We start from the raw sequence: 56,409 nt of genomic DNA, 5'->3' as shown, positions 1-56,409 counted from the left end.
TGAGCTGGAGGTCATTGCACGGTTTCCCGATGGGGCGGTGAAGATCAGCAACTTTGCTGAGCTGGGTGCTCCGACACAGGCTGCAATGCCCTCGTGAGTGGTTACTTTCCAATGGAAACTGCACTGCCTGCGGAAGCAAAAAAGGCTGCCAGCTCGCTGCTTGCCGCACTGCATGACACTGCTACCGACTTGCACAAAGCGGGCTTCATGGATCTGAAGTCGCTGCGTCAATACGATGCGTTGTGTCTAGCTGACGAGGTGTGCGAGGCGGAAGACATCGTCACGCAGCGCTCCCAGCTATAGATCGGTCAAGGACGGTTTTTAGCGTCTGTGAACGTCTCCACATTCTCGGTAGCGCGATGGACTGCTAGCGGCAGCGTCCTTGTGCTCAAAAGGTGGCTACCTATTTAGTTGCTCGAAATTTTCGAATAGCTACTGGCGACCATGACATGGTGCGTAGATATGCCGGGGTTTCCGATAGGCGTAACGTTGCTGAGATTCAGCGGCCAATCGAACTAGCCATCCGTGCTCGGCGAACACGGCGCGTCCCATTAGCCTTGATAGGCAGGGGGGCTAGGGTTGGCCTTCGACGTCCTGGAATGCCGACCGCTCCAGGTTTAGAGCGGAAGTTCACCAGCGTCCGCTTTTCGGCGGCGCGGTGCTGGCCAGCGAGTCCAAGGGAATGTGAAGGTGTTGACGCCGACCGAAAACTGAGCCACTTTTTGCGGTGATGCCGACGCAAATTTGAGCCAGGTGTTTTACCTACCCTGCTGCATTTTTGAGCAGGGGAATGAAGAAGGTGATCACCATGGACATGATTGGCAAGATCAGGCGGATGCACCGCCGGGACAAGAAGACGAAGAGGCAGATATCGAGGGAGACGGGGCTATCGAGGAACACGGTGGCCAAGTGGCTCGATGAGGTTGAGTCGCTCGAGCCCAAGTACCGCCGGGAGGCGGTCAAGACCACGAAGCTGTCGGCCTATGAGGCCGAACTCACACAAGCGTTGAAGGCCGATGCCAGGCGGCCCAAGAAGGAGCGGCGCACGGCCAAGGCGCTGTTTGCGCAGATCAAGGCGGCCGGATACGAGGGTGGGTACACACGGGTGACGGACTTCATCCGCAAGTGGCGCCAAGGCAAAGGCCAGGGCGATGCAGCCAAGGCTTTCGTGCCCCTGACGTTCGAGCTGGGCGAGGCCTTCCAGTTCGACTGGAGCGAAGACGGGCTGGTGATCGGTGGGGTGTACTACCGGCTGCAGGTCTCGCACATGTTGCTGTGCGCCAGCGGCGCGTTCTGGCTGGTGGCCTACCCCAGCCAGGGCCACGAGATGCTGTTCGATGCCCACACCCGCAGCTTTGAGGCCCTGGGCGGCGTGGCGCGCCGGGGCATTTACGACAATATGAAGACGGCCGTTGACAAGGTCAAGAAGGGCAAGGGCCGCGTGGTCAACGCCCGCTTTGCCGCCATGTGCGCGCACTACCTGTTCGATGCGGACTTTTGCAACCGCGCCAGCGGCTGGGAGAAGGGGCGCGTGGAGAAGGACGTGCAGGACAGTCGCAGGCGCATCTGGCTGGAGGCCGGGCAGCGGCGCTTTGGCAGCTTTGCCGAACTCAACGCCTGGCTGGGCGAGCGCTGCCGGGCCCTGTGGCAGGAGTTGCGCCACCCGCAGCACAAAGAATTCAGCATCGCTGAGATGCTCGAACTCGAGCAAGAGCACCTCATGCCCATGCCTGCGGCGTTTGACGGCTACGTCGAGCACCCGGTGCGGGTCAGCAGCACCTGCCTGGTGACAGTGGCGCGCAACCGCTACTCGGTGCCCTGTGAATGGGCAGGGCAGATGGTCAGCACGCACCTGTACCCGGCGCAGATCGTGGTGGTGGCCGGCGATACCGTGGTGGCCACGCACGAGCGCCTGAGCGAGCGCAACCAGACACGCTACGACTGGCAGCACTACGTGCCACTGATCGAGCGCAAGCCAGGGGCGCTGCGCAACGGCGCTCCGTTTGCCGATCTGCCCGACCCCTTGCAACGCATGCGGCGCGCCCTGCTGCATCAGGACGGCGGCGACAAGGTCATGGCGCAGGTGCTGGCCGAAGTGCCCAAGCAAGGGCTGGACGCGGTACTGGTGGCGGTGGAGCTGGCGCTGCAGAGCGCCCCACCCTCAGGGCGGGTGAGCTGCGAACACGTCATCAACGTGCTGGCACGCTTGCAGGCACAGCCCCTGCCCGAGACAGTTGCGACCATCCTGCAGGTGAGCCAGGCCCCCCTGAGTGTCATGTCGGAGAGGGGTTTATGGTCACGCGCGCTGGGGAACACGATGTCGGTATCTGCCAGCCTGGTGTCCTTCAAAGACTCCAGCAATTGCATGGCAGCATCCGATAGCGGTACGCGGTGCTCTTTACCAGCTTTCATGCGTTCGCCTGGGACGGTCCACAGTTTGTGCTCAAAGTCCACCTCGTACCAGGCCATGCCGCGCACTTCGCCTGAGCGGGCGGCGGTGAGGATGGTGAACTGCAGCGCCAGTGCACCAATGCCACTTTGCTGGCGCAGCTCGGCCATGAAGGGTTTCATGTCGCGCCATGGCAGTGCAGCGAAGTGCTTTGATTTGGCGACTTTGGAGCGTGCAGGCAGCAGTGCGTCCAGGTGTCCTTTCCAGCGGGCGGGGTTGTCTCCCGTGCGGTACCGGTGCACGGTGGCCCAATCCAGCACCGCTTCCAAACGCCCCCGCAGGCGCGATGCGGTTTCTGCCTTGGTGTGCCACACCGGTTCAAGCACACGCATGATGTGCGCGGTTTCAATCAGCGCGACATCCATCTTGCCGATGATGGGGGCTGCGTAGGTTTGCAGCGTGTTCGTCCACTGGTCGGCGTGCTTGGCATTCTTCCAGCCCGAGCGGTGTGATTCGATGTAGCGCTCAGCACAACTGTCGAACGTGATAGTTTTGGCTTGCTCGGCACGCGCTACGGCAGCGGCTTGGTGCTTGACCTGCATGGGGTCGATGCCTTGGCGCACCTGACGACGCCAGTCCATGGCTTTGTCGCGGGCATCGGCCAGGGACACTTCGGGGTATGGCCCCAGCCCCGTCCAGCGCTCACGACCGTTGAAGGCGTAGCGCAGAATCCAGGACTTGGAGCCCCCTTCGGTGACTTTGAGCCACAGGTGTTGGCGCCGATTCAAAATTGAGCCACCGTGCCGCTTGAATTTTGAGCCAGGGCTGCAAGCCAGCCTGAGAGGGCCGGCTGTGGATAAGTGTAGTGCCTGATCCCGGTTAGTAATCTCCTTGAAGGACTGTTGTCATCGGTATTGAAGAAGGCAAGCCGCGCCAGCGGCTTGCCTTCTGGCCTTCAAAACGGCTGCCCCTTGTGTGCCTGTTCACGTGCCTTGATGCGTTTCTTGGCCACGGCCGTGCTGTGCAGGAAGCGGTGCGACTCGTTGCCCGTCTCCACGATGTGGCAATGGTGCGTGAGCCGATCCAGCAGCGCCGTGGTCATCTTGGCGTCGCCAAACACGCTGGACCACTCCTTGAAGTCCAGGTTGGTCGTGATCATCACGCTGGTGTGCTCGTAGAGCTTGGAGAGCAGATGGAACAACAAGGCACCTCCAGCCTGGCTGAAGGGCAGATAACCCAGTTCATGAGCTTGTCAGAAATTTTGTGTGTGAGGCATAGCATGTCGACAAGGAGCATGAATGCCACGCAAGACCAAACCCACCGCTTTGGCGGACCAGGCGGCACAGCCGCAATTTCACATCCCGGCCGAGCTGCTTGACCAGTTGGTGACCGGGCCCATGACGCCGGGCCAAGTCCAAGGGCTGTTCGATCAGTTCAAGAAGTCAATTCTTGAGCGGGCGCTGGGCGCCGAGATGAGTCATCACCTAGGCTATGCGCCCGGCCAAGCCAAGCCCACAGGCGGATCAGCCAACCACCGCAACGGCAAGAGCACCAAGACCGTACTGACCGATGTGGGGGCGCTGCGCATCGATGTCCCACGCGATCGCGAAGGCAGCTTCGAGCCGCAGCTCATTGGCAAGCACGAGCGGCGCTTTACGGGTTTCGACGACAAGATCATCGCCATGTACGCACGCGGCATGACGGTGCGCGAGATCCAGGGTTTCCTGGCTCAGATGTACTCGGTGGACGTCTCGCCCGAGCTCATCAGCCGTGTCACCGATGAGGTGATGGGCGAGGTCACGGCCTGGCAGACACGGCCGCTGGAGGCGATGTACCCGGTGGTGTTCTTCGATGCCCTGCGGGTCAAGATTCGCGAGGATGCGGTGGTGCGCTCCAAGGCCGTCTACCTGGCGCTGGGCGTACTGCCTGACGGCTCGCGCGACATCCTGGGAATCTGGATCGAGAACACCGAGGGGGCGAAGTTCTGGATGAAGGTCTTCAACGATCTGAAGACGCGCGGGGTGCAGGACATCCTGATTGCCGTCACCGACGGCCTCAAGGGCATGCCAGAGGCGCTGGGCGCAGTGTTCCCGGCGACGACGCTGCAGACCTGCATCGTGCACCTGATCCGGGGTGGCCTGGACTTTGCGTCATGGAAAGACCGCAAGGCGCTGGCCGCAGCCATCAAACCCATCTACACCGCGGTGAGCGCCGAGGCGGCCGAGGCCGAGTTGGATGCGTTTGCGGCCGGCCCCTGGGGGCAGCGGTTCCCGACCGTGGTCAGCGCCTGGCGCCGGGCCTGGGACAAGGTCATCCCGTTCTTCGCCTTCCCGCCCGAGGTGCGGCGCGTGATCTACACCACCAACGCCATCGAGAGCGTGAACGCACGGCTGCGCAAGATCATCAAAACGCGCGGCCACTTCCCCAGCGACGAGGCGGCCACCAAGCTGATCTGGCTGGCGCTGCGCAACATCACCGCGGACTGGGGGCGGGCGGCCAACCACTGGAAATCAGCGATGAACCAATTTGCGATCCTCTACGAGGACCGATTTACCAGATCGGGCCAGTAAGATCACCAAGCCGCCTCACGAATGAAAGGGACTTCCCCGTCCCAAGCGCAGCGCGCATTTGCGCAGAACGGCATCAAAGTGCCACGATGGGAAGTGCAATCTCTCATCAACACGCTTGTTTCATTGGAAGGGGAAGTCCATGACCATCGTAACCGTAGGAATCGACCTGGCAAAGAACGTCTTTGCCGTACACGGCGTGGATGCGGCAGGCAAGCCAGCCCTCGTGCGCCCGAGCGTAGCGCGCAGCAACCTGCTGGAACTCATCGCCACCTTGCCCCCGTGCCTGATCGGCATGGAGGCATGCTCCGGCGCCCACCACTGGGCCCGGGAATTCGAGAAGCTCGGCCACACCGTGCGGCTGATGGCCCCCAAGTTCGTCGCCCCCTACCGCCTCTCGGGCAAACGCGGCAAGAACGACGCGGCCGATGCCGCAGCGATCTGCGAAGCCGTCACCCGCCCCCAGATGCGTTTCGTGCCCCACAAGAGCATCGAGCAGCAAGGCCAGCTCATGGTGCACCGCACCCGCCAGGGATTCGTGGAACAACGCACCGCCACGCTCAACCGCATTCGGGGTCTGCTCTCGGAGTTGGGGCTGGTGCTGCCCCTCAAAGCCGCCACCGTGCGCCGTGAAGCGCTGGCACGCCTCGAAGAGCTGCCCGGCTGGGCCAACACTGTCATCGGCGATCTCTTGAGTGAAGTCACCCGGCTTGATGAACGCATCGCCGAGTACGACCGCCACATCGCCCTCATGGCCCGCCACAGCACCCAGGCGCAGCAGTTGATGCAACTCGGCGGTATTGGCCAGACCACCGCCATGGCACTCATCAGCACCGTGGGCAATGGCCACGACTTCGCCTGCGGGCGCAGCTTCAGCGCCTGGCTGGGCCTGGTGCCCGGGCAATACAGCTCGGGCGGCAAGCAGAGATTGGGACGCATCACCAAAGCCGGAGACGCCTACCTGCGCAGCCTGCTGGTGATGGGAGCCAGAGCGGTGCTTGCCGCTGCCATGAACACCCGCACGCCCAAGCAAGACCCCATCAGCCGCTGGGCCCGCAGCCTGGCCGAGCGCCGGGGCTACTGGCGCGCCGTGGTGGCCATTGCCGCCAAGAACGCCCGCATGTGCTGGGCCGTGCTGCAGCGCGGGGAGGCCTTCAAGATGCCCGCGTGAGCTGGGCCGGCTACGCAACAGACACCAGAACAAGCTGACAGATCAGAAATCCGCCGCGTGAAGGCAGTCGTTGATGTGCAAAAGGCAAGGACCTGCGCCGGGGAATGCTCGGTTAACTCAAGGGGACTCATGGGAGCCATCCCAAAGCCCGACTAACGAATGGAGCCCCCGGCGCGCGTCTTTCATCAGGGTTTGCTGCCAACCAGAAGGCAGCGTAATGACCGTTTGTAGTCACGCCGTCCGCACCGTTTGCCAAGAAGCATCGACGCGCTGCATGCACAAGGCTGGGAGCTGATCTGAAATTGACGAAAACCATGCCTGGGTTGATCGCTGTGCGATCAACCCAGGGAGAGGTATTGCTTGCAAAGGTGGGGAAGCCCTTGTAGATTGAGGAGCTTGTCAGAAATTTTGTGTGTGAGGCATAGCATGTCGACAAGGAGCATGAATGCCACGCAAGACCAAACCCACCGCTTTGGCGGACCAGGCGGCACAGCCGCAATTTCACATCCCGGCCGAGCTGCTTGACCAGCTGGTGACCGGGCCCATGACGCCGGGCCAAGTCCAAGGGCTGTTCGATCAGTTCAAGAAGTCAATTCTTGAGCGGGCGCTGGGCGCCGAGATGAGTCATCACCTAGGCTATGCGCCCGGCCAAGCCAAGCCCACAGGCGGATCAGCCAACCACCGCAACGGCAAGAGCACCAAGACCGTACTGACCGATGTGGGGGCGCTGCGCATCGATGTCCCACGCGATCGCGAAGGCAGCTTCGAGCCGCAGCTCATTGGCAAGCACGAGCGGCGCTTTACGGGTTTCGACGACAAGATCATCGCCATGTACGCACGCGGCATGACGGTGCGCGAGATCCAGGGTTTCCTGGCTGAGATGTACTCGGTGGACGTCTCGCCCGAGCTCATCAGCCGTGTCACCGATGAGGTGATGGGCGAGGTCACGGCCTGGCAGACACGGCCGCTGGAGGCGATGTACCCGGTGGTGTTCTTCGATGCGCTGCGGGTCAAGATTCGCGAGGATGCGGTGGTGCGCTCCAAGGCCGTCTACCTGGCGCTGGGCGTACTGCCTGACGGCTCGCGCGACATCCTGGGAATCTGGATCGAGAACACCGAGGGGGCGAAGTTCTGGATGAAGGTCTTCAACGATCTGAAGACGCGCGGGGTGCAGGACATCCTGATTGCCGTCACCGACGGCCTCAAGGGCATGCCAGAGGCGCTGGGCGCAGTGTTCCCGGCGACGACGCTGCAGACCTGCATCGTGCACCTGATCCGGGGTGGCCTGGACTTTGCGTCATGGAAAGACCGCAAGGCGCTGGCCGCAGCCATCAAACCCATCTACACCGCGGTGAGCGCCGAGGCGGCCGAGGCCGAGTTGGATGCGTTTGCGGCCGGCCCCTGGGGGCAGCGGTTCCCGACCGTGGTCAGCGCCTGGCGCCGGGCCTGGGACAAGGTCATCCCGTTCTTCGCCTTCCCGCCCGAGGTGCGGCGCGTGATCTACACCACCAACGCCATCGAGAGCGTGAACGCACGGCTGCGCAAGATCATCAAAACGCGCGGCCACTTCCCCAGCGACGAGGCGGCCACCAAGCTGATCTGGCTGGCGCTGCGCAACATCACCGCGGACTGGGGGCGGGCGGCCAACCACTGGAAATCAGCGATGAACCAATTTGCGATCCTCTACGAGGACCGATTTACCAGATCGGGCCAGTAAGATCACCAAACCGCCTCACGATTGAGTGACGGATTCAACAGCCTCACACACAGAAATCCTGACACTCCCAGATTGAGTGACGGATTCAACAGCCTCACACACAGAAATCCTGACACTCCCCAGTTCATCGAGGATGACCAGATCCATGCGCTGCAAGCTCGCTGCGATGCGCCCCGCCTTGCCCTGGGCCTTCTCCTGCTCCAGCGCGTTGACCAGATCCACTGTGGAGTAAAACCGCACCCGTGAGCCATGGCGCGTGATGCCCGCCACGCCGATGGCCGTGGCCAGGTGCGTCTTGCCCGTGCCGGGGCCACCTACCAGCACCACGTTGTGCGCCTGCTCGGTGAACGCCATGCCTGCGAGCTGTTCGATCAGCTTTCTGCCCACCGGCGAGCACTCGAAGTCAAAGCCCGCCAGGTCGCGGTGCACAGGGAACTTGGCCGTGTGCATCTGGTAGCTGATCGAGCGCATGGCACGGTCGCCGCCTCGGCCTGCAGCAGGTGCTCCAGCAACCAGCGCGAGCCTCCCATGTCGCATGACCGCCTTGCTTGACCAGATCCTCCCAGGCCCCCGCCATGCCATACAGGCGCAGCTCTTTGAGCTCTTTGTCCAACTCACGCATGATCGGCCTCCTGCACGACAATGTCTGTGCGCAGGCTGTCGTAGCGTGCCGTGTCGGCCAGGGGGGCCTGGCTCACCTGCAGGATGGTCGCAACTGTCTCGGGCAGGGGCTGTGCCTGCAAGCGTGCCAGCACGTTGATGACGTGTTCGCAGCTCACCCGCCCTGAGGGTGGGGCGCTCTGCAGCGCCAGCTCCACCGCCACCAGTACCGCGTCCAGCCCTTGCTTGGGCACTTCGGCCAGCACCTGCGCCATGACCTTGTCGCCGCCGTCCTGATGCAGCAGGGCGCGCCGCATGCGTTGCAAGGGGTCGGGCAGATCGGCAAACGGAGCGCCGTTGCGCAGCGCCCCTGGCTTGCGCTCGATCAGTGGCACGTAGTGCTGCCAGTCGTAGCGTGTCTGGTTGCGCTCGCTCAGGCGCTCGTGCGTGGCCACCACGGTATCGCCGGCCACCACCACGATCTGCGCCGGGTACAGGTGCGTGCTGACCATCTGCCCTGCCCATTCACAGGGCACCGAGTAGCGGTTGCGCGCCACTGTCACCAGGCAGGTGCTGCTGACCCGCACCGGGTGCTCGACGTAGCCGTCAAACGCCGCAGGCATGGGCATGAGGTGCTCTTGCTCGAGTTCGAGCATCTCAGCGATGCTGAATTCTTTGTGCTGCGGGTGGCGCAACTCCTGCCACAGGGCCCGGCAGCGCTCGCCCAGCCAGGCGTTGAGTTCGGCAAAGCTGCCAAAGCGCCGCTGCCCGGCCTCCAGCCAGATGCGCCTGCGACTGTCCTGCACGTCCTTCTCCACGCGCCCCTTCTCCCAGCCGCTGGCGCGGTTGCAAAAGTCCGCATCGAACAGGTAGTGCGCGCACATGGCGGCAAAGCGGGCGTTGACCACGCGGCCCTTGCCCTTCTTGACCTTGTCAACGGCCGTCTTCATATTGTCGTAAATGCCCCGGCGCGCCACGCCGCCCAGGGCCTCAAAGCTGCGGGTGTGGGCATCGAACAGCATCTCGTGGCCCTGGCTGGGGTAGGCCACCAGCCAGAACGCGCCGCTGGCGCACAGCAACATGTGCGAGACCTGCAGCCGGTAGTACACCCCACCGATCACCAGCCCGTCTTCGCTCCAGTCGAACTGGAAGGCCTCGCCCAGCTCGAACGTCAGGGGCACGAAAGCCTTGGCTGCATCGCCCTGGCCTTTGCCTTGGCGCCACTTGCGGATGAAGTCCGTCACCCGTGTGTACCCACCCTCGTATCCGGCCGCCTTGATCTGCGCAAACAGCGCCTTGGCCGTGCGCCGCTCCTTCTTGGGCCGCCTGGCATCGGCCTTCAACGCTTGTGTGAGTTCGGCCTCATAGGCCGACAGCTTCGTGGTCTTGACCGCCTCCCGGCGGTACTTGGGCTCGAGCGACTCAACATCGAGCCACTTGGCCACCGTGTTCCTCGATAGCCCCGTCTCCCTCGATATCTGCCTCTTCGTCTTCTTGTCCCGGCGGTGCATCCGCCTGATCTTGCCAATCATGTCCATGGTGATCACCTTCTTCATTCCCCTGCTCAAAAATGCAGCAGGGTAGGTAAAACACCTGGCTCAAATTTGCGTCGGCATCACCGCAAAAAGTGGCTCAGTTTTCGGTCGGCGTCAACAAACGGAGAACAGGGAGGCGTCGGCGGGGGCAAAAACGCCGCCTTCGCAGGGGGGGCGCTCGCGAGGCCAGGCCCGGAAACCGCGCCAACACTGGGGGAACGGGCAAAAAAAATCCCAACCGATGAGGGTTGGGATTTTGGGTATTGGTGGAGCTGGCGGGAATTGAACCCGCGTCCGCAAGCCTTCCTTGAGCAGATCTACATGTTTAGCGTTCTGATTTGAATCTCGTCTCCCGTATCGCGCAGACGCACGCTCTACGGAAAACCAGTACCCTTGGATCTCGCCCCAGGCCAAGGTACCCGGCTAGAGGCCAGCTGATGTAAATTCCCTTGCAGCCGGGAGGTATTGCTACCCCCTTGCCCAGCCCATCAGCGTGCTGTTGCAAGGCTCACCGGGTTTAGGCGGCGAGTGCGAAACGTTCGTCGTTTGCAGTTACTTTAGTGAATGGAGATTTACGAGCATCACTCAAGCTCGACATGCACCACACCAATTCCGAACCCACGTCGAAACCGGGACAGCCCCATGCGGCCTATTTTAGTGCGACTTGAGCAATTTCAAGAGGTCAAGCGGGGAATAAATCATGGCATCAGCTCCCCAGCCGGCCGGCATCGCTCCAGTGCCCAGGTAGCCATACATGGCGGCAACCGTGCCCATTCCGGCAGCTCGACCAGCCTGTATGTCACGCTCGTCATCACCTACGTAGATACATTCATGGGGCTCCAACCCCAGCTGCTCCGCTGCCGCAAACAGCGGTGCAGGATGTGGTTTGGAGTAAGGTGTGCTGTCCCCACTGACAATGGCGCCCGCATCCCCAAAAAGGGCTACCCGCTGCGCAATCAGCGACGTGAAGCGGGTCATCTTGTTCGTGACCACGCCCCATTTCATGGACTGTTGTGTCAGCGTGGCAACGAGTTCAGGAACGCCTGCAAACACTTCAGTACGCTCGTGAATGCAACGCTCGTAGTTGGAAAAGAACTCCTCTCGCAAACCGGGAAAGTCTGGATGTTCCGGGGTTATGCCAAAGGCTACCGAAAGCATACCTCGCGCACCGGTGCCGGCCAGGGGGCGATAGGCATGCAGCGGCAAAGATTCAAGACCGCGATCCGTGCGCAGCCGGTCGGCCGCAGCGCCAAGATCTGGAGCACTGTCAATCAATGTCCCGTCCAGGTCGAACAGAACAGCGCGCACGAGGGGAAACTGCTTCGTGGTCATGCAACAGGGCGCCGAGTGGCAAACAGGTAGTTAACGCTGGTGTCACCGCTGAGCCAATAGCGTCCAGTGACCGGGTTGTATTGCATGCCACGCGTATGCAGCACGTCAAGTCCCGCATGGCGACAAGCCGCTGCCAGTTCACTCGGCTGAATGAACTTTGCATATTCATGCGTGCCCCGTGGCAACATCTTCAGCAGGTACTCTGCACCAACGATAGCCAGCGCAAACGCCTTGGGATTGCGATTGATGGTGGAGAAAAACACCCATCCACCGGGCTTGACGAGACGAGCACAAGCGCTCACCACAGACTGTGGGTCGGGGACATGCTCGAGCATCTCCATGCAGGTTACGGTATCGAACGAGGCGGGTACCTCATCGGCCAATGCTTCTGCACTGATCTCACGATACTGGATGCGCGTCGTCTGCGCCTCCAGTGCATGCAAGCGCGCTACACGCAATGCTTTGGTCGCCAGGTCGATTCCCAATACATCAGCGCCTTTGCGGGCCATGGAATCGGAAAGAATGCCGCCGCCGCAGCCAACATCAAGAACCCGCTGCCCCTCAAGTGGCGACAGTTGGTTGATCCAGTCCAGGCGCAGTGGGTTGATCTGGTGCAGGGGGCGGAACTCACTATCGGGATCCCACCAGCGATGCGCCAACTCTGAGAATTTTGCCAGTTCGGCCGGATCGGCATTTACGGATTCGCTCATGCGCTCATTGTCCCATTGGTACTGCTTGGGCCATAAAAAAAGCCCCGTCGCCGGGGCTTTTTCTGACCGTCAGAGAGATCAGTTGGCACGGGTGCCAACGACTTCGATTTCCACGCGGCGGTTCTTGGCGCGGCCTTCCTTGGTCTTGTTGTCGGCAACGGGCTGCTTCTCGCCCTTGCCTTCGGTGTACACGCGGTTCTTCTCGATGCCCTTGGACACCAGGTAAGCCTTGACGGCTTCAGCGCGACGCACCGACAGCTTCTGGTTGTAGGCATCGGTACCGACGGAGTCGGTGTGGCCCACGGCGATGATCACTTCCAGGTTGATGCCCTTGACCTTGGAGGCCAGGTCGTCCAGCTTGGCCTTGCCTTCGGGCTTCAGGACGGACTTGTCGAAGTCGAAGAAAGCATCGGCGGCGTAAGTCACCTTGCTGGCAGCTGCAGGAGCGGGCTTGGGAGCAGCGGGAGCGGCAGCGGCCGGAGCGGGCGCAGGTGCGGGAGCCGGTGCAGCGGCTGGAGCGGCCTTCACCAGGGCACCGTCGCAACCTTCAGCGGCAGTGGCAGGCGTCCAGTTGGCATCGCGCCAGCACAGTTCGTTGGTGCCGTTCTTCCAGACCAGCTCGCCAGAGCCGTTCTGCCAGTTGTCGACGACCTTGCCGCCGTCGGCGGCCTTGACTTGTGCGACTGCCGAGGTTGCGAGCACGGCGGAGGCCAACAACATAGCCACTTTGTTCAGTTTCTTCATGGTTCTCCTCTTGGGGATTAAGGCGCAGCCGCGCTGCGAATCAGGGACGTGATCAGTGACCATCACCAAAAACGTTGAATTGATTGTGCCATACGTCATTGGCGAAAACGCCCTGGCAATGTCCGCGAAACGTAAGACGAACGCGCATTTGGCGCTATATGTTGCGAAGTTGCGACAGGCGCTTGCGCCTAAAATGACCCTTTCGCCCTGTCGTACGCGCCTTCTTCTATGACCCAGTTTGCCAAAGAAACCCTGCCCATCAGCCTGGAAGAGGAGATGCGCCGCAGTTACCTCGATTACGCCATGAGCGTGATCGTCGGGCGGGCATTGCCCGACGCGCGCGATGGCCTGAAGCCCGTGCACCGGCGCGTGCTGTTCGCGATGCACGAGCTGAACAACGACTGGAACCGGCCGTACAAGAAGTCGGCGCGTATCGTCGGTGACGTCATCGGTAAGTACCACCCGCACGGCGACATCGCGGTGTACGACACCATCGTGCGCATGGCGCAGGATTTTTCTCTGCGCCACATGCTGGTCGACGGCCAGGGCAACTTCGGCTCGGTCGATGGCGACAACGCCGCCGCGATGCGCTACACGGAAATCCGCCTGTCGAAGATCGCCCACGAGATGCTGGCCGACATCGACAAGGAGACGGTGGACTTCGGGCCCAACTACGATGGCAGCGAGAAAGAACCGCTGGTGCTGCCCAGCCGCCTGCCGAACCTGCTGGTCAACGGCAGCGCCGGCATTGCCGTGGGCATGGCGACGAACATTCCGCCGCACAACCTTAACGAAGTCGTCGATGCCTGCCTGCACTTGCTGCGCCACCCCGAGGCAACGATTGATGAGCTGATGGAGATCATCCCCGCGCCCGACTTCCCCACGGCCGGCATCATCTACGGCATCCAGGGCGTCAAGGACGGCTACCGCACCGGGCGCGGGCGCGTGGTGATGCGCGCCAAGGTGCACTTCGAGGACATAGACCGCGGCCAGCGCCAGGCCATCATCGTCGATGAGCTGCCCTACCAGGTGAACAAAAAGACGCTGCAGGAGCGCATGGCCGAGCTGGTCAACGACAAGAAGATCGAGGGCATCAGCCATATCCAGGATGAGTCGGACAAGTCCGGCATGCGCCTGGTGATTGAATTGAAGCGCGGCGAAGTGCCCGAGGTGGTGCTCAACAACCTGTACAAGCAAACGCAGTTGCAGGACACCTTCGGCATGAACATGGTGGCGCTGGTCGACGGCCAGCCCAGGCTGTGCAATCTGAAGGACTTGATCGAGGTCTTCATCGGCCACCGCCGCGAGGTCGTGACGCGCCGCACCGTGTTCGAGCTGCGCAAGGCACGCGAACGCGGCCATGTGCTCGAGGGCCTGGCCGTGGCGCTAGCCAATATCGACGAGTTCATCCGCATCATCCGCAATGCCCCGACGCCACCGGTGGCCAAGGCCGAGCTGATGGCCCGCAGCTGGGACAGCCAGCTGGTGCGCGAGATGCTGACGCGCACGCGCGAGGACGGCGGCGTGGTGAGCGCCGACGACTACCGCCCCGAGGGCCTGGAGCGCGAATACGGCATGCAGGACGGCGGCCTGTACCGCCTGTCGGACACCCAGGCACAAGAGATTTTGCAGATGCGCCTGCAGCGCCTGACCGGCCTGGAGCAGGACAAGATCGTCGCCGAGTACAAGGACATCATGGCGGTCATCGAGGACTTGCTGGACATTCTGGCCAAGCCCGCACGCGTGTCCACCATCATCGGTGAAGAGCTGTCCGCCGTGCGCCAGGAGTTCGGTCAAACCAAGCTGGGCGCGCGCCGTAGCGAGATCGAGCACAGCGCGCAAGACCTGTCCACCGAAGACCTAATCACGCCCACCGACATGGTGGTGACGCTGTCGCATACCGGCTATATCAAGAGCCAGCCCCTATCGGAGTACCGCGCGCAAAAGCGCGGCGGACGCGGCAAGCAGGCTGCGGCCACCAAAGAGGACGACTGGATCGACCAGCTCTTCATCGCCAACACGCATGACTACATCCTGTGTTTCTCCAACCGTGGCCGGCTGTACTGGCTCAAGGTGTGGGAGGTGCCTGCCGGCTCGCGCGGCTCGCGCGGGCGGCCCATCGTCAACATGTTCCCGCTGCAGGAGGGCGAAAAAATCAACGTCGTGCTGCCGCTCACCGGCGAAATGCGCAGCTTCCCCGAAGACCGCTATATCTTCATGGCCACCAGCATGGGCACGGTGAAGAAGACGGCGCTCGACGAATTTTCCAACCCGCGCAAGGCCGGCATCATTGCCGTGAACCTGGACGATGGCGACTATCTTGTAGGCGCGGCGCTGACCGACGGCCAGCACGACGTGATGCTGTTCAGTGACGGCGGCAAGGCCGTGCGCTTTGACGAAAACGACGTGCGCCCGCTGGGCCGCCAGGCGCGCGGCGTGCGCGGCATGATGCTGGAGGACGGCCAGAGCGTGATCGCCATGCTGGTGGCCGAGGACGAAGAGCAAAGCGTGCTCACCGCCACCGAAAACGGCTACGGCAAGCGCACCAGCATCGTCGAGTACACGCGCCACGGCCGCGGCACCAAGGGCATGATCGCCATCCAGCAAAGCGAGCGCAACGGCAAGGTCGTGGCCGCCACCCTGGTGCATGCCGACGACGAGATCATGCTGATCACCGACACCGGTGTGCTGGTGCGCACGCGTGTGTCCGAGATCCGCGAGCTCGGCCGCGCGACGCAGGGCGTGACACTGATCTCGCTGGACGAAGGCGCCAAGCTCAGCGGCCTGCAGCGCATCGTGGAGAACGACGCCAATGCCGCAGCCGAGGCGCACGACACGGACGCACCACCTCCAGTGGACGCGTAGTATTATAAAAATAATAGCTGCTTGCGCTTTTCACATAAGCGCTAGATGCATATTTGATTGATAGCCATGAATCGCCCCTACAACTTCTCGGCCGGCCCGGCCGCCATTCCCGAAGAGGTGCTGCAACGCGCCGCCAGCGAGATGCTGGACTGGCATGGCAGCGGCATGGGCGTGATGGAGATGAGCCACCGCGGCAAGGAGTTCATCAGCATCTACGAACAGGCCGAAGCCGACCTGCGCGAGCTGCTGGCCGTGCCGCCGGAGTTCAAGATTCTGTTCATGCAGGGCGGCGGCCTGGCCGAAAACGCCATCGTGCCACTGAACCTCTCGCGCGCGGCCACCGTGGACTTCGTGGTCACCGGCAGCTGGAGCCAGAAGTCGCGCAAGGAAGCCGCCAAGTACGCGGCCGAGGTACACACCGCTGCCTCGGGCGAGGCCAGCGGCTTCACCACCCTGCCCGACCCGGCGGGCTGGCAGCTCAGCCGTGGCGCCAGCTACGTGCATATCTGCAGCAACGAGACCATCCACGGCGTCGAATTCCACGAGCTGCCCGACCTGAAAAGCCTGGGCAGCGAAGCGCCGCTGGTGATCGACTTTTCCTCCCATGTCGCCTCGCGCCCCGTCGATTGGAGCCGCGTCGGCCTGGCCTTTGGCGGCGCGCAAAAGAACATCGGCCCGGCCGGGCTGACCATGGTCATAGTGCGTGACGACCTGCTGGGCCATGCATTGAGCGCCTGTCCCAGCGCCTTTGACTATCGTGTCGTGGCCGACAACCACTCCATGTACAACACGCCGCCGACCTGGGGCATCTACATGGCGGGCCTGACCTTCCAATGGCTCAAGAAGCAGCGAGAAGGGGCCTTGAGCGGCGTAGCGGCCATGGAGGCGCGCAACATTGCCAAGGCGCGGCTGCTGTACGACTTCATCGACGCCTCGCCCTTCTATGTGAACAAGGTGGCCGCCAACTGCCGCTCACGCATGAACATCCCGTTCTTCCTACAGGACGAAAGCCGCAACGACGCCTTCCTGGCCGGCGCCAAGGCGCGCGGCCTGCTGCAGCTCAAGGGCCACAAGTCCGTGGGCGGCATGCGCGCCAGCATCTACAACGCCATTCCGCTGGCGGGCGTGCAGGCGCTGGTGGACTACATGCAGGAATTCGAACGCCAGCAAGCCTGATGCCAGGTCTTGCATTCAGCGCCCAGCGTTGAGCACAACCGCACAACGCCCCACGCATATCGCTCCACGCACAACGCACAACGCACAACGCCCCATGACCGAACCCCAAGCCTCCCCCGACCTGGCCGGCCTGCGCGTGCAGATCGACAGCATCGACCAGCAGCTGCTCACCCTGCTCAACCAGCGCGCCCAGGTGGCCGAGCAGGTGGGCGAGGTCAAGAAGCGCGAGGGCACGCCCTTCTTTCGGCCCGACCGCGTCGCCCAGGTGATCGAGAAAATCACCCGCGCCAACCCCGGCCCGCTGAAGGGCGCGCATGTGGCCGCCATCTGGCGCGAGATCATGTCGGCCTGCCTGGCACTTGAGTCGCCCCAGCGCGTTGCCGTGCTCGGCCCCGAAGGCACGTTTTGCGAGCAGGCGGCCATCGAATACTTTGGCGGCGCGGCCGACCTGATGTACTGCGCCAACTTCGACGAAGTCTTCCACGCCACGGCCGCGGGCAGTGCCCAGTACGGCGTGGTGGGGGTCGAGAACTCCAACGAGGGCGTGGTCACACGCTCGCTGGACATGTTTTTGCACACCCCCTGCCATGTGGTAGGCGAGGTGAGCCTCTTGGTGCGCCACAACCTGCTGCGCCAGGTCAACAACGCCGAACACATCGAGGCCGTGCTGGCCCACCCCCAGGCGCTGGCGCAATGCCAGGCGTGGCTGTCCAAGCATCTGCCGCACGCCGAGCGCCGCCCGGTGTCGAGCAACGCCGAGGGCGCGCGCCTGGCCGCCACGAATCCGGCCTGGGCGGCGCTGGCCAGCGAGCGCGCGGCGCAGCAATATGGCCTGCATGTGGTGGCCCATGCCATCCAGGACGAGGCCTACAACCGCACGCGCTTTGCCGTCATCTGCCTGCCGCACACGCTGGCCACCGCTGCGCCCTCGGGCCACGATTGCACCAGCCTCATCATCTCGGTGCCGAACCGCCCTGGCGCCGTGCACGACCTGCTGGTGCCGCTGAAGAAGTACGGCGTGTCGATGACGCGCTTCGAGTCGCGCCCCGCGCGCACCGGTCAGTGGGAGTACTACTTCTACATCGACATCGAGGGCCACCCCGCCGAGCCCAACGTGGCCCAGGCCCTGGGCGAGTTGCAACAGCTGTGCGCCTTCTACAAGCTGCTGGGCACCTACCCCATCGCTGCATGAGGAGCGGCCATGTTTGAACAACTCGGCCTGATCGGTTGCGGCCTGATGGGCGGCTCCTTCGCCCTGGCCATGAAGAAGGCCGGCCTGGTGCAGCGCGTGGTGGGCTACAGCAAGTCACCCTCGACGACGGAGCGCGCGCGCCAGCTCGGCGTGATCGACGTCGAGGCGCCCTCTGCCCTGCTGGCCGCGGCCGGCGCCGACATCGTGCTGCTGGCCGTGCCCGTAGCCGCCACCGAGGCCACGCTCAAGGCCATCAAACACCTGGTCACGCCGCAGATGCTGATCATGGACGTGGGCTCGACCAAGGCCGACGTGGTGCAGGCCGCGCAGCGCGCCCTGCGTGACCAGTTCGGCTCCTTCGTGCCGGCACACCCGATCACCGGGCGCGAGGTCTCGGGCGTGGAACATGCCGAGGCCGACCTGTACCGCGGCCGCCAGGTCATCCTCACGCCCACCGAGCGCACGCTCACGGCCCAGCTGCGCCGCGCCGAAGGGCTGTGGACACAGCTGGGCAGCCGCGTCAGCAGCATGTCCCCCGAGTCACACGACGCCAGCTTTGCCGCCGTGAGCCACCTGCCGCATATGCTGGCCTTCGCCATGCTGTCCAGCATCATCGGCCAGCCCCAGGCGGACGACCTGCTGGCCCTGGCCGGCCCGGGCTTTCGCGACTTCACGCGCATTGCCGCCAGCGACCCGAAGATGTGGCGCGACATCCTGCGCGCCAACCGCGACGAGGTGTTGGCGCAGTCGCAGCTGTTCAAGCAGGCGCTGCAAGGGCTGGAGGACGCCATGCGCGCCAGCAGCGACCAACCCCTGGAAGACCTGATCACCCTGGCCAGCCACACCCGCGCCCACTGGCGCATGGGCGCGCAGCGCGGCCACAAGGACGCCTGATGTTTGCCACCCCATTTCTCGACCTGCCGCCCCTGGTGGGCGCGGCGGGCAGCGTGCAGCTGCCCGGCTCCAAAAGCATCTCCAACCGGGTGCTGCTGCTGGCCGCCCTGAGCCAGGGGACGACCGAAGTGCATGACCTGCTGGCCAGCGACGACACGCGCGTGATGCTGGACGCGCTGCGTGAGCTCGGCTGCACGGTGGACGAAGCCGGCAACGACCTGGTGCGCATCACCGGCCTGGGTGGCGCCGCGCCACGCTCGCCGGCACGGCTGTTCATGGGCAACGCCGGCACGGCCATGCGCCCTTTGAGCGCGGCGCTGGCGCTGCTGGGCGGCGAATACGAGCTGTCTGGCGTGCCGCGCATGCACGAGCGCCCGATTGGCGACCTGGTCGATGCGCTGCGCCAGCTCGGCTGCCACATCGACTATCTGGGCAACGACGGCTATCCGCCGCTACGCATAGCGCATGGCGCCGGTCTGCCGCCGCTGCAGCTGCAGGCGCCGATACGCGTGCGCGGCGATGTCTCCAGCCAGTTCCTCACCGCCCTGCTGATGGCACTGCCGCTGGTGGCCATAAAGCAGGACGTGGTGATCGAGGTGGTGGGCGAGCTGATCTCCAGGCCCTACATCCACATCACGCTAGAGTTGCTGGCGCGCTTTGGCATTGCCGTGCGGCACGACAACTGGCAGCGCTTTGTCATCCCGGCCGGCAGCCGCTACCAGTCGCCGGGCAGCATCCATGTCGAGGCAGATGCCTCATCTGCTAGTTATTTCATAGCTTTAGGCGCAATTGCAGCGGGCGCAAATGGCCAAAATGGCATAAAAATTGAAGGCGTGGGCCTGGATTCCATCCAGGGCGACATCCGCTTCGTCGAGGCCGCGCGCGCCATGGGTGCGCAGATCACCGGCGGGCCGAACTGGCTGCACATCACGCGCGGCAGCTGGCCGCTCAAGGCCATCAGCCTGGACTGCAACCATATCCCCGACGCGGCGATGACGCTGGCCGCGATGGCGCTGTACGCCGAGGGCACGACCGAGCTGACCAACATCGCCAGCTGGCGCGTCAAGGAAACCGACCGCCTGGCGGCCATGGCCATCGAGCTGACCAAGCTCGGCGCCAGCGTCGAGGAAGGCGCGGACTACCTGCGCGTCACGCCTCCGGCCACGGCGCGCGACTGGCGCGCCGCCAGCATCCACACCTACGACGACCACCGCGTGGCCATGTGCTTCTCGCTCGCGGCCTTCAACCCGGCGCGCCTGCCGGTGCGCATCGAAGACCCGAAATGCGTGGCCAAGACCTTCCCTGATTACTTCGAGGCACTGTTTTCGCTCGCCCAGGCCGACGCGGCGCAGCTCCCGGTAATCTGCATCGACGGGCCCACGGCCTCGGGCAAGGGCACGGTGGCGGCCGCCGTGGCCGAGCGGCTGGGCTATCACTTTCTCGACTCGGGCGCGCTCTACCGCGTCACGGCCTTGGCGGCGGTGCGGGCCGGCATCCCTATCAGCGCCGAAAACGAAGCCGCCATCGCGCAGCTGGCGCGGCAGCTGCCGGTGCGCTTCGCAGGCAGCCGTATCTGGCTGGGCGACGAGGACGTGAGCGAAGCCATTCGTACCGAAGAGGCCGGCATGAACGCCTCGCGCGTCTCCGCCCTGCCCCTGGTGCGCAAGGCGCTCATCGCGCTGCAACACAGCTTTGCCCGCCTGCCGGGCCTGGTGGCCGACGGGCGCGACATGGGCACCGTGATCTTCCCCACGGCGCCGCTGAAGGTCTTCATGACCGCCAGCGCCGCCTGCCGCGCCGACCGGCGCTACAAACAGTTGATTTCCAAGGGGATTTCGGCTAATATCTTCGACCTTCGCGCAGACCTTGAGGCGCGCGACGCTCGCGATCAAAACCGCAGCGCCGCACCGCTCAAGCCTGCGCAAGACGCTTTGCCTCTGGACAACTCCGCGCTCACGATCGACGAGACCGTGAACCAGGTTTTGCACTGGTGGCAGGAGCGCCAGCCTTTCGCCTCTCGGGCGGCAGGCTGAACAACCGGCCCACACCGCCCCTTTCGCGCCGTCAGACGCATTGGTGGTGTGGTTTTTTGACCTTTTACCCCGTGGCGACCCTAGCCACCACCCTCCGCCCATAGTCTTAGAAACGGCCGCAATGGTGCAGCCGTAAACCCTGTGGTGCGGACAAGGAAACACATGTCCGAATCTTTTGCCGCCCTGTTTGAAGAATCGCTGCAACGCACCGAAATGCGTCCTGGCGAGGTCATCACCGCCGAAGTCGTGCGCGTTGAGCACAACTTCGTCGTCGTGAACGCTGGCCTGAAGTCCGAAGCCTACGTGCCAATCGACGAATTCAAGAACGACCAGGGCGAAATCGAAGTCCAGGTGGGCGACTTCGTGTCCGTGGCCATCGGCTCCATCGAAAACGGCTACGGCGACACCATCCTCTCGCGCGACACCGCCAAGCGCCTGGCCTCCTGGCTGAGCCTGGAAAAGGCCCTGGAATCCGGCGAATTCGTCACCGGCACCACCAGCGGCAAGGTCAAGGGCGGCCTGACCGTTCTGGTCAACGGCATCCGCGCCTTCCTGCCCGGCTCGCTGATCGACACGCGCCCGGTCAAGGACCTGACCCCCTACGAGAACAAGACCCTGGAATTCAAGGTCATCAAGCTCGACCGCAAGCGCAACAACGTGGTGCTGAGCCGCCGCGCCGTAGTGGAAGCCTCCATGGGCGAAGAGCGCGCCAAGCTGATGGAGACGCTGCGCGAAGGCGCCATCGTCAATGGCGTGGTCAAGAACATCACCGAATACGGTGCTTTCGTGGATCTGGGCGGCATCGACGGCCTGCTGCACATCACCGACATGGCATGGCGCCGCGTGCGCCACCCCTCCGAGGTGGTCACCGCCGGCCAGGAAATCATGGCCAAGATCCTCAAGTTCGACACCGAGAAGAACCGTGTCAGCCTGGGCCTGAAGCAAATGGGCGACGACCCCTGGATGGGCGTCTCGCGCCGCTATCCGTCGGCCACGCGCCTGTTCGGCAAGGTCACCAACATCGCCGACTACGGCGCCTTCGTCGAGCTCGAGCCCGGCATCGAAGGCCTGGTGCACGTCTCCGAGATGGACTGGACCAACAAGAACGTGGCCCCCAACAAGCTGGTCAGCCTGGGCGACGAGGTCGAGGTGATGGTGCTGGAGATCGACGAAGACAAGCGCCGCATCTCCCTGGGCATGAAGCAGTGCCGCGCCAACCCCTGGCAGGAATTTGCCCAGAACACCAAGCGCGGCGACCGCGTCAAGGGTCCGATCAAGTCGATCACCGACTTTGGTGTGTTCGTGGGTCTGGCCGCCGGCATCGACGGCCTGGTGCACCTGTCCGACCTGTCCTGGAATGAAACCGGCGAAGCCGCCGTGCGCAGCTACAAGAAGGGCCAGGAAGTCGAAGCCATCGTGCTGGCCGTGGACGTGGACCGCGAGCGCATCTCCCTGGGCATCAAGCAGCTCGACAGCGACCCGTTCACGACCTTCGTGACGGTGAACGACAAGGGCCAGACGGTGACCGGCAAGGTCAAGACCGTGGACGCCCGCGGCGCCGAGATCGATCTGGGTGAAGACATCGTCGGCTACCTGCGCGCATCGGAAATCTCCCGCGACCGCGTGGAAGACGCCCGCAACGTGCTCAAGGAAGGCGACGAAGTGACGGCCGTGGTGGTGAATGTGGATCGCAAGACCCGCAACATCCAGCTGTCCATCAAGGCCAAGGACCAGGCCGACCAGCAGGAAGCCATGGCTCACCTGTCGGCCCAGTCCGCCAAGGAAAATGCCGGCACGACCAGCCTGGGCGCCCTGCTGCGCGCCAAGCTGGACAACTCCGACAAGTAATCCCTGGAGCGAGCCGCTGGCCTGCACGCCAGCGGCTAACATGACGGGCGCCGATGAGCGCCCGTTGTTTTTTAAACCTGCCTAGACACCATGACCCGATCCGATCTTGTCGAAGAACTGGCCGCACGCTTTAAGCAGCTGACCCAGCGCGACGCCGAAACCGCCGTCAAGACCATTCTGGACGCCGTGGGCGACGCCCTGGTGCGCGGACATCGCATCGAGATCCGCGGCTTTGGCAGCTTCTCGGTGAGTCACCGACCGCCACGGCTGGGCCGCAACCCGCGCAGCGGCGAGGCGGTGCAGATCCCAGAAAAGCGCGTACCGCATTTCAAGCCCGGCAAGGCCCTGCGCGAGTCCGTCGACCAACCGCCCCAGGCCTCCTGAACCACAAACATCAAAAAATGTAGCTGCCTGCGCTTATCCAGCAAGCGCTAGAGCCATATTTTTATCTTGCATTGCACAAGCCGTTCCGATGCCGTGACGCTACCCGTAGAATCTCGCCCACCACTGGGGAGATGCATGAAATACCTCCTGTGGCTGCTCAAGGCAGCCATTTTTTTTACCCTCTTTGCCTTCGCACTGAACAATCAGCAAGACGCCACGGTGCATTTTTTCTTTGGCACCCAGTGGACGGCGCCGGCCGTGCTGATCGTGCTGTCGGCATTTGCGCTCGGGGTGGTCGTGGGCGTTCTGGGCATGGTGCCGCGCTGGTGGCGCCACCGCAGCGCCGCACGCCAGGCCCAGGCCGAAGCGCCCCCACCCAGCGCCGCCCCCGCGCCTCCTGCCCCCGCGGCAGAGCCCGTAGCCCCACATCTGCCCATCGATGGAATTTGACTTCACCTGGCTGCTGCTCGGACTGCCGCTGGCCTTTGGCCTGGGCTGGCTGGCCTCGCGCCTGGATCTGCGCCAGCTGCGCGAGGAAAACCGGCGCGCACCCAAGGCATATTTCAAGGGCCTGAACTACCTGCTCAACGAGCAGCAGGATCAGGCCATCGACGCCTTTATCGAGGCCGTACAGAACGACCCGGACACCACCGAGCTGCACTTTGCGCTGGGCAACCTGTTTCGCCGCCGCGGCGAATACAACCGCGCCGTGCGCGTGCACGAGCACCTGCTCTCGCGTGGCGACCTCTCGCGCGCCGACCGCGAGCGTGCCCAGCATGCGCTGGCGCTGGACTTCCTCAAGGCCGGCCTGCTCGACCGCGCCGAGGACGCGCTGCGCCGCCTGGAGGGCACGCCCTTCGAGGCCCAGGCGCGCATGGCGCTGCTGGCCATCTACGAACGTTCGCGCGACTGGCAGCAGGCGTCCGACATCACACAGCGCATGCAAGGCGCCGGTCAGGGCGATTTCAGTACGCGCCAGGCCCACTACCTGTGCGAACAGGCCCTGGCGCTCAGCGCCCGGGGCGAACTGCCTGCCGCCCAGACCCTGCTGCTGCAGGCTGCAAGCACAGCCCCCCAGGCGGCACGCCCGCGCATCGAGCTGGCGCGCCTGCAGCAACGCATGGGCCAGGCGGACGCAGTCCTGTCAACGCTGCAAACCCTGGCCCAGACCACCCCGGCGGCCCTGGGCCTGGCGGCGCCGCTGCTGGTGGAGGCGGCACTTGCCAGCGGCCAGGCCGAACAGGCCGGCGCCCTGCTGCGCCAGCATTACGAGGACATGCCGACCCTGGATCTGCTCGAAGCCGTGGTGACGCTGGAAGCCGCCACGCAGGGCTCGGCCACTGCCGCTCGCGCATGGTATATGCGCCACCTGGACAAGGAGCCGTCGCTGGTGGCCGCCAGCAAATGGCTGGCTGGCGAGACCCTCAGCCAGGAGCAGTTCCACCCGCAGATCCAGCGCGCGCTGGAGCAGGCCACCAAGCCGCTCACGCGCTACCGCTGCGCCGCCTGCGGCTTCGAGGCGCGCCAGCATTTCTGGCAATGCCCGGGCTGCCAAAGCTGGGACAGCTACCCCGCGCGCCGCGTGGAAGAGCTGTAGGAGCCGCCATGCGCCTGCGCCACAGCCTGTGTCTTGCCGCCCTGCTGCACCTGGGCGCCGCGCTGGCCGGCACGGACATCAACCAGGCGCGCGAGGCCGATCTGGACGGCATCCAGGGACTGGGCCCGGCGCTGACCGCGCGCATCCTGGTCGAGCGTGCCAGGCAGCGCTTTCAGGACTGGCCGGATCTGATTGCCCGTGTCAAGGGCATAGGCCCTGCAACCGCTGCACGCCTGTCTGACAACGGGCTCACGGTCAACGGTGCACCCTATGCAGCGCCGCAGACAGCGCCGCCAGCACGAACGGATTCCCGCGATTGAGCTTGATGGCACGGCCAGGCCCGATCCCATGGCCGGCTACCGCTCAAGTATCCATAGCATCTTGAAAACCGCTTACCGCTAGAATCAGGCGCTCATGTCCCTGGTTCTGCTCGTCGCCCTCCCCTTTCTTGCCAGCCTGCTGGCGGCCCTGTTGCCAGCCAACGCGCGCAATGCCGAGTCCACGCTGGCGGGGGTGATCGCGCTGCTCTGCGCGCTGCTGACGGCCTTGAGCTTTCCCGACATTGCCGGCGGCGGCGTGCTGCGCCAGGAGATTGCCTGGCTTCCCACCCTGGGCATGAACCTGATCCTGCGCCTGGACGGCTTTGCCTGGATGTTCTGCATGCTGGTGTTCGGCATAGGCGCGCTGGTGGTGCTGTACGCGCGCTACTACATGTCGCCCGAAGACCCGGTGCCGCGCTTTTTCTCCTTCTTCCTGGCCTTCATGGGCGCCATGGTGGGGGTGGTGCTGTCGGGCAACATCATCCAGCTGGTGTTTTTCTGGGAGCTGACCAGCCTGTTTTCCTTCCTGCTGATCGGCTACTGGCATCACCGCGAGGATGCGCGCCGCGGCGCGCGCATGGCACTAACAGTGACGGGCACGGGCGGCCTGTGCCTGCTGGCCGGCATGCTCATCCTGGGCCATATCGTCGGCAGCTACGACCTCGACCAGGTGCTGGCGGCGGGCGATCTGGTGCGTGCACATCCGCTCTACCTGGCCACCCTGGTGCTGGTGCTGCTCGGGGCGTTTACCAAGAGCGCGCAGTTCCCCTTCCAGTTCTGGCTGCCCAACGCCATGGCGGCGCCCACGCCGGTATCGAGCTACCTGCACTCGGCCACCATGGTCAAGGCGGGAGTGTTTCTGCTGGCGCGCCTGTGGCCGGTGCTGGGTGATACCGAGGCCTGGTTCTGGCTGGTGGGCGGCACCGGCCTGGCCACGCTGCTGATCGGCGGCTACGCCGCCATGTTCCAGGACGATCTGAAGGGGCTGCTGGCCTACTCCACCATCTCGCACCTGGGCCTGATCACGCTGCTGCTGGGCCTGAACAGCCCGCTGGCCGCCGTGGCCGCCGTGTTCCACATCATGAACCACGCGACCTTCAAGGCGTCGCTCTTCATGGCCGCGGGCATCATCGACCATGAAAGCGGCACACGCGACATCAACCGCCTGTCGGGCCTGCGCCGCATGATGCCCATCACCGCCACGCTGGCAACGGTGGCCAGCGCCGCCATGGCTGGCGTGCCACTGCTCAACGGTTTTCTGTCCAAGGAAATGTTCTTCGCCGAGACCGTGTTCCTGGACGCCTCGCCCCTGGTCTCCACACTGTTGCCGGTGGGCGCCACGGTGGCCGGCATGTTCAGCGTGGCCTATTCGCTGCGCTTCATCGTCGATGTGTTCTGGGGCCCGCCGGCAACCGACCTGCCCTACGCGCCGCATGAGCCGCCCCACTGGATGCGCGTGCCGGTGGAGCTCTTGGTGCTCGCCTGCCTGGTGGTGGGCGTGCTGCCAGCCTGGTCGATAGGCCGTTTTCTGGATGCCGCCGCGCTGCCCGTGGTGGGCGGCCAGCTGCCGGCCTTCAGCCTGGCGCTATGGCATGGCCTGAACACGCCCCTGTTGATGAGCTTTGTCGCCCTCATCGGTGGCGCCGCGCTGTACCAGGCGCTGCGCAGCCTGCGCCGACTCGGCCGCATCGGGGGGCCGCCGCTGATGCGCTTCATCAGCGGCAGGCGCGTCTTTGAAGCCCTGCTCGCCAAGTGCACCCAGGCCGCGCGCAAGGGCCGGCGCCTGCTGTCCACCAGGCGGCTGCAGTGGCAGATGCTGTGGCTGCTGCTGTTCACCCTGGTGGCCGGCGCCCTGCCACTGTGGCTGGGCAGCATGCGGCTGGGCGGGCGCGCCGCGCTGGCGCTATCGCCGGCGTTTGTGCTGGTGTGGCTGCTGGGCAATGTGTGCGCCGTGGCGGCGGCCTGGCAGGCCAAGTACCACCGGCTGGCGGCGCTGGCGCTGATGGGCGGCGCGGGCCTGTGCACCAGCATCACCTTTCTATGGTTCTCGGCGCCGGATCTGGCGCTCACGCAGCTGGCGGTGGAGGTGGTGACCACCATCCTCATCCTGCTGGGCCTGCGCTGGCTGCCCAAGCGCGACGAAAGCCTGCCCGCGGCATCGGCCAGCACCGCGCTGACCCGCGTGCGCCGCCTGCGCGATCTACTGCTGGCGCTGGCGGCCGGCGGCGGCATGGCCTGGCTGTCATTTGCCATGCTGAGCCGGCCGTTTGCGCAAAGTACCTCCACCTTCTTCCTGGAGCGCGCGCTGACCGAAGGTGGTGGCACCAATGTGGTCAACGTGATGCTGGTGGACTTCCGCGGCTTCGACACCTTTGGCGAGATCGTGGTGCTGGGCATCGTTGCCCTCACCGTGTATGCACTGCTGCGGCGCTTTCGCCCCGCCGGCGAGGCCATGGATCTGCCCGAGCAGCAGCGCAACCTGCCCGCCGACCTGCAGACCGACCTGCTGAACCCACGCCACGCGCAGGACACGGCCGTGGGCTACCTGATGGTGCCGGCCGTGCTGGTGCGCCTGCTGCTGCCGTTCACGGCCCTGGTGGCCTGCTATCTGTTCCTGCGCGGCCATGACCAGCCGGGCGGCGGCTTCGTCGCCGGCCTGGTGTTCTCCGTGGGCCTGGTGCTGCAGTACATGATCTCGGGCACGGAATGGGTGGAGGCGCACCTGCCGGTTTTCCCGCGCCGCTGGATCGCCACCGGCCTGCTGCTGGCGCTGGGCACGGGCCTGGGCGCCGTGGCCGTGGGCTACCCCTTCCTGACCAGCCATATGTTCCACCTCCAGTTGCCGCTGCTCGGCCAGGTGCATCTGGCCAGCGCCATGTTCTTCGATGCCGGCGTGTTCGCGCTGGTGGTGGGCTCCACGCTGATGATGCTCACGGCCATTGCGCACCAGTCGGTGCGCAGCCACCGCTACCACGCGCGCCTGCTGGAAGAGCAGCAGCTGGCCATGGCGGCCGTGGTCAGCTATGACGACGACGCCAGGGAGGCGCGCTGAATGGAAATCATCCTCGCCATCTCCATCGGCGTGCTCACCGGCTCGGGGGTGTGGCTGCTACTGCGCCCGCGCACCTTCCAGGTCATCATGGGCCTGTCCCTGTTGTCCTATGCGGTGAACCTGTTCATCTTCAGCATGGGCCGCCTGGGCCTGGCCCTGGCCAAGGAGCCGGTGCTGCTACCCGGCGTGGCGCAGGATCTGCAGCATTACGCCGACCCCCTGCCCCAGGCCCTGGTACTCACCGCCATCGTCATCGGCTTTGCCATGACGGCGCTGTTCCTGGTGGTGCTGCTGGCCGCACGCGGCATATCCGGCACCGATCATGTAGACGGCTCGCAGGCGCGCGATGCGCAGGAGATGCCATGAGCCGGCTGTCTGAGGTCACCAGCGCGCTCATGCCGCACCTGATGCTGGCGCCCATCGCGCTGCCCATGTTCACGGCCGCGCTGTTGTTGCTGCTGCGCGAGGAGCAGCAGCGCCTGAAGTTCGGCGTCAGCCTGGTGTCCACGCTGGTGGGCCTGCTGGTGTCGATTGCCTTGCTGCAATGGGTGCACCGCCAGGGCGCAGAGGTGGGCATGGGCGTGTACCTGCCGGGCAACTGGCCGGCCCCGTTTGGCATCGTGCTGGTGCTCGACCGGCTGACGGCGCTGATGCTGCTGCTGACCAGCCTGGTCGCCCTGTGTTCGGTGCTGTTCGCGGGCGCGCGCTGGCAGCGTGCCGGCGTGCTCTACCAGGCGCTGTTCCAGTTCCAGCTGATGGGCCTGGCCGGAGCGTTCCTCACCGGCGACCTGTTCAACCTGTTCGTGTTCTTCGAGATCATGCTGGCCGCCTCCTACGGCCTGCTGCTGCATGGCTCGGGGCGCGCGCGCGTGCAGTCTGGCCTGCACTACATCGCCATCAACCTGGCGGCCTCGTCGCTGTTCCTGGTCGGCGCGGCCATGCTCTACGCCCTCACCGGCACGCTGAACATGGCCGACCTGGCCCGGGCCGTGCCCCAGGTGTTGCCGGCCGACCGGGGCCTGCTGCACGCGGCGGCCGCCATATTGGCCACGGCCTTTCTGATCAAGGCGGCCCTGTGGCCGCTGAACTTCTGGCTGGTGCCCGCCTACAGCGCGGCCACGGCCCCGGTGGGGGCGCTGTTTGCGCTCATGACCAAGGTCGGGCTGTACGCGCTGCTGCGCCTGTGGTCGCTGCTGTTTGGCGCCGATGCCGGGGCCTCGGCACAGTTTGGCGGCCTGTGGCTGATCCTGGGCGGCATGGCCACCATGGCCTTTGGCGCCATCGGCATGATGGGCTCGCAGCGCCTGACGCACCTGGCCAGCCACGCGGCCGTGCTGTCGTCGGGCACGCTGCTGGCCGCAGCCGGCTTTGGCCAGGATCGGCTCACGGCCGGCCTGCTGTACTACCTGCCCAGCTCCACGCTGGCCGTGGCGGCGCTGTTCCTGCTGGCCGACCTGACCGAGCGCTGGCGCAACGACGGCGCCACCCTGGCCCCGTACGAAAACGACGACGACGCGCCCTTTCTTTCGGCAGAACTCGTGCCCACCGCCGGTCTGAACCTGGATGACGAAGAACAGGTGCTGGTCGGCCGGGTGATCCCGGCCGCCACCGCCTTCATGGGCCTGGCCTATCTGATGAGCACCCTGGTGATCGCCGGGCTGCCGCCGTTGTCGGGCTTCATCGGCAAGTTCGCCATGCTCGGCCCGCTGCTCGATCCGCAGGGCCTGGGCACCGCGCCGGGTACCAGCCCCGGGCCGGCCGGCTGGACGCTGCTGGCGCTGATGATTGGCACGGGCCTGGTGGCTCTGATGGCGCTGACACGGTCCGGGATCCGCCATTTCTGGGCCGCCTCGGAGAGGGACAGGCCGCAGCTGCATGTGCTCGAAGGCCTTCCCATCGCGTTGCTGCTGGCCGCCTGCGTGGTACTGACCGTCCAGGCCGAGGGCGTGATGCGCTTCACCACGGCCACGGCCCGGGCGCTGTACGCCCCCGCCGGCTATGTGCGTGCCGTGCTGAACGCACCGCCGCGGACCGGCCCCGGCGACAGTGCCCGGCCCGCCGGAAAGGAGGCCCGGCCATGATGAAGAAAATCCTGCCCGCACCGCTGGTCTCGTTCGGGCTGTTTGTGGTCTGGCTGCTGCTCAACCGCTCGCTCAGCCCCGGCCACCTGCTGCTGGCCCTGCTGCTGGCCCTGGGGTTGCCGGTGCTGTTCAAGGAGCTGCGCCCGCAAAAGGTGCGCGTGCGCCACCTGGGCACGGTGCTGCGGCTGTGCTGGACGGTGGTGGTGGACACGACCCAGTCCAACATCGCCGTGCTGCGCTTTCTGCTGCTGCCGCGCACGCGCCGCCACAGCGCCGACTTCGTGAAGATACCGCTTGAGCTGCGCGACCCCAACGGCCTGGCGGTACTGGCCATGATCGTCTGCATCACGCCCGGCACGGTCTGGGCCGAGCTCTCGCGCGACCGCTCCATGCTCATGCTGCATGTGCTGGAGGTACATGACCGCGAGGCCATCGTGCAGCATGTACAGACGCGCTACGAGCGCCCCCTGATGGAGATCTTCGAATGACCGGCTCCCTGCTTGCGTGGGCCTTGCCCAGCGCCCTGTTTATGCTCGTTGCGGCCATGGTGCTGTGCCTGGTGCGCCTGCTCAAGGGCCCGGCCGCGCAGGACAGGGTGCTGGCGCTGGACTGCATCTATTTGAACGGCATGCTGCTGATGCTGGTGCTGGGCATCTACTACGGCAGTCAGCATTACTTCGAGGCCGCCATGCTCATCGCCCTGCTGGGTTTTGCCAGTTCCACGGCCATGGCCAAGTTCCTGCTGCGCGGCGAGGTGATCGAGTGAATGGCCAGGATCTGCCCCTGTGGCTGGACATCAGCGTCTCGCTGCTGGTGCTGGCCGGTGCCGCGATTGCCTTTCTGGGCTCGCTCGGGCTGCTGCGCCTGAAAAGCTATTTCGAGCGCGTGCATGCCCCGGCCATCATTGCCACCATGGCCTGCTGGTGCGTCATGCATGCCACGCTGCTGTACTTCTCCATGGTGGGCGAAGGCCTGGCCGTGCATGCGCTGCTGATCGCCCTGTTCGTGGCCGTCACCGTCCCCGTGACCAACATCTTCCTGATGCGTGCCGCGCTGTTCCGCGCGCGCCGCATGGGCGAGGCGGTGCCAGCCAACCTGAGCCGCACCGCGACTGAAGATGCGCGCGAACCCTGAGCCAGCTTATCCCTGGTGGCACTGGACAAACATGTGGATAAGCCTGAACAACCGCTGTACTGCGATTGCAAGTATTTGATTTGTAATGATTTTGCTTGCGATGATGAATTTTTAGGCAGCCTGGCCAGGAGTTGTTCCACAGGCCATTGGACAATCCTGGGGATAACTTTGGACAAGCGCTGTATGGCGGTCTTAAGTGCCTGATTTGCAATGCCCAGACCTGCAATGCCCAATTTTTAGGCAGCTCCCTTAGATTCTTTTTACTATTATTTTGATAGCTATTTGCGCTTTCCCGACAGGCGTTGAAGGCATTTTCTATGGAAAACACGACCCCACCCTTTTTCATTGCCCGCGTGGGCGATGACGGCACCCAGTGCGATGCCTGGCCCGAGCAGCCCCTGCTGCTGTCGCTGGAGCAAGGCGGCATCGACTGGCCCAGCTCCTGCCGCAACGGCAGCTGCCGCACCTGCATCGGCATGCTGGCCGACGGCGAGGTGCGCTACGCCATCGACTGGCCCGGCCTGTCGCCCGAGGAAAAGGCCGAGGGCTGCGTGCTGCCCTGCGTGGCCTATCCGATGAGCGACATCCGGCTCGAAGCCTCCGCCATCTGACGCCGTGGACTAAAATCGCCGTCTTTCGGGATCACCGCATCCCTCACCCGTGCGGCCCGCGGCCGCATCGCCGTTCTTTGGGGCCCACCCGCCGGGGAACGCGCGCTGCCCCAGGGCGCACGGACTACGCAAAGGCCCCGCATGAACACCCCCCTCACGCCCGCCCCCATCTCGCCCGTGCAAGACATCGTGGCCGAGATGCGCGCCGGGCGCATCGTCATCCTCGTCGATGAGGAAGACCGCGAGAACGAAGGCGATCTGGTCATCGCCGCCGACCATGTCACGCCCGAGGCCATCAACTTCATGGCCCGCTTCGGCCGCGGCCTGATCTGCCTGACCCTCTCGCGCGAGCGCTGCGAGCGCCTGCAACTGCCGCCCATGGTGGCGCGCAACGGCACCAAGATGGGCACCGCCTTCACCGTCTCCATCGAGGCCGCCGAGGGCGTGACCACCGGCATCAGCGCCGCCGACCGCGCGCGCACCGTGCAGGCCGCCGTGGCACCCAATGCCCAGGCTGCCGACCTGGTGCAGCCCGGCCATATCTTCCCGCTGCAGGCGGTCGATGGCGGCGTGCTGATGCGCGCCGGCCACACCGAAGCCGGCTGCGACCTGGCCGCCATGGCCGGCTGCAGCCCGTCTTCCGTGATCTGCGAGGTGATGAAGGACGACGGGACCATGGCCCGCCTGCCCGACCTGCAGCTGTTTGCCGCCGAGCATGGCCTGAAGATTGGCACCATCGCCGACCTGATCGAATACCGCAGCCGCACCGAGTCGCTGGTGCACAAGGTGGGCTCGCGTCCCATGCAGACGGCGTTTGGTGAGTTCACCGCCCACGCCTTCCGCGACGAACCCAGCCAGGCGGTGCACCTGGCGCTGGTCATGGGACAGTGGGATGCGGCCGACAGCGTGCCGGTGCGCGTGCACGAGCCGCTGTCGGTGCTGGACACGCTGGAGCCCAGCCGCGCCATGCATTCCTGGAGCCTGGACGCCAGCCTGCGCCACATCGCCGCCCAGGGCCGCGGCGTGGCCGTGCTGCTCAATTGCGGCGAAACCGGCGAGCAACTGCTCGAGCAGTTCGAGGGCAAGGCGCGCGCCGCCCAGGCGCCCGAGCGCGGCCGCATGGACTTGCGCACCTACGGCGTGGGCGCGCAGATCCTGCGCGAGGTCGGCGTGGCGCGCATGCAGCTCATGGGCCAGCCCCGGCGCATGCCCAGCATGACAGGCTACGGTTTGGAAATCACCGGCTACATCCCCAAGGAATAAGACATGTTTGACGCAGACAAAGGCACGGCGGCGCAGCTCAACGGCAGCGAACTGCACATCGGCCTGGTTCAGGCCCGCTTCAACGAAGGCATCACCAACACCCTGGCCGCGGCCTGCCGCGCCGAGCTGATCAAGCTGGGCGTGCAGGAGGCGCATATCCACCATGTGCTGGTGCCCGGCGCACTGGAGGTGCCGCTGGCGCTGCAGGCCATGGCCGAGCGCGATGAGTACGACGCGCTGATCGCCCTGGGCTGCATCATCCGCGGCGAGACCTACCACTTCGAACTGGTGGCCAACGAGTCCGGCGCGGGCGTGACGCGCGTGGGGCTTGACTACCAGATCCCGATCGCCAACGCCATCCTAACCACCGAGAACCTGGAGCAGGCCATCGCGCGCCAAACCGACAAGGGCGTGGACGCCGCCCGCGTGGCCGTGGAGATGGCCAGGCTGCTGGAGGAGCTGCAGTGAGCGAGGCCCCCGCTTCCAAGCGCCCCCCGCGCCAGTCGCGCACCGGCACCACCAGCACCGGCGCGCGCAAGGCCGGCTCCAAATCGGCGCGCTCACGCGCGCGTGAATTCACCCTGCAGGCGCTGTACCAGCATCTGGTGGGCGGCAACGACGCCAGCTCCATCGACCTGTTCACGCGCGACCTGTCAGGCTTTCACAAGGCCGATGCCGCGCATTACGACGCGCTCCTGCACGGCTGCATCACCACCGCCCAGTTCATGGACGAGCTGATCACGCCGCAGCTCGACCGCAAGCTGGCCGAGATCTCGCCCATAGAGCATGCCGTGATGTGGATAGGCGTGTACGAGTTCCAGCACTGCCCCGACGTGCCCTGGCGCGTGGTCATCAACGAGTGCATCGAGCTGGCCAAGGAATTCGGCGGCACCGATGGCCACAAGTACGTCAACGGCGTCTTGAACGGCCTGGCGCCGCAGCTGCGCGCCGCCGAGGTCGAGGCCGACAAGGCCGCCGGCAAGGCCAGCTGAGCCCCTTTTGTTTCTCTCAAGCCCGTGCGCCCTGGGCGGCGGCAGGCACAGTGTCATGAAGTTCTCCACCCGCGCCGAGCGCATAGAACCCTTTTACGTGATGGAAGTGGCCAAGGCCGCGCAGGCAATGGCGCGCGAAGTGGCCGGCACGCGCGAGCCGATGATCTTCCTGAACATCGGCGAGCCGGATTTCACCGCCCCGCCGCTCGTGCAACAGGCGGCCGAGCGCGCGATACGCGACGGCCTGACGCAGTACACCAACGCCCTGGGCCTGGAGCCGCTGCGCGAGCGCATCAGCGACTGGTACGCCACGCGCTTTGGCGTCGATGTGCCGGCGCGGCGCATCGTGATCACGGCCGGGGCCTCGGCCGCGCTGCAGCTGGCCTGCCTGGCGCTGATCGACGCCGGCGACGAGGTCCTGATGCCCGACCCCAGCTACCCCTGCAACCGCCACTTCGTGAGCGCGGCCGAGGGCAAGGCGGTGCTGATCCCGACCACCGCCGAGGAACGCTTTCAGCTCAGCGCCGCCAAGGTCGAAGCGGCGTGGGGAGAAAAAACGCGCGGCGTTTTGCTGGCCTCGCCTTCCAACCCCACGGGCACTTCGATCGCCCCCGACGAGCTGCGCGCCATACACCAGGTGGTGCGCGCCAAGGGCGGCCTGACCATCATCGACGAGATCTACCTGGGCCTGTCGTACGAGGAGCAGTACAGCCACAGCGCACTGGCGCTGGGCGACGACATCATCAGCATCAACAGCTTCAGCAAGTACTTCAACATGACCGGCTGGCGCCTGGGCTGGATGGTGGTGCCGGATGCCATGGTGCCGGTGGTCGAGCGCCTGGCGCAAAACCTGTTCATCTGCGCATCCACCATCTCGCAGCACGCCGCCCTGGCCTGCTTCGAGGCCGAGAGCATCGCCGAGTACGAGCGCCGGCGCGCGGAGTTCAAGGCGCGGCGCGACTACTTCATTCCCGAACTCAACAAGCTCGGATTGAGCGTGCCCGTCATGCCCGACGGCGCCTTCTATGCCTGGGCCGACTGCACGCAGGTGGCGCACAGGCTGGGTGTCGATGGCAGCTGGGACTTCGCGTTTGAGCTCATGCGCCGCGCCCATCTGGCCATCACGCCGGGGCGCGACTTCGGCACGGCCGACACGGCGCGCCATGTGCGTTTTTCTACCGCAAACTCCATGGCCCAGCTGCACGAGGCGGTCAGCCGTTTGCAGCGTTTGATCGGCTGACGCAGCATGGCTTTCGAGTGGCCGGTACGCATCTACTGGGAGGACACCGATGCCGGCGGCATCGTGTTCTACGCCAACTACCTCAAGTTCTTCGAGCGCGCGCGCACCGAGTGGCTGCGCGCGCTGGATTTGGGCCAGCAGCAGTTGCGGGAACAAACCGGCGGCATGTTTGTCGTAACCGACGCGCGCCTGCGCTACCTGCGCCCGGCCCGGCTGGACGATGAACTGATTGTTACGGCCAGGCTCCAGGACAGTGGCCGTGCATCCATGACAATCGAACAACAGGCCTTCCTGACAACACAAGCCACGCCAGCCCAGCCCCAGTTGCTGTGCGAAGCCAGCATACGCATAGGCTGGGTCGATGGCACCAGCATGCGCGCGGCGCGCATCCCTGATTCTGTTTTGCAAGCAATTTCCCGATCATGAATTCCCAAGACATGTCCATGCTCAGCCTGGTGCTGGGCGCCAGCTGGGTGGTGCAACTGGTGATGCTGCTGCTGCTCGCCGTCTCCGTGGCCAGCTGGGCCGCCATCTTCCGTAAGCTGTTCGCGCTGAAGCGCGTGAAGGCTCTGAACGAGGACTTCGAACGCGACTTTTGGTCTGGCACCAGCCTGAACGAGCTGTTCGCCGCTGCCGCGCACAACGCCAAGAGCGCCGGTCCCATGGAGCGCATCTTCGCCAGCGGCATGCGCGAATATCAAAAGCTGCGCGAGCGCCGCATCAGTGACGCCGGCACGCTGCTCGACGGCGCCCGCCGCGCCATGCGCGCGAGCTTCCAGCGCGAGATGGACGTGATCGAGTCCAGCCTGTCCTTCCTCGGCTCGGTGGCCTCGGTGTCGCCCTATGTGGGCCTGTTCGGCACCGTCTGGGGCATCATGCACGCCTTCACCGGCTTTGCCGGCATGGAGCAGGTCACGCTGGCCACCGTCGCGCCCGGCATCGCCGAGGCCCTGGTGGCCACCGCCATCGGCCTGTTTGCCGCCATTCCGGCCGTGATCGCCTACAACCGTTTCGCCCGCGACATCGACCGCGTGGCCACGCACCAGGAGACCTTCATCGAAGAGTTCTCCAACATCCTGCAGCGCAACCTGGGCGCCCAGCCCGGTAGCCCCTCGGGACATTGAAGGGAGGCCCGTCATGCCCGCAATGGCGTCCCGCAGCGGCACGCGCCGCCGCTCCATGAACGAGATCAACATGGTGCCCTTCATCGACGTGATGCTGGTGCTGCTCATCATCTTCATGGTGACCGCGCCCATGCTCACACCGAGTTCGGTCAACCTGCCCTCGGTCGGCAAGGGTGCCAAGCTGCCCAAGACGCGCGCCGATGTCATCGTGGACAAGGACGGCGGCGTGCGCTTCAAGGCCGACGGCAACGAACGCACGGTGCCGCTGGCGCAGCTGGGCCACACCGCCAAGACCTGGCTCAAAGATCAGCCCGAGGACACGCCGGTGCTCATCAGCGCCGACAAGACGGCCTCCTACGACTCGGTGATGAAGGCCATGTCCGAGCTGCAGCGCGCCGGCGTGGCGCGCGTGGCGCTGGCCGTCAAGAGCGGCGGCTGAACCCCAAGGATCGTCCACGCGCATGCAGGCAGCCATTCATGACCGCGACCAGTTCGCCCCGCCGCGCCCGCCGGGCCGCATGCGCGCCATCACCCTGGCGGTGCTGGCCCATGCCGTGCTGGTGGTCGCGCTGACCTGGGGCGTGAACTGGAAGAGCAGCAGCGACCAGCCCGCCGTGGAGGCCGAGCTCTGGGCCGCCGTGCCGCAACAGGCCGCTCCGCGCGCGGCCGAGCCCCCACCGCCGCCGGCCCCCGAACCCACGCCCGAGCCACAGCCCGCGCCCGCACCACCGCCGCCACCTCCGCCTGCCCCACGCCAGGCCGAGCCCGACACACGCGACGCCGACATCGCCCTGCAAAAGCAGAAGAAGCGCGAGGAAGAGCTGAAGAAAAAGCGCGAGCAGGAACTGGAGCAGGACAAGAAGGACAAGGAACGCCGCGAGCGCCTGGAACAGGAGAAGAAGGAACGCCAGCTGGCCCAGAAGAAGGCCGAGCGGGAAAAGGCCGAGCGCGAAAAGGAGCAGCGCGAGAAACAGCTGGCCGAGCAAAAGAAGCTGGAGCAGCAAAAGGCCGAGCAGGAAAAGCAGAAGAAACTGGCCGAGGACAAGCGCCGCAAGGCCGAGGAAGCGCGCGAGGCCAGGGAGGCCGATGCGCGCCACCAGGCGAACATCCGCCGCATGCAGAGCCTGGCCGGTGCCACCGGTGGCGAGACGGCCACCGGCACCGCATTGCGCAGCGCCGGCCCCTCGGGCGGCTACGGCGGCAAGGTGGCGGCCAAGGTCAAGCCCAACATCGTCTTCCCGGATCAGGTGGACGGCAACCCGCGCGCCGAGGTCGAGGTACTCGCCGCGCCCGACGGCACCATAGTCAAAGCACGCATCACCCAATCGAGCGGCAACAAGGCCTGGGACGAGGCCGTGCTCCGCGCCCTGCAGCGCACCGAGACCCTGCCGCGCGACATCGATGGCCGCGTGCCATCGTCGCTGGTGATCAGCTTTCGGCCCAAGGATTGATCAGCAAAAAAGAGAGCTGTTCGCGCTTGTCCCACCTGGGTTTATGGCCATTTTTGCCATTAATCCACCAGGGACGATGCGTGCGCCAGCGATTACCCGCGCGCCCTGCCCCAGCATGGCGCATGAACGAAAATCGCCCCCCATGACCCTCAAAGCCCCCGAACTGCTGCTGCCCGCCGGCTCGCTGGACAAGATGCGCGCGGCCTACGACTTCGGCGCCGACGCCGTCTATGCCGGCCAGCCGCGCTATTCCCTGCGCGCGCGCAACAATGAATTCCGCCTGGAGCAGATCGCCCAGGGCATACAGGAGGCGCACGCGCGCGGCAAGAAGTTCTTCGTCACCAGCAACCTGATCGCGCACAACGACAAGGTGCGCACCTATCTGCGCGACATCGAGCCCGTCATCGCCTGCCAGCCCGACGCCTTCATCATGGCCGACCCCGGCCTCATCATGATGGTCAAGGAGAAGTGGCCCGAGACCGAGATCCACCTCTCGGTGCAGGCCAACACCACCAACTGGGCCACGGTCAAGTTCTGGCAGAAGATGGGCGTGGCGCGCATCATCCTCTCGCGCGAGCTGGCACTCGACGAGATCGAGAAGATCCGCCAGGAATGCCCGGACATGGAGATCGAGGTCTTCGTGCACGGCGCGCTGTGCATCGCCTACTCCGGCCGCTGCCTGCTGTCGGGCTACTTCAACCACCGCGATCCCAACCAGGGCACCTGCACCAACGCCTGCCGCTGGGAGTACAAGACGCACGACGCCCAGGTGGATCCGAACACCGGCGAGGCCCTGGCCAGCACCATGGACAAGGGTTTCAGCTTCACCAAGTCACGCGAGGACGCCGACGCGCAGTTCACCGGCACGGCTATCCAGCGCCACCCCAAGGCCGACCAGGTCTACCTGCTGGAAGAAGCCAACCGCCCCGGCGAGCTGATGCCCATCATGGAGGACGAGCACGGCACCTACATCATGAACAGCCGCGACCTGCGCGCCGTCGAGCATGTGCAGCGCCTGGTCGAGATCGGCGTCGATTCGCTGAAGATCGAGGGCCGCACCAAGAGCCTGTACTACGTGGCACGCACCGCCCAGGTCTACCGCCGCGCCATCGACGACGCCGTGGCCGGCCGACCCTTCAACCCCGAGCTGATCACCGAGCTTGAAGGCCTGGCCAATCGCGGCTACACCGGGGGTCTCTTGGAGCGCCGCCCGGCCAACGACTACCAGAACTACGAAACCGGCCACAGCGTGCTGCAACGCAGCCACTTTGTCGGCGAGGTGCGCGGCTACGCCGACGGCCTGGCCGAGGTGGAAACCAAGAACCGCTTTGCCGTGGGCGACCGGCTGGAGATCATCCACCCCCAGGGCAATCGCCAGGTGCTGCTGGAAAAAATGTTCAACCTGGATGGCGAGCCAGTACAGGTGGCCCAGGGCAGCCCGGTGCGCGTGCGCATACCGCTGACCGGCCCGGTCGACGGCGCGCTCATCGCGCGGCTGCTGCAGCCCTCCTGAAACCCCCTCACCCCTCCCTCTCCCCAAAGGGGCGAGGGCGACCGGTTGCGCCGGTTTTACCCCCTCTCCCTCTGGGAGAGGGTGGGGGTGAGGGCTCGCGGTCTGATCTGATGCCTACCACCCATCAACCGTTTTGCCTCAAAGGTCCCCGCCGGGGCCTTTATCCATTTTTTCGCTTGTTCGACACCCCATGAATCCCGAAACCATCGTCGTCCTGCCCGAACTCAAGGCCTATATCGACCCGCTCACGCCCGACGAGCATGACGCGCTGGAGCGCAGCATCCTGGCCGAGGGCTGCCGGGACGCGCTGGTGCTGTGGGGCGACGTGCTGGTGGACGGCCACAACCGCTACGGCATCTGCCAGCAGCATGGCCTGCCCTTCCAGACGGTGCAAAACACCCGCTTTCAGAGCATGGAGGACGTGCACCTGTGGATGATCGACCAGCACCTGGGCCGGCGCAGCGTCTCCGAGTTCCAGCGCGGCGTGCTGGCGCTGAAGAAGCGCGAGATCATTGCCGAGCGCCGCGCCCAGGCCGCCGCCGCCGTGGTGGCCGCCAAGGCCGAGGCCGCGCAGTCGCCCGGCGGCCAGGCCCCCTGGGAGGGCGACACCGACCCCGTGGTGGCCAAGGCCCTGGCAACAGTTGCCAAGGTACCCGAGGACGCGCTGGACACGCGCGAGGCCCTGGCCCGCGCCGCGCGCCTGACGGCGGCCCAGGTGAAGGCCATCGAGGCCATCCACCAGAACGCCGCGCCCGAGGTGGTGGCCGCCGTCAAGTCTGGCGAGTTGTCGCTAAACGCCGCCGCGGTCGTCGCCACGCTATCGGTTGAGGAGCAGCAGGCCGCCGCCGCGGGCGGTGCGCAGGATCTCAAGCAGGCCGCCAAGCGGGTGCGCGAGGCGAAGAAAAAACCCAAGGCCGGCACCCAGGACATGGCCGCCGAGGGCGAAGCGGCAGCGGCGCCGCCCGACGCCGCGCAGCTGCGGCAGCGCGTGACCGAGCTGGAGGCCGAGAACGAACGCCTGCGCCAGCAGGTCAAGGCGCTGCAGGATCTGCTGGCCGAGGCGGCCTGATCCACACCCCCCAGCGTTCACCCAGTCGGCGCAGATCCTCGGGTGTATCGACGTCGGTGGTGCAGCGCGCGTGCTCCAGCGCCAGCGCCTGCACCTGGGCCGGATGTGCGCGCCGCCATTCACGCACGCCCCGCCCGCCCTGGGCCTGCATCACCGCGCGCCGCAGCAGCGGGCCAAAGACGATGGGGTGGCCCGGCTGGCCGGCATGCTGGGGCAGCACCAGCTCCACACCGGCCGGCCGCGCGCGCCAGGCGGCCAGCAGGGCCTGCAGATCCTGCGGCTCCAAGAGGGGTTGGTCGCCCAGCAGCACCAGCAAGGTGTCAACATCGGGCGGCAACGCCGCCAGGCCGCAGCGCAACGACCCGCCCGGGCCCTCGTCGGGCGCGGGGTTGAGCACCCAGCGCAGGGTAATGGGCAACCGGGGAGCGGCCTGCGCCAACACGGCCCGCAGCCGGGCGGCATGGTGGCCCAGCACCACTACCACCGTACTGGCCCCCGCCTCGCCCAGCAGGCGGATCTGGCGCAGCAGCAGCGGCTCGCCGTCGCGCTCCAGCAGGGACTTGGGGAAATAGCCCATGCGCCGGCCCGCGCCAGCGGCCATGACCACGGCGGCCACGACATCCATCGGGCTCATCAGCCCACCTTGCAGGCCGAGCCGGCGGCCGCCTGGCCCTGGCTGTCCTTGACATGGGCCACGTCCATGTCGCGCGGCAGGGGCACCCCGTTCTTCACGGCCAGCACCTCGGCCATGACGCTGACGGCGATCTCGGGCGGGGTCTTGCTGCCGATGTAGATGCCGATCGGCCCGCGCAGGCGCGCCAGACCCTCCTCGGTCTGGCCCAGGTGCTCGATCATGCGCTGGCGCCGCGCCGCGTTGTTGCGCCGGCTGCCAATGGCGCCTATGTAGAAGGCCGGGGTGTCGAGTGCCTGCAAGAGCGCCAGGTCGTCCAGCTTGGGGTCGTGCGTCAGCGCCACGACGCAAGACCTGGCGTCGGGCACGAACGCGGCCACGGTGTCGTCGGGCATGCTGGTCAGCAGGCGCACGCCGGGCACGCTCCAGGCGCTGCGGTATTCCTCGCGTGGGTCGCAGACGCTGACGGCAAAGCCGCAGAACTGCGCCATGGTGGCCAGGTATTCGCTCATCTGCCCGGCGCCGATGATGAGCATGCGGTATTCCGGGCCGAAGGTGTTGGTGAGCTGCGCGCCGCCCAGCACCAGCTCCGCCGGCGCATCCGTTGCCTCCAGCGTCACGGCGCCGTCGCCCAGGCGCACGCGGCGGTGCATCAGCCGGCCGGCATCCAGCGCCTGCACCAAGGCGGCGATGCTGGCGCCGTCGGGGTCGAACTCCAGCAGCAGCTCCAGCGTGCCGCCGCAGGGCAGGCCAAAGCGAAAGGCCTCGTCGGCCGTCACGCCGTACTTTGCGAACTGCGGCGGCCCGCTGCGCGGCAGGGCGTCAGCGCCGGCCGCATGGGCGTAGCGTGCTATCAAATCATCTTCAATACAGCCGCCCGAGACCGAACCCATGACCGAGCCGTCCGCGCACAGCGCCATGATGGAGCCCACCGGCCGCGGCGACGATCCCCAGGTGCGCACCACCGTGACCAGCAGCGCCGGCTTGCCCGCCAAGCGCCAGTCGCGCAGGGCGCGCAGCACGGTGACGTCGAGGTTTTCCATGGCTATGTCTCCTCTGCCGGGGACGCGGCGCCCTTGTCACCGCCCTTGAGCCTGGACCACATTTTTTTCAGTGCGCCGGGCTTTTCCTCGGCCTCCTCGGGCGGCGGGCCATGGCGGCGCTGCATTTCCTCATCAAAGCGCTTGAAAAAGCTCTCGGCCATGGACTTGGCCACGCCGTCGATCAGGCGCTGGCCGACCTGGGCGATCTTGCCGCCCACGGTGGCGTTGACGCTGTAGGCCAGCTCACAGCCCTCTTCCTGTGGCGCCAGCGACACCTGGGCGCTGCCCTTGCCAAAGCCGGCGACGCCGCCGTTGCCCTCGAAGTTCAGCGTGTAGCTGTGCGGTGCGTTCACGTCGGCCAGCGCAATCGCGCCCTTGAACTTGGCCGCCACCGGGCCGACCTTGATGGCGTTGACCAGGGCGTAGGCGTTGTCGCCCGTGGCCTCGATGCTGTCGCAGCCGGGGATGCAGAGTTTCAGCACCTCGGGGTCGTTCAAGGCCTCCCAGGCCTGTTGCTGGGTGATCGCCAGCTGGCGTGCGCCTTGCATTTCCATGGTCTGTCTCCTTGGGTTTATTGTTTCATCAGGCTGGCGATGGCGCCGGCCAGTTGCTGCAGCCGGGTCACGTTGTGCACGGCCAGCATGGCGTCGGCCGCGCGGTGCAGCACGGCAGCGCCGCGCGCGCTCGGCTCATAGCCGTCAAAGCGCAGCAGCGGGTTGAGCCACAGCAGGCGCCGGCAGCGGTGCTTGAGCCAGTCGAGCTCGCGCGCCAGGTCCTCGGGCTCGCCGGTGTCGAGCCCGTCGCTGACGATGAGCACCAGCGTGCGCCGCCCGACCAGGCGCCGCGCATGCTGCTGGCGCAGTCTGGCCAGGCTGTCACCCAGGCGCGTACCCCCGGCAAAGTCGTGTATCGCCTGGCCGGCGCGCTGCAGCATGGCGTCGGTATCGCTCTCGCGAAAGGCCGGGCCCAGGTCGGTCAGGCCGGTACCAAAGGCAAACACCTCACGGCGCAGGCGCTGGGCCTGGCCGTCCACGCGCACGCGCGCCGTGGCGGCATGGATGAAGGCCAGCAACAGGCGCGCGTAGCGCTCCATGGAGCCGGACACATCCACCAGCACCAACAGCGGCAGGGCCTGCTGGCGCCGCTGTTGGCGCTGCAGCGCCACCAGGTCGCCACCATGGCGCGCGGCCTGGCGCAGCGTGCGCGCCCAGTGGATGCGCGCGCCGCGCCCGCCCGCGCGCATGCGCCGCGCGGCCACGCTGGGCAGCGGCAGCGCAATGTCCCGCACCAGGCGCTCGACCAGCTGGAATTCGCTGGCGCTCAGCTGGTTGAAGTCGGCGTTCTTCAGCCGCGCCAGGCGGCTGGCGCTCATGGCGGCGTCCAGATCCACCTGTTGCTCGGGCTGCTCCACGCTGCCGGCTGGCGGCTTGGGGCGCTGCAGGGCCTCGCGCACGCGCGGGCGCTGGCGCGGCGGCTCGGCCCGGCCCTCGGCCCGCGGCAGCATCTGTGCCAGCAGCTTGCTGGCCAGATCCGGGTCGCGAAAGAAAACCTCGAACAGCTCGCGGAACACCGCGCGATCCTGCGCGCGGCCAACCAGCACCGCCTCCAGCGCGGCGGCCATGTCGCCCTTGCGCGCCACGCCCACCAGCTGCACCGCCTGCTGCGCCAGGGCCATGCGCGCCGCGTCCACCGGCACGCCGGTGCGGCGCAGGGCCCGGCCAAAGGCGGTCAGGTTGCCGGCCAGCTTGCCGCTGCGCGCGTCGCCCAGTTGCGGCACGCGCTGCTGCGTGGCTTGCTGGGCGGCGAACGGGTCGGCCATGGCCTTCAGGCGCCCGGCTGGCTGGCGGCCAGGGCCTGTTGCGCCAGCGCCAGATCCAGCGCGGCCAGGTCGTCACGCTGCTTGAACAGGATGCCGGCGGTGTCCACCACCACCTCGGGGTCCAGCGTGACGGTGTCCAGCGCCACCAGCGCGCGTGCCCATTCCACCGTCTCGGCAATGCCGGGCGCGCGCTGGAACCGATCCCCATGGGGGCTGGCGCGCAGCTGCTGCACAAAGGCCGCCACCTGGTCGGCCAGCTGGCGCGGCGCCTGGGGCACCAGGGCGCGCACGATGGCCAGCTCGCGCTCGCGCTCGGGGTAGTCCAGCCAGTGGTACAGGCAGCGGCGCTTGACGGCGTCGTTCAGCTCACGCGTGCGGTTGCTGGTCAGGATGGTCACCGGCGGCACGGCGGCGCTGATGGTGCCCAGCTCGGGAATGCTGACCTGGTACTCGCCCAGGTATTCGAGCAGAAAGGCCTCGAAGGGCTCGTCGGCACGATCCACCTCGTCGATCAGGAGCAGCGCGCCCGGCGCCGGGGCTTCGAGCGCCTGCAGGAGCGGGCGGCGCACCAGGTAGCGCGGCTGGTAGACCTCCTGCTCCAGTGCGTTGGCCGACGCCGTACCCTCGGCCGCACGCAGGTGCAGCAGCTGGGCGGCGTAGTTCCATTCATACAGGGCCTCCCGCTGCTCCAGGCCGTCAAAGCATTGCAGGCGCAGCAGCTGGCGCGAGAGCACCTGGGCCAGCGCCTTGGCCAGCTCGGTCTTGCCCACGCCGGGCTCGCCCTCCAGCAGCAGCGGGCGCTGCAGCTTCAGCGCCAGGAACACCGCCGTGGCCAGGCGCCGGTCGGCAAAGTAGCCGACGGACTGCAGGGCGGCGGCCAGTTCGTCGATGCTGGTGCAGGCGCAGGGTGGTTGTGGCATGAGCGGAGTATTCAAAAACAATAGCTGTTTGCGCTTGCTGAGTATGGGATAGATGCCAAAAATATCTGAACCATGGCATGTCCCGAATTCCGCCCCCTCTGGGGGAAGGCGGGGATGGGGGCCGGGAGCGCCGGCATCTTGCCGGCATGAAGACGCAGGCCTTGCTGCCCCCCACCCCTACCCTCGCCCGGTGGGGGAGGGAGTGGCGCGGCTCAAGCCAGCGCCTGGGCCACGGCGCGCTGCGCCATCACGCCCACCAGGTGGGCGCGGTAAGCCGCGCTGCCATGCAGGTCGCTGGACATCTCACCCTCGTCCGTGGCCACGCCGGCGACGGCATCGGGCGTGAAGCTGGCCGACAGCGCCGCCTCCAGGCCCGCATGGCGGAACACGCCGTTGCCGCCGCCGGTCACGGCGACCCGGGCGCCACCATCGGTCTGCGCGACAAACACGCCAATCAGCGCGAACAGCGAGGCCGGCTGCACGAACTTGACGTAGGCCGCCTTCTTCGGGATGGGAAAGCTCACCGCGGTGATCAGCTCGCCCTCTTCCAGCGCCGTGGCAAACAGCCCCTGGAAGAAGTCATCGGCCGCGATGGCGCGCGCCGTGGTGTGCACCGTGGCGCCCAGCGCCAGCAGCGCGGCGGGGTAGTCGGCGGCCGGGTCGTTGTTGGCCACCGAACCGCCAAGCGTTCCCCGCGCGCGCACCTGCTTGTCGCCAATGCCGCCGGCCAATGCTGCCAGCGCGGAGATGGCGGCGCGCAGCTCGGCGCTTTCAGCCACGTCGGCGTGGCAGGTCATGGCGCCGATGACGATGCTGTTGCCCTCGCGGCGTATGCCCTTGAGCTCGGGGATGGCGCCCAGGTCCACCAGCTGCTCGGGCGCGGCCAGGCGCAGCTTCATGGATGCCAGCAGGGTCTGGCCGCCGGCCAGCAGCTTGCCGCCGGCCTGGGCCAGCTTCAAGGCGTCGGCCTGGGAGGCGGGGCGTTCGTAGGTGAATGCGTACATGGTGCTTGTCCTTTCAAGCCTGGGCGTTCTGGATGGCCTGCCAGACGCGGTGCGGCGTGGCGGGCATGTCGATGTCGGTCACGCCCAGGGGTTGGAGCGCATCCAGCACGGCGTTGATGACGGCCGGCGGCGAGCCTATGGCCCCCGCCTCGCCGCAGCCCTTGCTGCCGATGGGGTTGTGCGTGCAGGGCGTGCACACATGACCGAGTTTGAACTCAGGGAAGTTGGCGGCGCGCGGCATGGCGTAGTCCATGTAGCTGCCGGTGAGCAGCTGGCCGCTGTCCGGGTCATACACGCCATGCTCCAAGAGTGCCTGGCCTATGCCCTGCACCAGGCCGCCATGCACCTGGCCCTCGACGATCATGGGGTTGATGATGACGCCGAAGTCGTCCACGGCGGTGAAGCGGTCCACGCGCACCACGCCGGTCTGCGGGTCTACCTCCACCTCGCAGATATAGGTGCCTGCGGGAAAGGTGAAGTTCACCGGGTCGTAGAAGGCGGTCTCGTTCAGGCCGGGCTCCAGCTTGTCCAGCGGGTAGTTGTGCGGCACATAGGCCGTCAGCGCCACCTGGGCAAACGGGATTTTTTTGTCCGTGCCCTTCACCGTGAACTCGCCGCCGGCAAACTCGATGTCGGCGTCGCTCGCCTCCATCAAATGGGCGGCGATTTTCTTGGCCTTGGCCTCGATCTTGTCCAGCGCCTTCATGATGGCCGTGCCACCCACGCTCAGGGACCGGCTGCCGTAGGTGCCCATGCCAAAGGGCACGCGGCCGGTGTCGCCGTGCACGATGTCCACCTGGTCCGGCGACAGCCCCAGGCGCGCCGCCACCAGCTGGGCAAACGTGGTCTCATGCCCCTGGCCATGGCTATGCGAGCCGGTGAACACCGTCACGCTGCCCGTGGGGTGCACGCGCACCTCGCCGGCCTCGAACAGCCCGGCCCTGGCCCCCAGGGCGCCGGCGATGTTGCTGGGCGCCAGGCCGCAGGCCTCGATATAGCTGCTGTAGCCCATGCCGCGCTTGAGGCCCCTGGCCTCGCTGGCGGCGCGGCGCGCGGCGAAGCCCGCCACGTCGGCCAGCTGCTGCGCCTGGTTCATGCAGGCGTGGTAGTCGCCAATGTCGTACTGCAGCGCCACCGGCGTCTGATAGGGGAAGCTGGTGATGAAGTTGCGCTTGCGGATTTCGTCCTGGGACAGGCCCAGATCCCAGGCGCAGCGCGTGACCAGGCGCTCGACCACATAGGTGGCCTCGGGCCGGCCGGCGCCGCGGTAGGCATCGACCGGCGCGGTGCTGGTGAACCAGCCATCCACCTCCACATAGATCTGCGGCGCGGTGTACTGGCCGGCCAGCAGCGTGCCATACAGGATGGTGGGCACGCTGGAGGCAAACGTTGACAGGTAGGCGCCCAGGTTGGCGTCGGTGTGCACGCGCATGGCCAAAAACTTGCCATCCTTGTCCATGGCCATCTCGGCATGGGTGATGTGGTCGCGGCCATGGGCGTCGGACACGAACGACTCGCCGCGCTCGGCCGTCCACTTCACGGCGCAGTTGAGCTGCTTGGCGGCCCAGGTGACGGCCACGTCCTCGGCATACAGAAAGATCTTCGAGCCGAAACCGCCGCCCACGTCGGGCGCGATGACGCGCACCTTGTGCTCGGGCAGCTGCAGCACGAAGGCGGTCAGCAGCAGGCGCTCCACATGCGGGTTCTGGTTGGCCACGTAGAGCACATATTCGTCGGTGGCGCGGTTGTAGCTGGCGTTGGCGGCGCGCGGCTCTATGGCGTTGGGGATCAGGCGGTTGTTCACCAGATCCAGCCGGCTGATGTGGGCGGCGCCGGCAAAGGCGGCGTCCACCGCCGCCTTGTCGCCCAGCGTCCATTTGTAGCAATGGTTGTCGGGGGCCTCGTCGTGCAGCGCCGGGCCGTCCTTGGCCTTTTTCATGTCGATGACCGGGGCCAGCTCCTCATAGTCCACCTGCACGGCCTCGGCGGCGTTCCTGGCCTGCTCCAGCGTGTCGGCCACCACCATGGCCACATGGTCGCCCACGTAGCGCACCTTGCCTATGGCCAGGATGGGGTGCATGGGCTCCTTCATGGGGCTGCCGTCGGGGTTGCTGATCAACCAGCCGCAGGGCAGGCCGCCCATTTTTCCTTCAATGTCCTTGCCGCTGTAGATGGCGGCCACGCCGGGCATCTTGGCGGCCTCGGCCGTGTCCACGCCCTTGACGCGCGCATGTGCGTGCGGCGAGCGCACGAAGTACGCGTACTTCTGGTTCGCCTGGTCAACATCGTCGGTGTAGTTGCCCACGCCGGTCAGAAAGCGCACGTCCTCCTTGCGCTTGAGCGATTCGCCGATATGCGGCAGCTTGGCAAATGCATTGGCACCCATGGTCTTGTCTCCTGGTGGTGGTTTTCAGGGGCCTCAGGCGGCCATGGCCTTCTGGGCGGTCTGCACCGCCTTGACGATGTTCTGGTAGCCGGTGCAGCGGCACAGGTTGCCCTCCAGCAGGTGGCGTATCTCGGCCTCGCTGGCCTGGGGGTGGTGGGCCAGCAGATCGACGGTGCTCATCACCATGCCGGGGGTACAGAAGCCGCATTGCAGGCCATGGCACTCCTTGAACGCCGCCTGCACCGGGTGCAACGTGCCGTCGGCCTGGGCCAGGCCTTCGACGGTGGTGATGTCCGCGCCCTGCATCTGCAGCGCCAGCACGTTGCACGACTTGATGGCCCGGCCATCGGCCATCACTGTGCAGGCGCCGCATTGCGCGGTGTCGCAGCCCACATGGGTGCCAGTCAGGCGCAGATGCTCGCGCAGCAATTGCACCAGCAGCGTGTTGGGCGGCACATCCGCCGAAACCGGCTTGCCATTGACCTTGAGCTCTACTTGCATGGTGGGCGTCTCCTTGTGTGGCGTGGTTGTCTTGGTTGTAAAAAAGCCGTTCTATTCTTGGAACAACCCACGCCAACACACCTGGGTAAAACCCTTGCCCGTGTCACATGCGTAAAAAAAAGGGCCCGCACATGCGGGCCCGGCAATAGGGTGCAACCGTCGGTTACATGAAATCCTTGCCCTCGGCCAGCGGCGCAAAGCGGTAGCTGGCCGGCGTGCGGCTGAGCTTCACCGGCGCGCCCAGGCCCTGGTAGTCGCCCATCTTCACCACCATCTCGCGGTGCACGGTGTGCGGGTGATGCAGGGCCTGCTCCACGTTCAGCACCGGCGCGGCGGGCACGCCTATGGCCATCAGCGCATCGGCCAGCTCCTGGCCGTCGCGCTGGGTGAAGGCCTGCTCCAGCAGGGGTTTCAGCACCGCGCGGTTCACCGAGCGCTGGCCGGCCGTGGCAAAGCGTGCGTCGTCGGCCATGGCCGGCTGGCCGATATAGTCGCACAGCAGGCGGAACTGCCGGTCGTTGCCCACGGCCAGGAAGATCGGTGCGCCGCCAGTGTGGATCACGTCGTAGGGGTAGATGTTGGGGTGGGCGTTGCCCGTGCGCTGCGGGATCTTGCCGCTCATGAACCAGTTGGGCGCGTGCGGGTGCAGCAGCGACAGGCCGCTGTCGTACAGCGCCGCATCCACCAGCTGGCCCTGGCCGCTTCTGCCGCGCTCGTGCAGCGCCAGCAGCACGCCGATGACGGCGTTCATGCCGGTGACCATGTCCACCACCGGCAGGCCCACGCGCAGCGGGTCGCCGTCGGCGTCGCCGTTGATGCTCATCAGCCCGGCCATGGCCTGCACCGCCGCGTCGTAGCCGGGCAGCGCGCCCAGCGGGCCGTCGGCGCCAAAGCCGGTCACGCGACACCAGACCAGGCGCGGAAACTGCTCGCGCACCTGCTCGTAGCCTATGCCCCATTTCTCCATGGTGCCGACCTTGAAGTTCTCCACCACCACGTCGGCCTCGCCCATCAGCTCGCGCACGCGCTGCTGGCCCTCTGCGGCCGACAGATCCAGGAACTGGATGCGCTTGTTGCGGTTCAGCCCGAAGTAGTAGGAAGCCACGCCGTCCTTAAAGGGAGGGCCCCAGGCGCGCGTGTCGTCGCCCTGGGGTGGCTCCACCTTGAGCACGTCGGCACCATGGTCGCCCAGGATCTGGCCGCACAGCGGGCCACCCAGGATGCGCGACAGGTCGAGAACCTTGATGCCGGCGAGTGCGCCGGCCTGGGTTTGCGTATTCATTGCTTTTTCTTTCGACACATGAGGGGGTGTAGGAGCGGCTTTAGCCGCGAACATGTTCATTCGCGGCTAAAGCCGCTCCTACGGGGAATGTGGTCAATCCAGTTGCACGCCGGCCTGCTTGACCACCTTGGCCCATTTGTCCACCTCGGACTTGATGAACTTTGCCAGATAGGCCGGGCTGCGGTCGGACGAGCCCTCCAGCCCCTGCTGGGCAAAGCTCTGCTTGACCCTGTCGGAGTCGAGCGCGCGCGAGAACGCCTGGTTCAAGACCTTGATACGGTCGGCCGGCGTGCCCTTGGGGGCCACCACGCCAAAGAACACGCTCACGTCGTAGCCCTTCACGCCCTGCTCGGCGATCGTCGGGATGTCCGGCATGGCGCTGGAGCGCTTGGCCGTGGCCACGCCCAAGGCCTTGACCTTGTCGGTCTTGATATAGGGCATGGCGGTGAGGATGTCGGTAAACGTCATGTCCACCTGCCCGCCCAGCAGATCGTTGAGCGCCGGGCCCGTGCCCTTGTAGGGCACATGCAGCAGCTTGGTGCCGGTCATCTCGTTGAACAGCACGCCCGCCAGGTGCGACGAGGCGCCGTTGCCCGACGATGCGTAGTTCAGCGTGCCGGGCTTGGCCTTTTCCTTGGCGATCAGCTCCTGCACATTGGCCACGCCCAGGCCGGAGCGCACCACCAGGATGTTGGGCAGGTAGCCCACGTAGACGATGGGTTCGAAGCTGGTGCGCGCGTCGTACTTCTGCCCCTTGTACAGGCTCTGGTTGATGGCCAGCGGCCCAGATGTGCCAAACATGATGGTGTAGCCATCGGGCGTGGCGCGCGCCACGGCATCGGCGCCGATGTTGCCGCCCGCGCCCGCCCTGTTGTCCACGATCACGCTCTGGCCCAGCTCCTTGGTCAGTTCGGTGGCCAGGATGCGCGCCATGGCATCCGTGGGCCCGCCCGGCGGGAAGGGCACGACGAAGGTGATCAGCTTGTCGGGGAAGCTGCCCTGCGCCTGAGCCGGCAAGGCGGCCAGCATGGCGGCGCCGGCGATGAGGGTGAGTAGCTTGCGTTTTTGCATGGTTTGTCTCCTGTTGTTGATTTGATAGCTGGTGGCGCTTGATACATAAGCGCTAGAGGCTGTTTCTCCCTCTCCCGCTGGCGGGAGAGGGCTGGGGTGAGGGGCGTAAAAGTGGGCACTGCGCCCAATCACCCCCTCACCCCCACCCTCTCCCCCAAGGGGGCGAGGGAATTAAAACCTGCCCTCTCCCAGAGGGGGGAGGGAGTTATCGCGTGCTTACTGCAGCCACTCGGCCGGCACGCCGCCTGCATGCAACGGGTCGCGCGGCAGCACGCGGTGGGCTATCACCAGCTGAGACAGGCGCAGGCGCTCTTGCGAGCCGGTCTTGCACGCCTCCCAGGCCATGGCAATCGCCGTGGTGCAGTTGTACAGCGCGGTGGCGGCCTGGCGCACCAGGTATTCGCCATCGTCGGCCACGGCGCGTTCGGCCAGCTGCACGGCGCCGGCCAGCGCATCGGTGAGCGCCTGGCGGTAGGCGGCGGTGATGCCCTGGGTGTCCTTGAGCAGACCATGCAGATAGGCCTGCAGCACCGGCAGCGAGCCTTCGCGCTTGATGGCGCGCTTGACGTCCAGCGCCACGATGTTGCTGGTGCCCTCCCAGATCGAGCCCAGGTGGGCGTCGCGCACCAGGCGCGGGTCGGCCCATTCCTCGATGTAGCCGCAGCCGCCGCGCACCTCCATGGCGTCGCCCGTCACCTTGCGTGCGTCGCGGCAGGCGCGGAACTTGATCATGGGCGTGAGGATGCGCAAGAGCGCATAGGCTTCAGGGTCGCCAGCGTCCGAGCGCGTCAGCGTAGCCGCGGTCTGGAACACCATGGTGCGCGCCTGCTCGGCCGGCACGCGCAGCTTGTCCAGCTGCACCTTCATCAGCGGCATGTCCTGCAGTTGCTTGCCAAAGGCCCAGCGCTCGCGGGCGATGTACTCGGCCTCGGCCACGGCGCGGCGCATCATGCCAGCGGAGCGCATGCCGTTCGAGAGGCGCGAGTTGTTCACCATGTCGGCAATCTGCACGAAGCCCCGGCCCTGCTCGCCCACCAGGTAGGCCACGGCGCCTTCCATCCGGATCTCGCCGCTGGCCATGGAGCGCGTGCCCATCTTGTCCTTCAGGCGCACGATGGTGTAGTGGTTGGTGCTGCCATCGTCAAGCTGACGCGGCAGCAGGAACAGCGAGATGCCCTTCATGCCGGGCGGCCCGCCCTCCACGCGCGCCAACACCATGCCAAAGCCCGCGTCGGGGTTGGAGCAGAACCACTTCTCGCCATACAGGCGCCAGCTGCCGTCCTCCTGCGGATAGGCCATGGTCAGGGTGTTGGAGATGTCCGAGCCGGCCGCCTGCTCGGTCATGAACATCGAGCCCTGCACGGCCGAATCGAAGTCCATGGCCAGCAGCTTGGGCAGGTATTTGGCGACCAGCTTTTCGTCGCCATACTTGCGCAGCGTGCGCGTCAGCGAATCGGTCATCGACAGCGGGCAGCACAGGCCGAACTCGGACTGCACGAACAAGTACGTCAGCGCGTACTTGACGATGGCCGGCATCTTGCCCTTCCAGCCCAGCATGTCCTCGCGGTGCGAAATGGCGGCCAGGCCAAACTGCTGGTAGGCCACCTTCTCCATCTCGATGTAGGCGGGGTGCTTGACGATGCGCTGCACCTCCTGGCCAGCGCGGTTGCGCATCTCCAGCGTCGGGGGGTTGCGGTCGGCCTCCAGCGCCCAGTCATCGACGGCGCCGCCGGCGAGCTCGCCCATGCGGTCAAAGTAGGGCTGCAGGTGGGCATACAGGTCGGCCGGCAGATACAGCGCCAGCAGCTGCTGCAGCTCGGTGTCTTCGCGATAGTTGTTCACATGGCCGCGATCCGGCACGGGATGGGCGGCAGAGCTGGCCTGGGCCAGGGCGGTCATCTGGGTCTGATCGGTAGCGGACATGGCTGGTCTCCTTTGAATCTCGGCTGACATCGGGCTTGGGGCTATTGCACCAGTTTTAATCATTCGAGTCCAATATCATTAAAATCTTTGTCAATACTTAATTTATATAGTTGCCATGGAACTGCGTGTACTGCACTACTTCGTGACCCTGGCCGAGGAACTGCACTTCGGCCGCGCGGCGCAGCGGCTGCGCATCTCGCAGCCACCGCTGTCGGTCGCCATCAAGCAGCTGGAGGAAGAGCTGCAGGCCCAGCTGTTCGAGCGCAACAGCAAGGGCGTGCGCCTGACCGCTGCCGGCGAGCATCTGCTGACCAAGGCGCGCCAGCTGCTCGCCCTGAGCCACCAGGCGGCGCAAGAGACGCGCGACGTGGCGCGCGGCACCGTCGGCCACCTGCGCCTGGGCTTCGTCGGATCCAGCCTGTACCGCGGCCTGCCCCAGGCGCTGGAGGCCATGCAGCAGACCCACCCCCAGGTGCGCGTGGACATGCTGGAGGCCAACAGCGCCGAGCAGATCCTGGGCCTGCAGCAAATGCGCCTGGACCTGGCCCTGGTGCACTCCATACAGCCGCCCGAGGGCATCGCCAGCCAGCTCATCGTGGACGAGCCCTTCGTCGTCTGCCTGCCCGAGCAGCACCCGCTGTGCGCCGCCGCAGCCATAGACCTGGGCGCGCTGAAAGGCGACCGGCTGATTTTGTTCTCCACCCTGGTATCGCCCACCTACCACCAGCGCATCTACGAAATGTGCCTGGCCCACGGCTTCGCCCCCGAGGTGCGCCACGAGGTGCGCCACTGGCTGTCGGTGATCTCGCTCGTCTCGCTGGGCCAGGGCGTGGCCCTGGTGCCCGCGGCGCTGGAGCGCGTGGGCCTGCCGCGCCTGCAGTTTCGCCCCTTGCTGGGCGAGCACCCGCATTCCGAAATGCTGGCCCTGTGGCGCACCGCGCCGGCCAGCCCACTGGTACAGGCGCTGCTGGCGCATTTGCGCCAGGCGGCGCAGGGCTGTTGACGGATCGCCTGTAGACTATTAAAAAAATAGCTGCTGGCGCTTGATACGCAAGTGCTACAACCTTGTTTCACCTGATTTCACACATGCCTCAGACCCGGCCGCAGGCCCTCACCCCCCACCCTCTCCCAGAGGGAGAGGGAGAGGGAGTAAAACCAGCGCAACCGGTCACCCCCACCATGCACAACGCCTGGGTGCGCGCCGTCTGCGGGCGGCTGAAAAGCGATTTCCGCTACTCCGCCGCCATCGTCTACAACAACGTCCCCTGGCCCGACCCGCCACCCCATTTAGAGCAAAACAAGCCCCCAACGCCCGCCCATAAAGCGCAAACAGCTATCGAAACCGCAGCACAAGCCGTGCTGGATGCCCGCGCCAAGTTCCCCGGCAGCAGCCTGGCCGACCTGTACGACCCGCTGACCATGCCGCCCCTGCTGCTCAAGGCCCACCAAAAGCTCGACGCCGCGGTCGATGCCGCCTACGCCCTGGGAACCGGGGGGCACAGCGGCAAGAAAACCTGGAAAACCGACGCCGAGCGCGTGGCCTTTTTGTTTGAGCGCTATGTGCAGCTGACCAGCTTGCTGCCCGCGCCCAAGGCCAAGCCGGCCAGAAAACGCCCAGCACCATGAGCACCGCCATGATCCCCATCGTGGAGGTGATCGGCCCGGCCCAGCAGGGGCTATCGCGGCCCTTGCTGTGCGTTGGCGCCGACGACCAGCGCTATTACGTCAAGGGCCAGCAGACCAACCGCGCGAGCCTGTGGAGTGAGTGGATTTGCGCCCATCTGGCGCAGGCGCTGGGCCTGCCCTTGCCGCCCTTCTCCCTGGTGCAGCTCGACCCCGCCCTGGTGCGAGAGCTGCCCAAGGACTTGCAGGCCGTGGGCAGCCTGCCCGCCTTCGGCTCGCGCGAGGTGGTGCACACGGTGTGGCTCGAATTAGGCATCGACCACAAGGTCGCCCCAGAGCTGCAGCGCAAGGTACTGGCGTTTGACTGGTGGGTGCGCAATACCGACCGTCTGCGCGGCAACACCAACTTGCTTTGGGACGCCGTGCTTCAGTTTTCGCCTTTCCGCGAAACGGGGGAATTTGCCAACGCCGGTGTCATCTTGCTGTGCCCCGAAACCGGCTACTTCGGCTTCAAGCTGCAAACCCAGCGGGCCAAACGCATCACCGATTTTTTTGATGAGTTGCCGCGCGAGATCTATCTGCGCGCCATCAAGGCCATGCAAGACGAATTGCAGCGCGTGGCCCTCCGGGTTGCCGACACCCCCGCCCAAGGCCGCAGCGATGCGCTGCGCCATTTGTTTGACGCATTGATCCACCCCCGCGAGGCCATGGTGCGCTTTGGCCCGGCGCGCGCCGTGCTGACGCCAGACCCTGCAACGGAGTTGCAGCGGCAGTTCGAGCACTGCGTGGAGCGCAGGTTCATCACGCCTGAATACGTCGAGCAGACGATGGAAAAACGCATCAAGTACTTGCTGAGCAGCCTGCCGCTAGCCGCACCTTTTGCACGCCAGCGTGTCGGCGACGAGGTGTTCCATGCCAGCTTCCCCTTGGTGCAGCAGCAGGGCGATGTGTTGACCAAGATCATCAAGCCCTTGAGTCTGAACCAGGAGGCGCCGGTGGATATTTACGAGCACGGCGACGCTTGGCTGCAAAAGGTCAAACGGCTCAGGGGGCGCAATCTCCTGCCCGAATCGGTGCTGTTCGCCATCAAACCTCCTGCACCTGACCACACACAACGCCACGCCGCCTACCTGGACATTTGCAGCGATCTGCATAGCTTGGCGGTGCAAACCGTTCCTGACCATGAAGAGCAGCGCATTGCTGACTTTGCGCAGCACTGAGGCAGCGTTTTGACCGGCTAGTTCTGTCCGGCCCCAAAAACAAAACCCCCGCCCGGTTCACGCCGGCGGGGGTTTTGTGCTTCAGGGCCAGCGTGCGCTGGCCTCAAACCATCAGGCCGTCACGCCCTTGGCCACTTCGGCGTATTCCTCGATCTGGTCGAAGTTCATGTAGCGGTAGATGCTGTCCTTGTTGGCATCGACCACCCCGATCTCGGCCAGGTACTCGGCGGGGGTGGGCAGACGCCCCAAGCGCGAGGCGATGGCGGTGAGTTCGGCCGAGCCCAGGAACACGTTGGTGTTCTTGCCCAGGCGGTTGGGGAAGTTCCGCGTGCTGGTCGAGATGACGGTTGCACCTTCGCGCACCTGGGCCTGGTTGCCCATG

51 protein-coding genes, 1 other RNA gene and 4 pseudogenes (2 of these 56 running past the window's edge) are annotated in these 56,409 nt (G+C 65.9%); 36 read left to right on the top strand and 20 right to left on the bottom strand.

Features of this window, described 5'->3' with window-relative positions:
• The 3 genes and pseudogenes from P4826_RS02380 to istA (P4826_RS02370) form a co-directional block, all read left to right on the top strand.
• Positions 1 to 97: the 3' end of an XRE family transcriptional regulator gene (locus P4826_RS02380; protein WP_317702401.1), read on the top strand. It extends 242 nt beyond the left edge of the window; the window shows 97 of its 339 coding nt (coding positions 243-339); its start codon lies beyond the left edge, outside the window; the stop codon is at positions 95 to 97.
• 14 nt (positions 98 to 111) lie between these two features.
• The gene (locus P4826_RS02375) at positions 112 to 303 is read left to right on the top strand and encodes a hypothetical protein (protein WP_317702400.1); all 192 of its coding nucleotides are present in this window, start codon (positions 112 to 114) and stop codon (positions 301 to 303) included.
• A 505-nt stretch (positions 304 to 808) separates the two neighbouring features.
• Positions 809 to 2,272: pseudogene (istA, locus tag P4826_RS02370) on the top strand (IS21 family transposase); the annotation flags it as partial.
• A gap of 38 nt (positions 2,273 to 2,310) precedes the next feature.
• Here istA (P4826_RS02370) and P4826_RS02365 read toward each other — a convergent pair.
• A pseudogene (locus P4826_RS02365) lies at positions 2,311 to 3,177 on the bottom strand (tyrosine-type recombinase/integrase); the annotation flags it as partial.
• 167 nt (positions 3,178 to 3,344) lie between these two features.
• Positions 3,345 to 3,632: pseudogene (locus P4826_RS02360) on the bottom strand (ATP-binding protein); the annotation flags it as partial.
• Positions 3,633 to 3,687: 55 nt separating this feature from the next.
• Between P4826_RS02360 and P4826_RS02355 the strand changes: the two are divergent.
• The 3 genes from P4826_RS02355 to P4826_RS02345 all read left to right on the top strand — a co-directional run bounded on the left by P4826_RS02355 (position 3,688) and on the right by P4826_RS02345 (position 7,844).
• Positions 3,688 to 4,959, top strand: coding sequence for an IS256 family transposase (locus P4826_RS02355; RefSeq protein WP_317702013.1), 1,272 nt, complete (start codon positions 3,688 to 3,690; stop codon positions 4,957 to 4,959).
• Between the two features lie 139 nt (positions 4,960 to 5,098).
• Positions 5,099 to 6,127: an IS110-like element ISPa29 family transposase gene (locus tag P4826_RS02350; RefSeq protein WP_317700680.1), complete on the top strand. Its 1,029-nt coding sequence runs from the start codon at positions 5,099 to 5,101 to the stop codon at positions 6,125 to 6,127.
• 445 nt (positions 6,128 to 6,572) lie between these two features.
• The gene (locus tag P4826_RS02345; protein ID WP_047350851.1) at positions 6,573 to 7,844 is read left to right on the top strand and encodes an IS256 family transposase; all 1,272 of its coding nucleotides are present in this window, start codon (positions 6,573 to 6,575) and stop codon (positions 7,842 to 7,844) included.
• Between the two features lie 102 nt (positions 7,845 to 7,946).
• Here the strand turns inward: P4826_RS02345 and P4826_RS02340 are convergent.
• The 6 genes and pseudogenes from P4826_RS02340 to ompA form a co-directional block, all read right to left on the bottom strand.
• Positions 7,947 to 8,466 (bottom strand): annotated as a pseudogene (locus P4826_RS02340) (ATP-binding protein); the annotation flags it as partial.
• Entirely contained in the window at positions 8,459 to 9,982 is a 1,524-nt protein-coding gene (gene istA / locus P4826_RS02335; RefSeq protein ID WP_317703691.1) for an IS21 family transposase, read from the bottom strand. The gene istA (P4826_RS02335) and the pseudogene P4826_RS02340, both read right to left, overlap by 8 nt.
• A 261-nt stretch (positions 9,983 to 10,243) precedes the next feature.
• Positions 10,244 to 10,621, bottom strand: a transfer-messenger RNA (tmRNA) gene (ssrA, locus tag P4826_RS02330).
• A 12-nt stretch (positions 10,622 to 10,633) separates the two neighbouring features.
• A complete protein-coding gene (locus tag P4826_RS02325) occupies positions 10,634 to 11,311 on the bottom strand; it encodes an HAD family hydrolase (protein WP_317702399.1) in 678 nt (225 codons plus the stop codon).
• Positions 11,308 to 12,021: a bifunctional 2-polyprenyl-6-hydroxyphenol methylase/3-demethylubiquinol 3-O-methyltransferase UbiG gene (ubiG, locus tag P4826_RS02320; RefSeq protein ID WP_317702398.1), complete on the bottom strand. Its 714-nt coding sequence runs from the start codon at positions 12,019 to 12,021 to the stop codon at positions 11,308 to 11,310. The genes P4826_RS02325 and ubiG overlap by 4 nt, the downstream gene beginning before the upstream one ends.
• Positions 12,022 to 12,099: 78 nt before the next feature.
• On the bottom strand, positions 12,100 to 12,765 hold the full coding sequence (ompA, locus tag P4826_RS02315; protein ID WP_317702397.1) for an outer membrane protein OmpA: 666 nt from the start codon (positions 12,763 to 12,765) through the stop codon (positions 12,100 to 12,102).
• A gap of 228 nt (positions 12,766 to 12,993) precedes the next feature.
• Here ompA and gyrA point away from each other — a divergent pair, with 228 nt between their 5' ends.
• The 27 genes from gyrA to P4826_RS02180 all read left to right on the top strand — a co-directional run bounded on the left by gyrA (position 12,994) and on the right by P4826_RS02180 (position 40,604).
• A complete protein-coding gene (gyrA, locus tag P4826_RS02310) occupies positions 12,994 to 15,630 on the top strand; it encodes a DNA gyrase subunit A (RefSeq protein ID WP_317702396.1) in 2,637 nt (878 codons plus the stop codon).
• A gap of 66 nt (positions 15,631 to 15,696) precedes the next feature.
• Entirely contained in the window at positions 15,697 to 16,806 is a 1,110-nt protein-coding gene (gene serC, locus P4826_RS02305; RefSeq protein ID WP_317702395.1) for a 3-phosphoserine/phosphohydroxythreonine transaminase, read from the top strand.
• Positions 16,807 to 16,900: 94 nt separating this feature from the next.
• Positions 16,901 to 17,998, top strand: a complete 1,098-nt coding sequence (pheA, locus tag P4826_RS02300) for a prephenate dehydratase (RefSeq protein ID WP_317702394.1) — start codon at positions 16,901 to 16,903, stop codon at positions 17,996 to 17,998.
• Positions 17,999 to 18,007: 9 nt separating this feature from the next.
• Positions 18,008 to 18,892: a prephenate dehydrogenase gene (locus P4826_RS02295; RefSeq protein ID WP_317702393.1), complete on the top strand. Its 885-nt coding sequence runs from the start codon at positions 18,008 to 18,010 to the stop codon at positions 18,890 to 18,892.
• Positions 18,892 to 20,925: a bifunctional 3-phosphoshikimate 1-carboxyvinyltransferase/cytidylate kinase gene (locus tag P4826_RS02290; protein ID WP_317702392.1), complete on the top strand. Its 2,034-nt coding sequence runs from the start codon at positions 18,892 to 18,894 to the stop codon at positions 20,923 to 20,925. The genes P4826_RS02295 and P4826_RS02290 overlap by 1 nt, the downstream gene beginning before the upstream one ends.
• Before the next feature lie 162 nt (positions 20,926 to 21,087).
• On the top strand, positions 21,088 to 22,773 hold the full coding sequence (gene rpsA, locus P4826_RS02285) for a 30S ribosomal protein S1 (RefSeq protein ID WP_317702391.1): 1,686 nt from the start codon (positions 21,088 to 21,090) through the stop codon (positions 22,771 to 22,773).
• A 90-nt stretch (positions 22,774 to 22,863) separates the two neighbouring features.
• A complete protein-coding gene (locus tag P4826_RS02280) occupies positions 22,864 to 23,157 on the top strand; it encodes an integration host factor subunit beta (RefSeq protein WP_317702390.1) in 294 nt (97 codons plus the stop codon).
• A gap of 135 nt (positions 23,158 to 23,292) precedes the next feature.
• Entirely contained in the window at positions 23,293 to 23,607 is a 315-nt protein-coding gene (locus P4826_RS02275; RefSeq protein ID WP_317702389.1) for a LapA family protein, read from the top strand.
• The gene (lapB, locus tag P4826_RS02270; RefSeq protein WP_317702388.1) at positions 23,597 to 24,754 is read left to right on the top strand and encodes a lipopolysaccharide assembly protein LapB; all 1,158 of its coding nucleotides are present in this window, start codon (positions 23,597 to 23,599) and stop codon (positions 24,752 to 24,754) included. Before P4826_RS02275 ends, lapB begins: the two co-directional genes overlap by 11 nt.
• An 8-nt stretch (positions 24,755 to 24,762) precedes the next feature.
• A complete protein-coding gene (locus P4826_RS02265; protein ID WP_317702387.1) occupies positions 24,763 to 25,074 on the top strand; it encodes a ComEA family DNA-binding protein in 312 nt (103 codons plus the stop codon).
• 94 nt (positions 25,075 to 25,168) lie between these two features.
• Positions 25,169 to 28,126 (top strand): monovalent cation/H+ antiporter subunit A, encoded by a 2,958-nt coding sequence (locus tag P4826_RS02260; RefSeq protein WP_317702386.1) that lies wholly within the window; start codon positions 25,169 to 25,171, stop codon positions 28,124 to 28,126.
• Positions 28,127 to 28,492, top strand: a complete 366-nt coding sequence (locus P4826_RS02255) for a Na+/H+ antiporter subunit C (RefSeq protein WP_317702385.1) — start codon at positions 28,127 to 28,129, stop codon at positions 28,490 to 28,492.
• On the top strand, positions 28,489 to 30,207 hold the full coding sequence (locus tag P4826_RS02250) for a monovalent cation/H+ antiporter subunit D (protein ID WP_317702384.1): 1,719 nt from the start codon (positions 28,489 to 28,491) through the stop codon (positions 30,205 to 30,207). Before P4826_RS02255 ends, P4826_RS02250 begins: the two co-directional genes overlap by 4 nt.
• Positions 30,204 to 30,695 (top strand): Na+/H+ antiporter subunit E, encoded by a 492-nt coding sequence (locus P4826_RS02245; protein ID WP_317702383.1) that lies wholly within the window; start codon positions 30,204 to 30,206, stop codon positions 30,693 to 30,695. Before P4826_RS02250 ends, P4826_RS02245 begins: the two co-directional genes overlap by 4 nt.
• Positions 30,692 to 30,973: a K+/H+ antiporter subunit F gene (locus tag P4826_RS02240; protein ID WP_317702382.1), complete on the top strand. Its 282-nt coding sequence runs from the start codon at positions 30,692 to 30,694 to the stop codon at positions 30,971 to 30,973. The genes P4826_RS02245 and P4826_RS02240 overlap by 4 nt, the downstream gene beginning before the upstream one ends.
• A complete protein-coding gene (locus P4826_RS02235) occupies positions 30,970 to 31,341 on the top strand; it encodes a monovalent cation/H(+) antiporter subunit G (protein ID WP_317702381.1) in 372 nt (123 codons plus the stop codon). Before P4826_RS02240 ends, P4826_RS02235 begins: the two co-directional genes overlap by 4 nt.
• A 317-nt stretch (positions 31,342 to 31,658) precedes the next feature.
• Entirely contained in the window at positions 31,659 to 31,952 is a 294-nt protein-coding gene (locus tag P4826_RS02230) for a 2Fe-2S iron-sulfur cluster-binding protein (RefSeq protein WP_317702380.1), read from the top strand.
• Between the two features lie 141 nt (positions 31,953 to 32,093).
• Positions 32,094 to 33,215: a bifunctional 3,4-dihydroxy-2-butanone-4-phosphate synthase/GTP cyclohydrolase II gene (gene ribBA / locus P4826_RS02225; RefSeq protein ID WP_317702379.1), complete on the top strand. Its 1,122-nt coding sequence runs from the start codon at positions 32,094 to 32,096 to the stop codon at positions 33,213 to 33,215.
• 3 nt (positions 33,216 to 33,218) lie between these two features.
• Positions 33,219 to 33,683: a 6,7-dimethyl-8-ribityllumazine synthase gene (ribH, locus tag P4826_RS02220; RefSeq protein ID WP_317702378.1), complete on the top strand. Its 465-nt coding sequence runs from the start codon at positions 33,219 to 33,221 to the stop codon at positions 33,681 to 33,683.
• Positions 33,680 to 34,207 (top strand): transcription antitermination factor NusB, encoded by a 528-nt coding sequence (gene nusB / locus P4826_RS02215; protein WP_317702377.1) that lies wholly within the window; start codon positions 33,680 to 33,682, stop codon positions 34,205 to 34,207. The genes ribH and nusB overlap by 4 nt, the downstream gene beginning before the upstream one ends.
• Before the next feature lie 55 nt (positions 34,208 to 34,262).
• A complete protein-coding gene (locus tag P4826_RS02210; RefSeq protein WP_317702376.1) occupies positions 34,263 to 35,447 on the top strand; it encodes a pyridoxal phosphate-dependent aminotransferase in 1,185 nt (394 codons plus the stop codon).
• A gap of 6 nt (positions 35,448 to 35,453) precedes the next feature.
• The gene (ybgC, locus tag P4826_RS02205) at positions 35,454 to 35,873 is read left to right on the top strand and encodes a tol-pal system-associated acyl-CoA thioesterase (RefSeq protein ID WP_317702375.1); all 420 of its coding nucleotides are present in this window, start codon (positions 35,454 to 35,456) and stop codon (positions 35,871 to 35,873) included.
• Entirely contained in the window at positions 35,870 to 36,571 is a 702-nt protein-coding gene (gene tolQ / locus P4826_RS02200; RefSeq protein WP_317702374.1) for a protein TolQ, read from the top strand. The genes ybgC and tolQ overlap by 4 nt, the downstream gene beginning before the upstream one ends.
• Before the next feature lie 13 nt (positions 36,572 to 36,584).
• Entirely contained in the window at positions 36,585 to 37,010 is a 426-nt protein-coding gene (locus P4826_RS02195; protein ID WP_317702373.1) for an ExbD/TolR family protein, read from the top strand.
• 22 nt (positions 37,011 to 37,032) lie between these two features.
• Positions 37,033 to 38,022 carry a cell envelope integrity protein TolA gene (gene tolA, locus P4826_RS02190; RefSeq protein ID WP_317702372.1) on the top strand — a complete coding sequence of 330 codons (990 nt, stop codon included), beginning with the start codon at positions 37,033 to 37,035 and terminating at the stop codon, positions 38,020 to 38,022.
• A gap of 142 nt (positions 38,023 to 38,164) precedes the next feature.
• Positions 38,165 to 39,535: a prephenate-dependent tRNA uridine(34) hydroxylase TrhP gene (gene trhP / locus P4826_RS02185; protein ID WP_317702371.1), complete on the top strand. Its 1,371-nt coding sequence runs from the start codon at positions 38,165 to 38,167 to the stop codon at positions 39,533 to 39,535.
• A gap of 190 nt (positions 39,536 to 39,725) precedes the next feature.
• Entirely contained in the window at positions 39,726 to 40,604 is an 879-nt protein-coding gene (locus P4826_RS02180; RefSeq protein ID WP_317702370.1) for a plasmid replication/partition related protein, read from the top strand.
• Here the strand turns inward: P4826_RS02180 and P4826_RS02175 are convergent.
• The 11 genes from P4826_RS02175 to P4826_RS02125 form a co-directional block, all read right to left on the bottom strand.
• Positions 40,567 to 41,238 (bottom strand): nucleotidyltransferase family protein, encoded by a 672-nt coding sequence (locus tag P4826_RS02175; protein ID WP_317702369.1) that lies wholly within the window; start codon positions 41,236 to 41,238, stop codon positions 40,567 to 40,569. The genes P4826_RS02180 and P4826_RS02175 overlap by 38 nt on opposite strands.
• Entirely contained in the window at positions 41,238 to 42,278 is a 1,041-nt protein-coding gene (locus P4826_RS02170; protein WP_317702368.1) for an XdhC family protein, read from the bottom strand. Before P4826_RS02170 ends, P4826_RS02175 begins: the two co-directional genes overlap by 1 nt.
• A 2-nt stretch (positions 42,279 to 42,280) precedes the next feature.
• Positions 42,281 to 42,832 (bottom strand): SRPBCC family protein, encoded by a 552-nt coding sequence (locus P4826_RS02165; protein ID WP_317702367.1) that lies wholly within the window; start codon positions 42,830 to 42,832, stop codon positions 42,281 to 42,283.
• A 17-nt stretch (positions 42,833 to 42,849) separates the two neighbouring features.
• Positions 42,850 to 44,097 carry a vWA domain-containing protein gene (locus P4826_RS02160; protein ID WP_317702366.1) on the bottom strand — a complete coding sequence of 416 codons (1,248 nt, stop codon included), beginning with the start codon at positions 44,095 to 44,097 and terminating at the stop codon, positions 42,850 to 42,852.
• Positions 44,098 to 44,102: 5 nt separating this feature from the next.
• Positions 44,103 to 45,017, bottom strand: a complete 915-nt coding sequence (locus tag P4826_RS02155; protein ID WP_317702365.1) for an AAA family ATPase — start codon at positions 45,015 to 45,017, stop codon at positions 44,103 to 44,105.
• Between the two features lie 212 nt (positions 45,018 to 45,229).
• On the bottom strand, positions 45,230 to 46,021 hold the full coding sequence (locus P4826_RS02150) for an FAD binding domain-containing protein (RefSeq protein WP_317702364.1): 792 nt from the start codon (positions 46,019 to 46,021) through the stop codon (positions 45,230 to 45,232).
• Positions 46,022 to 46,034: 13 nt separating this feature from the next.
• A complete protein-coding gene (locus P4826_RS02145) occupies positions 46,035 to 48,407 on the bottom strand; it encodes a xanthine dehydrogenase family protein molybdopterin-binding subunit (RefSeq protein ID WP_317702363.1) in 2,373 nt (790 codons plus the stop codon).
• Between the two features lie 33 nt (positions 48,408 to 48,440).
• Positions 48,441 to 48,908 (bottom strand): (2Fe-2S)-binding protein, encoded by a 468-nt coding sequence (locus P4826_RS02140; protein WP_317702362.1) that lies wholly within the window; start codon positions 48,906 to 48,908, stop codon positions 48,441 to 48,443.
• A 163-nt stretch (positions 48,909 to 49,071) separates the two neighbouring features.
• Positions 49,072 to 50,190 carry a CaiB/BaiF CoA transferase family protein gene (locus tag P4826_RS02135; RefSeq protein ID WP_317702361.1) on the bottom strand — a complete coding sequence of 373 codons (1,119 nt, stop codon included), beginning with the start codon at positions 50,188 to 50,190 and terminating at the stop codon, positions 49,072 to 49,074.
• A 93-nt stretch (positions 50,191 to 50,283) separates the two neighbouring features.
• Positions 50,284 to 51,261: a Bug family tripartite tricarboxylate transporter substrate binding protein gene (locus P4826_RS02130; RefSeq protein ID WP_317702360.1), complete on the bottom strand. Its 978-nt coding sequence runs from the start codon at positions 51,259 to 51,261 to the stop codon at positions 50,284 to 50,286.
• Positions 51,262 to 51,477: 216 nt separating this feature from the next.
• Positions 51,478 to 53,184 (bottom strand): acyl-CoA dehydrogenase family protein, encoded by a 1,707-nt coding sequence (locus tag P4826_RS02125; protein ID WP_317702359.1) that lies wholly within the window; start codon positions 53,182 to 53,184, stop codon positions 51,478 to 51,480.
• Positions 53,185 to 53,299: 115 nt separating this feature from the next.
• Here P4826_RS02125 and P4826_RS02120 point away from each other — a divergent pair, with 115 nt between their 5' ends.
• The 3 genes from P4826_RS02120 (at position 53,300) to P4826_RS02110 (ending at position 56,027) form a co-directional block, all read left to right on the top strand.
• Positions 53,300 to 54,187: a LysR family transcriptional regulator gene (locus tag P4826_RS02120; protein ID WP_317702358.1), complete on the top strand. Its 888-nt coding sequence runs from the start codon at positions 53,300 to 53,302 to the stop codon at positions 54,185 to 54,187.
• Between the two features lie 176 nt (positions 54,188 to 54,363).
• Positions 54,364 to 54,810 carry a type IIL restriction-modification enzyme MmeI gene (locus P4826_RS02115; protein WP_317702357.1) on the top strand — a complete coding sequence of 149 codons (447 nt, stop codon included), beginning with the start codon at positions 54,364 to 54,366 and terminating at the stop codon, positions 54,808 to 54,810.
• Positions 54,807 to 56,027, top strand: a complete 1,221-nt coding sequence (locus tag P4826_RS02110) for a DUF3037 domain-containing protein (protein ID WP_317702356.1) — start codon at positions 54,807 to 54,809, stop codon at positions 56,025 to 56,027. The genes P4826_RS02115 and P4826_RS02110 overlap by 4 nt, the downstream gene beginning before the upstream one ends.
• Before the next feature lie 111 nt (positions 56,028 to 56,138).
• On the opposite strand, the gene acnB is transcribed toward P4826_RS02110, so the two are convergent.
• Positions 56,139 to 56,409, bottom strand: partial view of a bifunctional aconitate hydratase 2/2-methylisocitrate dehydratase gene (acnB, locus tag P4826_RS02105; RefSeq protein ID WP_317702355.1) — the final stretch only. Its footprint extends 2,321 nt past the window's final position; the window shows 271 of its 2,592 coding nt (coding positions 2,322-2,592); its start codon lies off the right edge, out of view — the gene reads right to left on this strand; it ends in the stop codon at positions 56,139 to 56,141.

This window comes from Diaphorobacter limosus (assembly GCF_033100095.1).
In the GTDB taxonomy this organism is placed as follows: Bacteria; Pseudomonadota; Gammaproteobacteria; order Burkholderiales; family Burkholderiaceae_C; genus Alicycliphilus; species Alicycliphilus limosus.
The sequence above is the reverse complement of the archived record's forward strand: the minus strand, read 5'-3'. Positions and strand labels throughout refer to the sequence as shown.

Bases quoted from the DNA above. Each gene is read 5' to 3' on its own strand.
- ubiG (WP_317702398.1), bottom strand. From the start codon at position 12,021: ATGAGCGAATCCGTAAATGCCGATCCGGCCGAACTGGCAAAATTCTCA.
- P4826_RS02275 (WP_317702389.1), top strand. From the start codon at position 23,293: ATGAAATACCTCCTGTGGCTGCTCAAGGCAGCCATTTTTTTTACCCTC.
- ribBA (WP_317702379.1), top strand. From the start codon at position 32,094: ATGAACACCCCCCTCACGCCCGCCCCCATCTCGCCCGTGCAAGACATC.
- P4826_RS02350 (WP_317700680.1), top strand. From the start codon at position 5,099: ATGACCATCGTAACCGTAGGAATCGACCTGGCAAAGAACGTCTTTGCC.
- tolA (WP_317702372.1), top strand. From the start codon at position 37,033: ATGCAGGCAGCCATTCATGACCGCGACCAGTTCGCCCCGCCGCGCCCG.
- P4826_RS02345 (WP_047350851.1), top strand. From the start codon at position 6,573: ATGCCACGCAAGACCAAACCCACCGCTTTGGCGGACCAGGCGGCACAG.
- istA (WP_317703691.1), bottom strand. From the start codon at position 9,982: ATGGACATGATTGGCAAGATCAGGCGGATGCACCGCCGGGACAAGAAG.
- P4826_RS02155 (WP_317702365.1), bottom strand. From the start codon at position 45,017: ATGCCACAACCACCCTGCGCCTGCACCAGCATCGACGAACTGGCCGCC.
- P4826_RS02230 (WP_317702380.1), top strand. From the start codon at position 31,659: ATGGAAAACACGACCCCACCCTTTTTCATTGCCCGCGTGGGCGATGAC.
- P4826_RS02135 (WP_317702361.1), bottom strand. From the start codon at position 50,190: ATGAATACGCAAACCCAGGCCGGCGCACTCGCCGGCATCAAGGTTCTC.
- P4826_RS02120 (WP_317702358.1), top strand. From the start codon at position 53,300: ATGGAACTGCGTGTACTGCACTACTTCGTGACCCTGGCCGAGGAACTG.
- P4826_RS02165 (WP_317702367.1), bottom strand. From the start codon at position 42,832: ATGGAAATGCAAGGCGCACGCCAGCTGGCGATCACCCAGCAACAGGCC.
- P4826_RS02240 (WP_317702382.1), top strand. From the start codon at position 30,692: ATGACCGGCTCCCTGCTTGCGTGGGCCTTGCCCAGCGCCCTGTTTATG.
- trhP (WP_317702371.1), top strand. From the start codon at position 38,165: ATGACCCTCAAAGCCCCCGAACTGCTGCTGCCCGCCGGCTCGCTGGAC.
- P4826_RS02170 (WP_317702368.1), bottom strand. From the start codon at position 42,278: ATGGAAAACCTCGACGTCACCGTGCTGCGCGCCCTGCGCGACTGGCGC.
- P4826_RS02375 (WP_317702400.1), top strand. From the start codon at position 112: ATGGAAACTGCACTGCCTGCGGAAGCAAAAAAGGCTGCCAGCTCGCTG.
- ybgC (WP_317702375.1), top strand. From the start codon at position 35,454: ATGGCTTTCGAGTGGCCGGTACGCATCTACTGGGAGGACACCGATGCC.
- P4826_RS02325 (WP_317702399.1), bottom strand. From the start codon at position 11,311: ATGACCACGAAGCAGTTTCCCCTCGTGCGCGCTGTTCTGTTCGACCTG.
- P4826_RS02290 (WP_317702392.1), top strand. From the start codon at position 18,892: ATGTTTGCCACCCCATTTCTCGACCTGCCGCCCCTGGTGGGCGCGGCG.
- tolQ (WP_317702374.1), top strand. From the start codon at position 35,870: ATGAATTCCCAAGACATGTCCATGCTCAGCCTGGTGCTGGGCGCCAGC.
- ompA (WP_317702397.1), bottom strand. From the start codon at position 12,765: ATGAAGAAACTGAACAAAGTGGCTATGTTGTTGGCCTCCGCCGTGCTC.
- P4826_RS02255 (WP_317702385.1), top strand. From the start codon at position 28,127: ATGGAAATCATCCTCGCCATCTCCATCGGCGTGCTCACCGGCTCGGGG.
- P4826_RS02160 (WP_317702366.1), bottom strand. From the start codon at position 44,097: ATGGCCGACCCGTTCGCCGCCCAGCAAGCCACGCAGCAGCGCGTGCCG.
- P4826_RS02280 (WP_317702390.1), top strand. From the start codon at position 22,864: ATGACCCGATCCGATCTTGTCGAAGAACTGGCCGCACGCTTTAAGCAG.
- P4826_RS02115 (WP_317702357.1), top strand. From the start codon at position 54,364: ATGCACAACGCCTGGGTGCGCGCCGTCTGCGGGCGGCTGAAAAGCGAT.
- gyrA (WP_317702396.1), top strand. From the start codon at position 12,994: ATGACCCAGTTTGCCAAAGAAACCCTGCCCATCAGCCTGGAAGAGGAG.
- P4826_RS02195 (WP_317702373.1), top strand. From the start codon at position 36,585: ATGCCCGCAATGGCGTCCCGCAGCGGCACGCGCCGCCGCTCCATGAAC.
- ribH (WP_317702378.1), top strand. From the start codon at position 33,219: ATGTTTGACGCAGACAAAGGCACGGCGGCGCAGCTCAACGGCAGCGAA.
- rpsA (WP_317702391.1), top strand. From the start codon at position 21,088: ATGTCCGAATCTTTTGCCGCCCTGTTTGAAGAATCGCTGCAACGCACC.
- P4826_RS02140 (WP_317702362.1), bottom strand. From the start codon at position 48,908: ATGCAAGTAGAGCTCAAGGTCAATGGCAAGCCGGTTTCGGCGGATGTG.
- P4826_RS02260 (WP_317702386.1), top strand. From the start codon at position 25,169: ATGTCCCTGGTTCTGCTCGTCGCCCTCCCCTTTCTTGCCAGCCTGCTG.
- P4826_RS02150 (WP_317702364.1), bottom strand. From the start codon at position 46,021: ATGTACGCATTCACCTACGAACGCCCCGCCTCCCAGGCCGACGCCTTG.
- P4826_RS02265 (WP_317702387.1), top strand. From the start codon at position 24,763: ATGCGCCTGCGCCACAGCCTGTGTCTTGCCGCCCTGCTGCACCTGGGC.
- P4826_RS02355 (WP_317702013.1), top strand. From the start codon at position 3,688: ATGCCACGCAAGACCAAACCCACCGCTTTGGCGGACCAGGCGGCACAG.
- P4826_RS02175 (WP_317702369.1), bottom strand. From the start codon at position 41,238: ATGAGCCCGATGGATGTCGTGGCCGCCGTGGTCATGGCCGCTGGCGCG.
- P4826_RS02110 (WP_317702356.1), top strand. From the start codon at position 54,807: ATGAGCACCGCCATGATCCCCATCGTGGAGGTGATCGGCCCGGCCCAG.
- P4826_RS02145 (WP_317702363.1), bottom strand. From the start codon at position 48,407: ATGGGTGCCAATGCATTTGCCAAGCTGCCGCATATCGGCGAATCGCTC.
- pheA (WP_317702394.1), top strand. From the start codon at position 16,901: ATGACCGAACCCCAAGCCTCCCCCGACCTGGCCGGCCTGCGCGTGCAG.
- P4826_RS02210 (WP_317702376.1), top strand. From the start codon at position 34,263: ATGAAGTTCTCCACCCGCGCCGAGCGCATAGAACCCTTTTACGTGATG.
- P4826_RS02180 (WP_317702370.1), top strand. From the start codon at position 39,726: ATGAATCCCGAAACCATCGTCGTCCTGCCCGAACTCAAGGCCTATATC.
- lapB (WP_317702388.1), top strand. From the start codon at position 23,597: ATGGAATTTGACTTCACCTGGCTGCTGCTCGGACTGCCGCTGGCCTTT.
- P4826_RS02125 (WP_317702359.1), bottom strand. From the start codon at position 53,184: ATGTCCGCTACCGATCAGACCCAGATGACCGCCCTGGCCCAGGCCAGC.
- P4826_RS02245 (WP_317702383.1), top strand. From the start codon at position 30,204: ATGATGAAGAAAATCCTGCCCGCACCGCTGGTCTCGTTCGGGCTGTTT.
- P4826_RS02250 (WP_317702384.1), top strand. From the start codon at position 28,489: ATGAGCCGGCTGTCTGAGGTCACCAGCGCGCTCATGCCGCACCTGATG.
- P4826_RS02295 (WP_317702393.1), top strand. From the start codon at position 18,008: ATGTTTGAACAACTCGGCCTGATCGGTTGCGGCCTGATGGGCGGCTCC.
- P4826_RS02130 (WP_317702360.1), bottom strand. From the start codon at position 51,261: ATGCAAAAACGCAAGCTACTCACCCTCATCGCCGGCGCCGCCATGCTG.
- serC (WP_317702395.1), top strand. From the start codon at position 15,697: ATGAATCGCCCCTACAACTTCTCGGCCGGCCCGGCCGCCATTCCCGAA.